Genomic DNA, 43,146 nt, shown 5'->3' with positions numbered 1-43,146 from the left:
CCAGAATCTTAAAAGATAATCATCTATCCGTAGAAAAAGGATTGTGGACGCATAATGATGTACGAAAGTACCTCGGCGGTACGGATCATGAAGACCCGATTGATTATTTACGTAGCCATGGTGTTTCAGAAGTTCAATTTAGAAGTGATGTGCAGCAGGCATATAATAACTCTAGTGTGAATGTTTCTGTTCCGTCTAAACCAGAAGAAGTACCAACAGCAGTAACAGGTGGGATTGCTTATATTCTTGGAAACAACGTAAACCTACGAAAAGGGCCAGGTACGAGCTATTCAGTTATTCGTCAGCTAAACAAACCAGAAGCGTATCAAGTGTGGGGAGAGAAAGATGGATGGTTAAACCTTGGTGGTGAGCAATGGGTGAAATATAATCCAGCGTACATCAGGTTTGAAAAGCAAGAATCAGTACATCCGGTTGTAGGGAAACGTGTTGTGGCCAAAGTGGAGAACCTTCGATTCTATGATTCACCGTCATGGCAGAATAGCGCTGTAGCGGGTACAGTCGATAGTGGCGAAGGATTTATAATCGATGAAAAAGTAAGTGTGAATGGCTTCACGCAATTTAAGGTGCACAATAGTAAAGAGCGCACATACTATATGACATCAAACGAAGCCTATGTGTATGTGAAATGATTGGGAATAGAAAAAAGGAGTACTCTTGATCAGAGAGCGCTCCTTTTCACTAAAGGAAAGAAATTATACGACAATTCATTCTATTTCCGATGAAACGTAAATATACAAAAAAGCGTTCCTGGTTGGAGAGGAGCGCTTTTTGACATTAAGTCGTATCGGCATGGTTAGTATATGCTTAATGTTTTTGATTATGATGATTAAGTAACATTTAATTTTTGTTTTACTTTATTCGGTAAGTCTTTTTGCTTAACTTCTTCCCAAGCCGTTACTACTTCTCCGTTATGATATACTCTTAAAAATGCATGTTCGCGAAGTTGTTTTTGAGCCGTAAATAGCATGGTTTTTTCAGTCCCATTTTTATCAAACCCTTTTAATTCATATTCATAATATCGGTAAGGTTCACCTGTGTTGAATTTTTCATTTTTTTCTTTACCTTGTCCTAATATTTGCACGTAGTATTCGTCTTTCCAAATTCGATTGTAATCACAACCCGTTAAAAATACGGTAAATAGAATGAAAAATATAATTGATGGAACGGTTAATCTCATAACTAATATTTCAACGCCCTTCTCTTAAGTATTATGTAATTGTGATGATGTATCTACTCCGTTATAATAATATGTACAGTAAAAGGTGTGAATATCAACCTTCATAATTTTCTTAATAAAAAGTAGCATCCTTTTGTAGAAGGATTTATATATGTTATAAAGATGTATAAAAGCACCTCCCCCAGTTGAAGGTGCTTTCACGTGGTGATTCTCTAGATGTCATTTACAGTATATCCAATATGATTGAAAAATAGAACTTTTTATTGACTGTAAAAAATATGTATTGTATGTTTGAAGTGAAAGTTCTCTGATCTATTGCACAATGAAGAATCCGTCTCCTATTTGGAGGCGGATTTTTTGTTTACATCCAGAAGTCATCATAATGGACGTCTGTGTTTGTTAATTTTCTTAAGGCTTTTATGATTTTTTGAGCATTTTTCATAGTAGGGGCAAATGCATCCCCTTGACATATACGGCTAATCGTGGATTTACTTACCCCACTTTTTTCGGCAAGTAATTGTTGAGTAATCTGGTTGTCATCTAAAAAACGAGATAATTTTGAACGACGATGTTTTCCTAAGTTAAACCAATTCAATTAAATCACTCCATTTTTATTGATTAATAAAAGTCTGTCCTAATTTCCTAAATTATAAACCGCCAGAAAATTGGAATGTTAGACAAGCCATTCCTAATATGATGTACCAAGGTAAGAGAAGTTCCAGTTACCAAAGTAGCTATCAAGGTAGGAGCAGGTGATTTTACCAAGGTAGGTATCATGGTACGTTTTGGGTTTCTATCGTGGTAGCTGCCATGGTTCCTATCAAGGTAACGCTACCATGGTAATAGATGCGTAAAGCGTTATTTTACTTGAATGTTATATTCTGTTTATAAGGGGCGAAAGAAATGAACAGCAAGATGTCATCATCAGAAGAAACTTGTGAGTATTGTAAATGTTTGTTATCCGATTGGTTGTTTTGGAGGTGGAATGGAAAGAAGTATTGTTCAGAATCTTGTGCGGAATACGATAAGAAATAAATGAGGGAGATGAGCGTATGTGGGGCACAAAACAAATCATTCCCTTTCGGGATTTTATGAGTGGGGCGTACAAAAAGAAAGAGAGACAAATACAAAAATATCATGCAGGGAGTCCGTTGGCTTTTCTTCATATGTCCGATCCCATGATACATACGTATTTTGCGTTAGGAGTAATGGGAACAGTTTTAATCGGGGCAGTTCTGCTAGAAAAATATCTTGTGCAAAATGATTATGTATTAGTAGCTAAATTATTATCTGATGGCATTCATTATGGGGTGAGAATTGGGGGTGTGGGATTCATCGGCTATGTATTTCTTCGCATTGTAATCATGTTCTAGGAGGCTTATCATGGAAATCATAAAAGAATGGATGTATAAAAAGTCTTTAAAACATCAAATGATTAAGGTATTTCAGAAGGCTGGTTTATATATAGAACATCAAACGCGTGGAGGGAAAGTGCTAATTTACCCTAAAATTCATGCAGTTACTTCTTCGAACCAGTATGTACAATACGTGTTTACCATTCCGAATGGATTGGATCCGAAGATACTTGAAAAGAAATGGTTTTGCTTTCAGCAAATATTAGGGCGGAATGTAGCAATTGAAGGTAATATTAAAAGGTTTGTACTCCATGTATTTCATTCTGATGGTGGTTTAAAACCATACAACTACAGTTACAAGCAATGGCAGCCGTTAGTAAAAGAATATCGTCTTCCAATTGTAGTAGGATGTGACCAATTTAGAAATAGGATTGTGTACGATATGGTGGATGCAAACACACCGCATCTTCTCATTGCGGGAGAAACAGGTTCAGGAAAAAGTAGTATGGTGCGAGTTATCTTGTCTACATTGATTCAAACCATGTCGCCCGATACTTTGCAGTTGTACCTAGGCGATTTGAAAAATTCAGAGTTTCATTTCTTACGGCGAGTCAAACATGTAAAAGAAGTATGTATGGAAGAAGTCGAAATGAAAATCATGCTTCAAAAGGTATGGAATGAAATCAGGGAACGCAGAAAACTCATGGAAGAATATGAAGTGGATCACATTGATGAGTACAACAAATTAAATACTGATAAACAGAAACCCTATATTCTCCTAGCAATTGATGAAGTAGCGATGCTACAAGATGAAAAAGAGTGTATGACGATTATAGAAAAAATATCGGCAGTTGGTCGGGCGTTAGGTGTCTTTCTTATGCTATCGATGCAACGTCCAGATGCAAAAGTGTTAGATGGTAAATTGAAACTCAACATGACAGTCAGAATGGGCTTCAGGTGTGCTGATAGCATTAATAGTAAAATCATGGGTACACCTGGGGCAGAACAATTAGAGCAATCTGGTCAGATGATTCTAAAATTACAGGGGCTCAAGAAAGTGCAAGCGCCTTATTTAGCTTTAAACAAAGCGAAACAAATGATTGAACCGTACCGTGTACTGAAAAATACAGTTGAGCTTCCAAGTCCAGAACAAGAAAAAATGCCTTTGTTTGGAGTGTTGAATCATGAAGAATAGAGATAAGGCAATCATAAAGGATTTACAGCGATTTCGATGCATGTCTCGTGATGATATTATCGATTTGCATTTTCAAGGACGCAAGAAAGCTGTGACTTGTTGTAATACGGTGATGAAACGGTTGAGAAGAGACGGAAGTGTGGATGCAAATGTGTCACAGCAGCCATACATCTATTTCCCGCAACCGAGTACGATTCGAAAAACGAGTCAAAAGATTCCGCATTTCCTTGCCATTGTAGATGTATATAAGCAACTTCTCCAGTATGAGAAACCAAAATTGTTTAAAGTTGAGCCGAAATACGGTAAAGCGTATATGGAACCTGATATATTTACTATATGGCGACAATCCCCGTTTTTCATAGAAGTACAGAATTCAGTCTACAGCAAGAAAGTCATGCAAGAGAAAGTAAATCGTTACGAATTCTACTTTCATAGTTTGGAATGGCAGCAAGAACCATGGCAACCGAAGAAATCCAAATACTTCCCCTCACTACTCATCGTTACGGATACACAATATGACATCTACTCTCCCAATTTTCGCATATTCCAAACAAAGTCGATCCATGATTTCATGAATCAAATGGTTGTGAAGGCATAAGAAAAATAAGTCAATGTATATAAATGAGAAAATTAAGCCATACTAAACTCGGGGTCAAAGTAGTACTTGTCCATCAAATGATTCACGATACCATTGAAATAGGCGAACTTTCCTTTTTTCATGCGGACCCCATTTTTTATCTTCATCGCAAATTCTTTCATAGCCTGTACACTAATATGTAATTCTTGCTCCTTATCAAAAGCAGTTTCCCCTGTTGTATGATTGACCACACGATTGCATTGTTTTACCACTTTCCAAAATTCTTGAATGGTTCTCGCTTTCGAATAATAAGCAGAGGCTAGAGAAGCAAAACGTTCTGGCACCCAATGGGCCACAAATTCAGCGCATGTAATGTTTTCTTTAGGTACAGTATTTTTATCATTACCATTACGTTTATTTATATCTTTAATCTTTTGTTTTAAGGTTTTAGTAGTTGTTTTTGGGGTGTGACAAATTTCAGCATTTTTAGCTGGTTTAGGTGTGACAATTTGGTCTTTCGTAATGATTGGCTGAATGATAATCACGTTACTTGTTTGTCTCTTGTCGCTCTTACGTTTCGTTTCAAGTTGCTTAATAATACCAAGGGATTCTAAGTATTGGCATGCACGAATAACCGATCTACGGCTAATGTTTAGGTCTTCCGCAATCTTCTTTTTGGATTTAAAAGATACACCGAAATATTTACAAGAATGGTTGTGTAAGTGATTGAGTACAGCCAATTGATTTTTATTCAGCTGATCAGCAAATTGTTCCTTATATGCACGTACAGTGTCATTTAGTTCCCCGATAGTTTGAAAAGATACTAAGTTTTCATATGTTTCTATACTAGCAAGAATGGTAATGGCTTGTTTCTTTTTCATAAGGGCTCGTCTCCTCCTGAAATAAAAAAGCAACAGAATGCCACAAAATGTAAGCAAACTGTTGCTAGGAGACCCTTATGTACGATAAAATGAGGTACATAAAGAGTTACAGCAGGTGTTTGCCTAGGCTCGTTAGGCGGACGGTTAATAAGGTGTTCCACCACCCTATTAACACGCTGTGCTCTTTTATTTTTTTGTTAGTTTAATTTGAGTTTTTTCGGTAACGGATTTGGTCACAAATAAGTAAAATAATGCGTTTATTACACTTTTTAAAGGTAGTATAAAACGCTTATATATCAACGTTTTTTGTTTGAATTCATTAGTTTGTTTTTATAATTGATAGAAGCGTGGTGTATATACGGGTGGGATATTAGAATACTTTATGGAACAAGATTTATATTTTCCATATGTAATCGGTGTGTCAGCTGGTGCTTGTCATGCAGCGTCGTATCTTTCCAGACAAAAAAATAGAAATAAAACGGTCAATATTGATTATGCATCACATCCGAAATATTTGTCGTATAAAAACTTATGGAGAAAACGTCAGCTATTTGATATGGATTTCATTTTTCATGAAATTCCAGAAAAGCATGTTCCGTTTGATTTTGAAACATATTTTAATAGCCCAGAACGTTTCCTTGTAGGAACGACGGATTGTGAAACAGGACAATCAGTTTATTTTGAGAAAGAAGGAACGAATGATGATGCACTAAATTTATTACAAGCGTCTAGTTCATTGCCTTTCATTGCACCAGTAGTAAATTATCGTGGTAAGCAGTTATTAGATGGCGGGATTTCTGATCCAATTCCAGTTCGTAAAGCACAGGAAGATGGATTTAAAAAATCAGTCGTTATTTTAACGAGAAATCATGGTTACGCGAAGAAAAAATCAAAATTCGGATGGATTGCAGGAAAAGCTTATAAAAAATATCCGAATCTTGTTAACACGATGTTGAATCGTTATGAAGTGTATAATGAAACACTTCACTATATTGAAAAAGAAGAGCAAGCTGGTAATTTATTTGTTATTCGCCCAGAAGTGCCGCTTCAAGTAGATCGTATGGAAAAAGATACAGCAAAACTACAAAGTTTATACGAGCAAGGCTATGAAGATGCAAAGAGACAATTTGCAGATTTACAGGCGTTCTTACAAAAATAATAATTAGGCTGTGGAGATGGAGTTCTCTGCAGTCTTTTTTGTATTACTTGCTTATGTTACTTTTAAAAAATGTATGAATGTTTAAGTGTTTAAAGAGTTTGTAAAACATTGGGGCGTCGTATTGAGGAGAATTTACTTGAGAGGTATTATGACGATGTAGCGCTACTAAACTATTAAATTTATGAGGTGATTGTTAATGAAAGGAAAAGTTTTTTCAATTACGACTTTAGTATTATTAGCAACATCAATCTCAACAAGTGCATTTTATCCAACTCTAAGCGGTCACAAAAGCGGTAACCTACTATCTTACAGAGCTCAAACTACTACGAATCAAAATGCATCTCGTTGTTCAGTAGCAATTTCTTTTATTAAATCAAATGGAAATAATTCATATATTGAAAGCGCTTCAGATAAATTAGGATCCCATGAATCTGGAAGAGCATTAAACGCAACTGTGAGTAATGGTGCATATAACGCCTTTGGTGCAAAAGGACTATACTCTGAGCATTATGCTAATGAAAATAATGACTATCAAGAAGATACACACAAAGGTACTTTTGATAGTAATGGTAACTTACGATTACAGTGGTAAAAAGCATTAAACAGTTGTCTTTATAAATATTTGGATAAGGAGAAGGGGATGTTCATCATCTCCTTCTTATTTAAAAGGAGTAGAGACATGTATTTAGCTTTTAAAAATATAAAAAACAACAAACTGTTTTCAGTCATTCTTCTTATGGCATTTTTTATTTCTTTTCTTTCTATATCAATATCCGCACTTTTAACAGAGTCTAAACGAAACTTTATATCTGCTTTTCAAATAGGTTTTCCAGAGAAGAATCAAATTTTAACTGTTCCGATAGCGAATGCAACTGAATTGGAAGAGATAATTCCTTTCATACAAGATACTTTTGTTAAAAGTGATATTTACGTAGAGAATTTAAAAGCATTAAATAGTTCAGGGGCAACAAAGATCATAGCTGTGAACTTAAAAGGTGATTATTATTGGAAGCCATATATTTCTGAAGGACAATATTTTCATCGTGAAAATGTAAACGATATGGTTGTTGGCGATCAAACGAATGTAGAGGAGTTATATGAATTTGATGATACATATAAAAAAATAGGAACTATATCGAGAAAAGACAGTGACGTCGGTGTAGCAGGCATATACGTTCCACTTCAAAACTTACCTACTATATCTAAAAAAGGTATTATCGCGAGTAAACAATTACAATTAACAGTTGTTAATCCTACATCATCTATTCATAACGAAATAAAAAAGTTTATGGGGAGGAGTAAAGATGTACTTTCGGGAGATGTTCAAATACTGAATGAACGAGATCTTCAGGAACTACATGTGACACATATAGATCCAGCAAATAAGTATTATTATAAATTCATTCTTGTTGCAATTGTTTCTGGCATTTCTGCGGTTTTATTTTGGATTTATAAAAAAGAAAGAGAGATTTCATTAAAAAAAGCAGTAGGTGCTTCTAATAGATCTATTTACTGTGAACTATATGTTCAAATTTTGTTTATTTCTCTAGTGGCGATGTTGTTGGTTTTTCTGGTGTTAGAAATGTTTTCTGGAATAATTCATACGTATTTTCAGACATACTTATTAAAACCGTTAACACCATATGTATTGGTATGTAATATTGTTTTTATAATTTTTCTTACAATGTTTGTTACTGTAATTCCAATCAAGCACATTATAAATATATATCCTGGAAAACATTTAAGAACGTAGGAGGTCTTCATGTTTTTTATATTTGATTCTATACGGTCTGTGAAAAAACGGTTGTTACCAAGTTTGATTATAGTAATTTCTTTAATTATTGCATTTTCTTCAGCAATAGAATTTGTTAGTAATCTTTCGGGATATCGAAAAATGATGACGTTAGCAAATAATTTATCAACTCATAAAAATTTCTATGAACTTTATGCGACGCAAGATATAACATTGTTTAGCGAAGAAAAAGCGAAAAATGATTATCAAGATTTCATGCAAGGGTTATCTAATACGATACCAATAACAAATAAAACAAATTATTTGTTCCGTAACTATTCACTTAGTTTAAAAAAAGAAAATGGAACGATAAAGACTCTTATTGTTGATAAAGATATTAATAAGTACTTTCATATACGAATTTCACAAGGAAGATATTTTGAGGAATCGGAATTTCATAAATCAGCATTTGATATTAGACCTGTTATATTAGGGGCTAATTATATAGAAAAGGTATCTATTGGTGATGTTATACGATCTGGAAAAATGAAGCTAAAAGTAATTGGCTTTTTAGAAAAAAATTCACCATTTACATATCCTCGGAGCGGTGAAATATCGGATAATCGTATTACATTATTAGATGACATGGCGATTTTACCAATTGGAACAGAAGAAATAGAGTTCTATAGTGTAGAACTTTTATACAATGGGTTAATTATAGAAACAAAGGAGAAGATAAATATAAATGAATTTCAAAAGAAAGTATTAAAGGTAACGGAAGGTAAGGGGTATTCGTATTATGTTACAAATCCGAATAAATTGTTAGAAAATGAAAAACAAGGTATTGATAATATGTCATACCCCTTATTATTAAGCGGTACAGTCTTATTTTTTTCATTTCTATCTATTGTATTGACATCAATGGCAACACTTTATATAGAGCGTAAAAATATTTCTATTAAATCAGCGTTAGGTGCAAGCACTTTTCAAATATGTCTTCCATTTATTATTGAGTATATGTTGTTATTCATTTTATCGATATGTATAGGAATTACGTATTTTCAATGGGAGAATAGCGGAGCGATTGAAATTCAAAAAGAGCTAGAAAATAGTACCGTATCTTTTTTTGGAACGTTAAAAGTCTCTATAGAATCATTGGTTGTTATAGGTGCTTTATCACTTGTAATGATCCTCGTTATATATGCAATCATTTATTTAAATGTACTAAAAATAAAAAATACATATATGAAAGAGGTGTTATAGATGATTCAGCTCGCAAATGTGGCTAAGGGATACGGAAAGAGCAATTTTAGTGCTTTAAAAGATATTAATCTTACAATAGAAAAAGGCGAAATGATAGCCATTATGGGACCATCTGGTTCTGGGAAATCAACCTTGCTTAACATTATTGGCTTAATTGAGAGCCCCTCTACTGGAATGTATTTTTTAGATGGAATGGATACGAGTACATTCAAGTCAAACTATCATAAGTATAGAAACACGGAAGTTGGATTTGTATTTCAGAACTTTTCGCTATTAGATGATTATACAGTTGTTGAAAATGTAATGCTTCCGCTTGTATATAGAAAAATTTCTCATAAGAAACGTATACAAATATCAAAAGAAATGCTGGAAATGGTAGGACTGGAAAGGCATATTAACAAATATCCTTACGAGTTATCAGGAGGAGAACAGCAAAGAACAGCAATAGCAAGGGCTTTAGCACAAGATACAAAAATTATACTTGCTGATGAACCGACTGGTGCTCTCGATCAAGAAAACGGGAAGAAAATTATGAGCATTTTAAAAGAGATTAATAAACAAGGAAAAACGGTGCTAGTTGTTACACATGATCAAAAGGTAGCTGCATATTGTCAGAGGACGATACGGTTACTTGATGGTTGTATGGTATAATATGGATAATTTTATGTGAAGAGGTGATACATATGGAAAATGTATATAAAGGACTTAGGCATACCGGATTTACTGCAATGCTTATTTTTGGAGGGGGATTTCTACTTCGCTGGCTCATACATGATGAGATGCTATTGGATCAGCTTATTGGATTTAGTGTAGGAATGGTAATGGTTGTTTCGTCAGTTTCCATTCAAAAGTATAGTAAAGAATTACAGATGAATGAGAAATATTAATACTTTTTAACTGCTGTTATCTTTTTCATAGTTTAGTAATCGTGGAGGCTTTCGTGTGATTGTTGCAAAGGGAAAATAGAGCATCGAATTTCGATGCTCTATTTTTTATTTACGCTTCTTTTTAATAAATGAAAAGGCTAAAGCTGTAATTAAAATACTGCCTTTAATGATATCTTGTGCATAATAAGGAACGTTCATCATTGTGAGGCCATTTAGTATAATTCCGATTAATACCGATCCGAGGAATGTTCCGACTATATTTGGTTTCTTGGCACCGAACATTGCGTAACCGATATAGGCAGCTGCGACTGCATCCATTAATAATGGAGCACCAGCTGAAACTTGTCCTGTTCCAACGCGGCTGCATAGAATAATGCCGCCAATAGAAGCTAGTAAACCACTAATCATATAAGCATATACACGGTAACGATCAGTAGGAATACCGGCTAATCTAGCAGCTTCTCGATTCCCACCAGTCATATAAAAGAAACGACCGTACGTTGTTTTTTCTAAAAATAGATGTGCAATTAAAACGACAGTAAGCATGATAATGACAGGGACTGGAATTCCTAAGACGGAACCTTGACCGATAAATAAAAAGGATGGAATAAAATGTCCTGTTGCACCGGACATTCCTTCATAAATTGAGGATCCTTTTGAAAATGTTAAGTGTAGTCCATTAACGATATACATGATACTTAATGTAGCTAGTAAATCGGGTAGTTTAATTCGGATAACGAGTAGTGCATTTAATAATCCAACTAATAATCCGCAAAGAATAGGAACAAGGAGTGTAACTAATAGTTCTTGTCGATATAAAACGAGACAAGAAGCAGCTGCAATTGTTGCTAAACTAGCGGTAGAGCCGACTGATAAATCAAACCCATCTACAATCAATGTAAAGGTAACGCCGATTGCAAGTAACGTTACGATGGAAATAGAACGTAAAATATCACTAATATTGTTATATGTTAAAAAAGAATCATTGACGATAGAGAAAAAAATTGTAACACCTATAATAATAGCAATTGTACTAAATTGATAAAAAAGATGAGTAGGTAAATATAGTTTCTTAGTTTTCGTTTTATGAACGAGATTCAATGGAATAGCTCCCTTCAGATAAATGTAAAAGCTGTTCAGGAGATAGTTCGCTTGGTAAGTATTCACCTACAAATTCTCCGTTTGCCAGTATAAGAATGCGATCAGCGATATGCAACGCTTCATCTTGTTCTCCTGTGAAATAAATTACGGAACTTCCGTTTTCTGTAATGTTGCGAATGAATTGAAAAATGTCTTGTTTCGCAGCGATGTCTACACCTTTAGTTGGCTCGTCTAAAAGAAATAGATTAGGTTTGAATCCACTCCACTTTGCAATTGAGACTTTTTGTTGGTTTCCACCGCTAAGTGAATGAATAAGTGCCTTTGGGTCATTTGGTGAAATACCGAAAGAAGAAATTGCTGTAGTAGCATCATTTAATTCGGTTTGTTTTCGTTTCCAACCTGATTGATGTAAATTTGTGTGACTTATAATATCTTCCGAAAGAAATACGCCTTGTTTTCTTCTTTCTTCTGGTACAAGTGCGATTTTCGCTTTAATCGCATCTCGTGGTGTTTTAATCGTTAGTTTTTGACCGTCTATTTCTGCGTGATAAGTATGACGAGCACCAAATAACGTTTCAGCAAGTGTTGTTTTTCCACTTCCAATTAATCCGTATATCACAACAGTTTCTCCTTTTCGTATTGTAAGAGAAAGGGGAGAATGACCTTCGTGTAATAGAAGCTCTTGTACTTTAAATAGTTCCTCGCTCCCGGTTTTTGGTGCTGTATTAATAGGAAGTGTAAGTTGTTTTCCAGTCATTGCTTCCACAATTTGTTGAGCTGTAATTGTTGTAATGGTTTCAGAAAGGGCAACTTGACCATTATGTAATACAGTTACATCATCCGCGAAATTTCGAATCTCTGATAAACGATGAGAAACTAAAAGGATGCCAATTCCTTTTGATGTTAAATCTTTTAATAGTTTCCCAAAGGTTTCAACTTCTTTTGGTCCAAGAGAAGAAGTAGGTTCATCTAATAAAAGGTAATTTGTATTGTTAGATAAAGCTCTTGCGATAAGAAGTAATTGTTTTTCATGTAATGAACAGTTTGAAACATCTTCCGAAACATTTAAATTTACCTGTACAGTTTGCAAATGTTGTTTAGCAAGTGCGACTAATTTGGACTTTGAAAATAGTACTTTATTTTGCATTGCTAAATGATCGATTAGTACATTTTCTAATACAGATAATCCGGGAATAAGTCCGTGATCTACTTCTTGTGTTACGAAAGAAATGCCATGCTTTTTTGCATCGCGCGGGGAAGTAAAGGAAACAGACTGAGTATCAATTTTTATATCGCCAACAACTGGTTGAATTTCACCAGTTGCTATTTTTAGTAAAGTACTTTTTCCCGCACCGTTCATGCCTAGTAAAGCGTGTACTTTTCCTTTTTGAATATGAATAGAAACATCTTCTAGAACAGGTGTAGCGACATGATAAGAATGTGTAATGTTTTGAAGAGAGAACGTCATCATTTTTTCTCCTTCTCTAATTTTTTCATCCAAGGGGAATATGCATCTTTTGAGTCTCCCCAACCGTTTATATATTTTGATAACTGATCCATTGTTATATTTTCTTTTGGTAAACTATTTTTCTTTACTAAATAAGGTTCTAGTGAATAAATATCTGGCGTTTGTTCACCAGCAATTTTTTTGTATAAAAATCGTACTTGAACCTTACCTACTTCAGCTGGATCAGTTGCAGCTGTAGCAGTCCAAGGTGAGTTTTCTTTTTGCATGAGTTGTAAATCTTCATTGCTTAAGTCAATGCCATATACTTTTATATCTGTACGACCAGCTTGTTCAAGTGCTTTAACAGCCCCTTTAGCAAACTCATCCCACGAAGCGAAAATAGCTTGTAAATCGTCTTTTTTCGGATATTTCTTTAGTAAAGCTTCTACTTGTGTTTGTGTATCGAGCGGTGTGTTATTACTAGCAGTACCGAATCTTGCAACTTCTTTTATATTTGGATACCGTTTATAAAAAGCATCAATGATAACATTGCGACGTTCCATTGGAGCAAATCCGCCGACCCATACAACTGCGATATTTCCTTGTCCATTCAAATCTTCCGCTAACGTTTTTAATGATTTCCATGCAAGACTATAGTCATCTTGATCAATAATTGTCACACCTGGCAAGCGTAGATCGTTATCGAACGCAACTACGGGAATGTTCGCCTGTAACGCTTTTTCTACTCCAGGTTTTAGTGCTTCAGAACGGCCATGATCAATTAAAATACCATCCACTTTTGAATTAATAGCAGTATCTAAATTTGCAGCCATTTTTGCTAAATCGTTATCAGAATTGTAGACTTGTACACTGCCGCCAAATAGCTCAACTTGTTTTTTGACACCCTCAATATATTGAGAGGAAAAAGTTCCGATGGACATTTGCATAATTAATGCGATTTTTAATGGCTTCTTCATTTGGCTTGGAATTTCTGTTTGTAATTGATTTTCTACCGTTGTAGTCGCCTTTCTCACAGTTTGTTGCTTTTGTGAAGAGATAGCATCTTGTTCATTTGTACAAGATGCTAATGTAAATAAGAGAAAAATAAGTACGATGGAACATAATTTTTTCATAAAAAAATCCCTCCTAAACTAAAAAGAGAGAGGAGGGAGTGAAAATAAAAAACGCCTTTTCATATAGAAAAGACGCCTTATCATATTACTCTTATCTTTCAACACAATGTGTTGTAAGAATTAGCACCGTGCCCATAAATGGGTCGGTTGCCGGGCTTCGTAGGGCTCATCCCTCCACCTGCTCTTGATAAGACATCGAATATTTAACTATTTTGAATTATTCCACAAACGAATGGTGTTGTCAAACAGTATTTATAAAAAAATCCCTCAGGAAGAGGGATTTTAATGTGGTAAGAATATCAATTGATAAGCAAACAAAATTCCAAATACATACACAAGTGGGTGAACAGCACGGAATTTACCTTTTGCCACTTTCATAAGTGGGTATGAAATAAATCCAAGTGCGATACCTGTTGCGATACTTGATGTAAGTGGCATGCTTAAGATTACTAAAAATGCTGGGAATGCTTCATCAAATGAGTCCCAATCGATGTGGCGAACTGAACCCATCATAAGACTACCAACAATAATTAATGATGGTGCAGTAATAGCTGATACACCAGAAACGGCACTTACTAATGGTCCGAAGAATGCTGCTAGTGCGAATAGAACAGCTACTGTAACAGTTGTTAAACCAGTACGACCACCAGCTGCAACACCAGCAGATGATTCAATGTAAGCTGTTGATGGTGTTGTTCCGAACATAGAACCGATTGTTGCTGAGAATGAGTCAGATAGAAGAGCTCGTCCAGCTTTTGGAAGTTTTCCGTCTTTCATAAATCCACCTTGTTGAGCTACCCCAAGTAATGTACCTGTTGTATCAAATAATGTAACAAGGAAGAATGAGAATACAACGCCGTATAATCCGTAGTTAATTACGTCAGATACAGCAGTAATTGGATTTGAAACAATAATTCCTTCTGGTAATCCAGGCATTGATGTAACACCGTTTGAGAATGTTAATTGTCCTGTGAAGAAAGCGATAATACCAGTTAATAGCATACCGATAAATAGTGCGCCATTTACATTTAAAGACATAAGAACAATAGTAATTCCAAGCCCAGCCAATGCTAGTAGAACTGGAGCAGAGTGAAGATCACCAAGTCCAACTAAGTTTGCATCATTTTTTGTAACGATACCTGTTAAACGTAAACCGATAAAGGCGATGAAAAGACCGATACCAGCAGTAATTGCATGTTTTAAGTTTTCAGGAATTGCTTCCATTAATTTTGTACGGAAAGATGTAAATGATAGCAAAATTAAAATCATACCTGCTACGAATACAGCAGAGAATGCAATTGCGAAAGTCATGCCTTCATGCGCTTTTACAACAGAGTAAGAGAAGTAAGCATTTAATCCCATACCTGGCGCGATTGCGATTGGTAAGTTTGTAAAGATTGCCATAAATAATGTTCCGACAACAGCAGCAATAATTGTTGCTGTAAATGCTTGTTCAAATGGAACACCTGCATCCCCAAGGATAACAGGGTTTACGACAATGATATATGCCATTGTTAAGAAGGTAATAATACCTGCCATAATTTCAGTTTTAATAGAAGTTTTATGTTTTGAAAGGTTAAACATATAAACATCCTTTCTGTTTACGAATAATTTTCACAACAGTTATATATAATATTCGTTTTTTAACTATTTTGCAATAGTTTTGCATAAAAAGTTTATAACAATTCATATTTTGTGTCTTAAATTCGAATATTAATCGTAACTTGATGTGTGAATTTCAGTTTTTATTATGCACATTATAAGGAAAAGGAGTTGAAAGAAGCTATGCCACAGCAAAAAAACTTTATAACAATGCCTGCGCAACATCAAAATAAGCAGCCGGGGATTGAATCATTAATGAGCCCCCTTCCGCAGTTTGAAGATCCAAATTATAAAGGAAGTGAAAAGTTAAAAGGAAAGAATGTGTTAATTACGGGAGGAGATAGCGGAATTGGACGAGCAGTTTCCATCGCTTTTGCAAAAGAGGGAGCAAATGTTGCGATTGCTTATTTAGATGAGGAAGAAGATGCAAATGAGACGAAACAACGTGTTGAAAAAGAAGGTGTAAAGTGTGTATTGTTGCCAGGGGATTTGAGTAATGAACAGCATTGTAAAGATATTGTGGAAGAGACCGCTCGGCAGTTAGGTAGTTTAAATATTTTAGTAAATAACGTTGCACAGCAATATCCGCAGCAAGGACTAGAGTATATTACAGCAGAACAGTTAGAAAAAACATTTCGTATTAATATTTTTTCTTATTTTCACGTTACGAAAGCAGCACTTTCTCATTTGAAGAAAGGAGATGTCATTATAAATACGGCATCTATCGTTGCATATGAAGGGAATGAAACGTTAATTGATTATTCCGCAACGAAAGGAGCAATCGTAGCTTTTACAAGATCACTTTCTCAATCGTTAGTGCAAAAAGGGATTCGTGTAAATGGTGTTGCACCAGGACCGATTTGGACACCGCTTATTCCATCGAGCTTTGATGAGAAGAAAGTCTCTCAGTTTGGGAGCAATGTCCCGATGCAAAGGCCTGGTCAACCATATGAGTTAGCGCCGGCATACGTATATTTAGCGTCTGATGATTCTTCTTATGTTACTGGACAAATGATACATGTAAATGGGGGCGTTATTGTAAATGGATAGTTTTCATTTATAAGAGCAAAGTAAAGCTAATTACAATTATTATGGTGAGCGCTAGGGGGGATATAGGTGAAAAGGGTATGTTTCGTCTTACTATTATTTTTCTTCCTACCGGTTAGTGCTTTTGCTGATACAGATCATTTAATACTAGTTAATCTTACGACAAACCAGTTGTCTTTTTTTGAGAATGGAAATTACACAAAAACATTTCCAGTAACGACTGGAAGAGATCGTACACCTACGCCTGAAGGTAATTTTTGTATTATAACGAAATTTAAAAATAAAGAATACCATCGAAAAAAAATAGCTGGGGGTGCACCGAATAACCCTCTTGGTACGAGATGGCTTGGGCTAGATAAGAATGAATATGCGATTCATGGGACAAACCGGGAATGGACGATTGGAAGTAGGGAATCAAATGGCTGTATTCGCATGCATGACAGGGATATACAATGGTTATATGACCGAGTACAATTACAAACAAAAGTAATCATTTCTCGTTTTCATACGAGCCCCGAATATGAAGCGAATAAGCTTGGTTATCGCGTTGTGAGCTGGAATGGTCGAAAAATAGAAAAAGAACAAATTGGAATACTTACGTTAGTAGACCGCGCGGATATATATTGGCAAGAACCAAATGGACAGTTAACGAAAGTGAAAACGGTATTGCCAAATGAAAGATATCCGGTGTACTCAAAACGAAAAGATGGAATATATTATATAGGAAACAATTCGTATATTATAGATGAAACAGGAGAGAAAATTCGTTACGAGCAAATTCCTTCTTCGATTTTAAGTAATATATATAAACGGAAATACAATGTTCCGTAATGGCTACCGTATTATAGACGGTAGCTTATTTATACTTGGAGTTTAACTGCAACTATTGTATTTTGCTGAATATAATACAGTACAGATAGGGGGCGGTTATATTATGAAAAGTGAATTTGCGTTTAAAGTTTTCTTAGTAACGACCTGTTTATTTATCTTGTATTTATATGCGTTTCTCGTCTTTTCTTTTTATGTTCCATATGTTGATCTAATATTGTTCTTTGGATTTATTTGGGCGTTTGTGAAAGCGAGGGAAGGAGAGAAGAGTATATATCGGCGCATTACCTTATGCGGAACGGTAGTTCTCGTTATTTTGTACTTTTTTATTATGCATGATTTTTGGAGGGGAATATAAAAAAGCATACGATGAATCGTATGCTTTTTATGTTTAATATTTAGGCTTAAATGTATGACAACAAGTCTCTATACTCGTTGCTACAGAACTTTCTAGCGTCTCATTTGTTAAAGCAGCTGTATATGAATCATTTTCAGTTTGACCAGTTTCATCTGCATCAGGCTGAACGACAATCGCACTTGCTTGACAAAAGTTACCTTGTCCCCAAAAAGAACAGTTGGAAACAGAACATCTTACTTCTGGCATAAAACCCCCTCCTTATACATTAGTGTGGGATTTTACGCCCATTTCATGTGTAGAAGGAGTTTCCTTTTCTTATTACTTTTTCGTTTGCTCAAGCCATTCTTTTAATTTGTCTTTCGGCTGTTCACCACTAATACGGCTCACTTCTTCGCCATCTTTAAAATGAATGATTGTTGGTGTACCTTGAATTTTATATTCATCCCAAGGAGCATCTAATTTTTCAATATCCATAACTTTCATATCAACGTTTAAGTCTTTAGCCATTGGCACTACGACAGGAGATAATTTTTGGCAATGAACGCAAGATGTTTGATAAAAATATACTGTTTCTTCTTTTTTCTCTTTTAAATTCTTTTGAAGATCTGAAAGAGAGATTTTATTTGTGTAGTAGTCAGGACCATCTGTTTGACTATCAGTAGCATTATCAATTTTTTGGCTAGTTGAAGCTTTTTTTTCTTCCATTTGTGTTACAGCGAAAATTGCCGCAAACAAGGCGATAATAATACCACCAAATATAAGCATTTTTTTCATTCTTTCATCTCCTTATTTGTTTTTGATGACAATAAAGCTACAAACAGCGATTGTAATAAAGCCGATAAGTGCTAAAAACGGGATTGTCACAAAGCCGAACCAGTTTATGTATTCTCCCGTACATGGTACACGTCCACAAGCTGCCCCAGCAGCTGAAAATGCTGCGACTTTTTGAATTGCATAGTGATATAAAGAAATACAAGCGCCAATAGTTGCGATTGGTAAAGAATAATTTGCGATGCGATAGTCTTTCTTTGCTACAGCGATACCGAGCCATAAAACGAATGGATACATAAAAATACGTTGATACCAACAAAGAACACAAGGCTCAAATTTCATGATTTCGGAAAAGTACAGACTTCCTAGTGTAGCGATAAAAGAAGCTCCCCATGCGGTAAGTAAAGCATATTCTTGCTTTTTTTCTCGTCCCATATTTTATACCTCTCTTATAATAGTTACATACTAAATTATAGTATGAAGTGGTATGGAAAAGAAAGAAAAAATATTTATATCAATAAAAGTTTTATAAGGAGAAACTTTTATTGATATAAATATTTTAAAAAAGCGCCATTCTCCGGAAGAGAATAGCGCTATAGTTTACATTTGAATTTGTTCTACTTCTTCTACATGCGACTTTTGGGATGCGTGGTCAATATATTGAAATAGGAGCTGCAATTGTTTATCAACTTCTGGTAGTTCTTTACTGTATTGATAAGCGTGTAAAAAATGCTCAATACGCTTAGAAAATAATTGATCGTTCGTTTGAACCATGAGAACGAGTAATTTATCCCAGTTACAGCAATACGTGTAATAGAGAGCTTTATCATAGTCGTTATATGTTTGCACTGTGTACCCTCCTTACCGAGAGTTATATATAGTGTGTGATAAGTAAGGAGAAATACACTTGAAAGAATTTGTTAAGAAAAAAAGTGAATGAAAAGAAAAAACGAGGAGTTTCCTCGTTTTTTAAGCTTTTGGCATTGGTGTAGGTGTTGGTTTGCCATAGCCTTCTTTGTATTTATTATCGATATAGTTACGAATTTCAAGCGTTGATTTTCCTTTTTGTTTCATGGAAGCAGATTCAACTGCGATTTCTAGGCAATTGACGCAAGTCGTTGCATGGGAGTCCCAAACAACTTCACCATTCTTTTTAATTTCACGAATAAAGCAGTTTTTATTATTTTTATGTCCTACACTTTCACCGCAACCACAATAGCATGGAATCCAATCTAATAGCTCTGCATTTTGTCCAGCGACGGTGTAGATATCTTTCATTTGTGGATCAAGCTTATCTAGGAAGGTCGGAAGTGTGTCGACTCCTTTTGTTTTCTCTTGAATGTCAGCTTGCTGAGTGTGCGATGCGTGGTCATGTTCTTCTTTTTTTGATTCAGAAGATTTTTGGTCATTTGTACCAGTACTTCCGCATCCAGCAAGAATTAAGCTTAGTACTGCAAGTAAAGAAAATACATACTTTTTCATTCGCTTGTCCCCTTTACAAATGTATTAATCAAATTGTATCAGAGATTACGGTGTATCGGTTGAAGATTTTTTCGACTGATTTTTGAAGCGCCATCTTAGCGAATGGAATAGAAATAAAAGTGGGATATAAGCGTATACAATATATAAACCCGCTTGAGATAGTACGGTATTTAATGTGTTGATACTTTCACGGTTTGTGAAAAATAAGGATGAAATAAAAATAGCTGCGATAAAAAATGGAAGTGTGATTTTAAACGGTATGTGAAAAGATCTTTTACTAATGCAACAAGAAGACCAAATGGTTAAACAAAGATTAGGTAAAATAATAAGATACCATATGAAAATAATGATGTACTCAAACCTTTGGATGAAAGGAACCTTTATAATTTTTAGCATCGTTAATGTTGGCCAAATTGTATGATGTAGTTGCCCTTGGCTATAGTACATGAGGGAAACGATGGCAAGTATTACGTATAGAATCGTTGTAAAGGCAATACCACCATGCGCCCATTTATTTAATGATTTTCCTTTTTTAATAAATGGATAAAAAACAAGAATTGCTTCAAATCCAAGAAATTCTAATGCAGATGCTTTCGCTGCAGTTAGAATATCTAAAGGTGAATGAGTGAGAATTGGGAAAATGTTACGGACATGTGCATATTTCATTGGGAAAACTAAGAAAAATAGGACGAAAATCGGTATGATAACGCCCCAAAAACATATTCCTGTTACAGAACGAAAACCGCCTCTAATTATGTAATAAGCTACAAGTAAAAATAGTAAAGTCAATTTCCACGGTTTAATTGTAGGAAAGACCCAAACTTGAATAACTTCAATATATGTACGAAGAACAGTAAGGCAAAATAATAAAAGGTATGCGGCAAAGCATACTGAAAAAAATGTTCCAATCCACTTTCCGAAGCATGTCGTATGGATATTCATTAAATCATTATCCTTTTCTAACATTTTCAGCATGCAAAATAACACGATATGAGTTGCAATACCAGCGATAATAAGAGAAATCCAAGCATCATAACCGGCAAATTGCGCAATAATCCTTTGGTATCCTAGTACACCGACTCCAATTTGAAGAGAGTGTAATAGAAGGAATGTGAAATAGGGGGAAACTGTATGTGTTTTATCTTGTCCAGTCATGATAGCACCTCACTATTCTCCAATACCAGATTGTACGACATTAATCTTTACGTTGACAGCAACGTCTACGTTAGGATACATGTCCTGAATTTGTTTCATGCTCCATTTTCTTGAGTGACTACGAATTTCTTCACGTATCCCAATTGGATCGATTTTTTTTTCTTGGAATGTTTGTATTAATTCGTTTAAATCCTTCTCAAGTTTTTTTTCTACATGTCTTTTTACGTAAGTTACATTTTCGCTCTTTGATAAATCAAGCCAACTGGGAGCATTTTTTATTAGTCCATTTAAATTCAGGTGAATGTAAACTTTCGGAATGTCACCGGCGTCGGAAAGGGAACAAACACTATTTCCAGATAAGTTTTGGGTCGCGATTAAGCCTTTATGTTTACCTTGACGTATCGGAACTTCGTAACGCCCATTTTTAGTTGGATTAATGAGTAATTTAAATAAAAAAGACCTTTTCTTATCTGTATACATAATCACTTTATCCTTTTTTAAAAATGCGAGCCCTTTAATGGAAGCAGATTTGTCTTCTGATAATTGAATGTAAGGCAGAAATGGATCGTATCCAGATGAATAGAAGTTATATAAAAAAATATTTAAAGCTGTCCGAGGGATTGTCTCGTTTTTTATGTTTTGTTCCAGTAATTCAGATAGATATAGCGATCCGTTTGTTTTGACATGTTTAAGTAATTCTTCTGCCGAACCATCCACAAGTGCTAGTTGCACATCTCGGCCAATGTTAGGATCACGTTGTAAGTTGTTAATAACATCTCCAATTCCACGTTCACCAAATGCCTTTCCAAATAGAACCACACGCATTTGACCTACAGCGATTGTATGTGGCGATTTGGCGTTTAGAAGGGAAGATATTGTTTCAATTGTACCTGCATGAGTTGATTGAGTTTCTGGTTTAGATTGTACTCCTTTTGTGTAATCTGGATATAAAATTGTCCCGCGAAATTTTTTATCTTTCATTATATCGAATCCACCTACGTGAATTATTCGCTGTGTATCGACTATATTTGCTTCTGTACAACCAGATTGGAAAATTAAAATGATAATGAAAAAGCATAATAAAATATTTTTCATTTTTCTTCACCGTCGCGTTTTTCTTTCGCCTTGTTTGGATCATAGCGCCATTTCTTTTTCGGTCTTAGAAAAGAAGCTCGTCCTGCAGTTTGACTAAATGGAAGGCGAAGAAGTCCTTCAGCTGTACCTAATCCGCGAAATGGATATAAAGGTAATAAATAAGGTGATCCAAGTGATTTTAAGCGAATTAAATGAGCCAATATGAATACAAATCCGACGATAAGACCTACACCACCAAATGCTCCAGCTAAAATGATGAGAGGGAATCGTAATATCCGGATAGTAGAAGACATTTTTACTGTTGGTGTTGTAAAAGAAGCTAGTGCTGATAAAGCAACTGCAATTAATAAAATGTTACTCGTTAAAGCAGCTTGAACAGATGCTTGGCCAATTACAATCCCGCCAACGATGCCGATTGTTTGTCCAACTTTTGTAGGTAATCGTGCTCCAGCTTCACGGAGCAATTCGATTGTGATTTCTAAAAAAAGTGCTTCTAAAATGGGCGGAAAGGGTACATTAGCTCTTGAAAAAATAATCGGACCTAGTAAATCCACAGGAATCATTTGATAGTGATACGTTAATACAGCTGTATAAATAGCTGATGAAAATAGCGAGAATGCTGCTCCGAAAAAGCGAACTAATCTAAGAAATGAGCCAGCTATCCATGGTAAATAATAATCTTCTGGAGAGACGAAGAAATCGAGTAATGTTGCTGGTCCAGCTAATGCATATGGTGAACCGTCGGTTAAAATGACAACCCCTCCATTAAGTAATGCATAAACGGAGCGATCTAAACGCTCTGTAGGGAGTAAAACAGGGAAGGGAGAGTTACTATTATCACTAATAAACTGTTCAATCATAGTTGCATCGAAAGGGTAATCAAAATCAATATCTTGTAGCCGTTGCATTGCGGTGTTAATATGCTGTTCATTTGTAATTCCTTCGATGTAAGCAACTACGATTTTGGTTTTTGACATAGAACCAACGCTAACTTCTTTGAAGATTAATTGCTCGGTTACGATATTTCGGCGTAATAAATGTATATTTATATCAACATTTTCAACAAAACCAACTTTAGGGCCAATAACACTATATTCATTTTCCGTGTCATTTACTAAACGAGTTCCTAAAACGGTACTTTCAGCGCGTAGAAGTGCATAAGCTTCTTGCTCTGAACCTTTTTTTAGCTGTAATAATACGTATCCACCTAATAATTTTTCACGAATATCATCAATGGAAGGAGAGATGATGATGTCTTCAATAGATACAATATTTAAGATATCATCAATATGTTGGATCTCGTCCAATTTATCTTTTATAGGTGCTAAAATGAATCGTTTAATAATAAGTGATTCTACTGTCGATTTATAATAAAACAAACATAATGTCCCATCTTCTATAACGTTAGAAGAAGAAAAGTCGCTGGATTCTTTCATAGCATGAATAAACTCTGGGACAGAACAGACGGTTTGTTTTTTCTTTTTTGATGTTAAACGAAACATTTTTGCACCCCCTAATATATCATTTACTTGTGTTAGTTTTTGGGAAAGACGGGAATTTATACTTAAAAATTAAAAGTTTATAAAGAAAAGGAAGAGTAGTGAATACCTCTTCCTTTTTGGCGTGTTAATTTGTTTTCGTCTCTTTAATAGACTTCACTAATTTCATCATTTCCGCTCGTATATCTTCTCTTTTTACATTTAATTTTTCGGCAATTTGTTTAATGTCCATTCCGTCTTTTTTCATTTTTAATACATCATCAAGAGGGGTATTGCTTTTTTGAGAGATGATTGTTAACACAGTAAGATGACGCAATTTGATGTTATATTCTTTCATTTTTTGCTTTAACTGATCCGGTGTGGATTTTTGCATAGTTGCCAACTGTTGTAGTAGTGCTTGTTTTGTTTCTTTATTCATATGATGTTTTTTCAGCTTACTTGGATCTACACCGAAATGCTCGGCTGTTTTCTCCCAAGATTTATTTTGCTTATAGTAAGCTAAAACGTCTTTTATTTCTTTATTACTAATTCTTGCAATATGAGCAGCTTTCCAAATTTCATGTTTGTTATAACCGAGCTTTTCTAGCGACTGCATTTCTTCTTCTAAAATTGGTTTATGGTGATGCATTGTTACTTCTTTCGGTGTGGTAGCAGAAGCGGGGAAGATAATTGCTCCGCATAATAATGCTGCCATAGTCATACTTACCGCGATTTTTTTGTACATGTAAACTCCTCCTAGATGGATAGTGTGGAAAACTGTACACATATCATTTCCATAAAATGTGAAATACTTGTGAACAAGTTAAGTTTTTTTATTCACAGCATGGAATGATGTTTTTAGAAGTTTTCCAACATAAAACATTGATTAATAGTAAAAAACTAAGGTATAATCGAAATTGAAAATCAATATCAATACTGAAGATAAACTTATACATATAGATAAAAATAAGGGAGAGATAAATATGACTACATATACTTCCATCGCTAATGTGATTAAAGAAAGGCGCTCTGTTCGTACATTTACAGACAAAGCAGTAGAAAAAGATTTATTAATTGAACTATTAAACGATGCAACATGGGCACCAAATCATAAGCACCGTGAACCATGGAATTGTAAACTATACATCGGAGAAGGCCGCAAGAAATTAGTAGATGCAGTATTAAACTCTTTCACAGAAGAAGAAAGAGCGAAACGCGGTAAAATTTTATCAGATCGTTTCTTAAGCACGCCTGCACAAATCGTTGTATATATAAATGAAGATCCGCGTCAAATTCAACGTGATGAAGATTACGCTGCAACATGTGCATTTATGCAAAACTTCCAACTTCTTGCTTGGGAACGCGGATTAGGTTGCGTTTGGAAATCAGGCGGATTAAACTACAATCCATTATTTATAGAAGGAATCGGTTTAACAAGAGGACAACGTATCGTTGGAATTCTTCATATCGGCTATTTCGATAAAGCGCCAGAAGGAAAAGCTCGTACTCCGATTACGGAGAAGATGGAGATTATTGAAGGTTAATAGATGAGACATTCTCGTTTTTGCGGGGGTGTCTTTTTATTATGCAATCAATCCTCATGAAAGCTTGTTTTTCATCATACACTTTCTTAAGGGAAAGTGTAAGGAGGGAAAATAATGAGAGCGAGTGACGATAAAGCACTGCAATATGCGATTGCGGAAATTACGGAAATTGCGACTGGATTTGGGCTTGATTTTTATCCGATGCGTTATGAAATATGTCCAGCGGAAATTATTTATACATTTGGTGCATATGGGATGCCGACAAGGTTTTCACATTGGAGTTTTGGAAAACAATTTTTCAGAATGAAATTACAATACGATTTGGGACTTAGTAAAATATACGAACTCGTTATTAACTCTGATCCATGTTACGCCTTTTTATTAGATACGAACTCTTTAATTCAAAACAAATTAATTGTCGCGCACGTTTTAGCACACTGTGATTTCTTCAAAAATAATATTCGTTTTTCAAATACGAAGCGAGATATGGTAGAGAGTATGGCGGCAACAGCGGACCGTGTGAAAGCGTATGAGCATAAGTACGGAAAAGCAGAGGTAGAAACATTTTTAGATGCCGTACTTGCCATTCAAGAGCATATTGATCCGTCGCTTATGCGTCCGAAGCTCGCATGGAGTATTGATGATTTAGAAGAGGACGAAGTAGAAAAGAAAAAGGTTTCGCAATACGATGATTTATGGAATTTAGATAATCGCAATAAAAAGCAGGAACGTTCTAATGTGCGTAAAAAGAAGAAAATCCCACCACAACCAGAGAAAGATTTACTTCTCTTTATTGAAGAATATAGCCGTGAGTTAGAAGATTGGCAGCGTGATATATTAACGATGATGCGCGAAGAAATGTTATATTTTTGGCCGCAGCTTGAAACGAAAATCATGAACGAAGGCTGGGCGTCCTACTGGCATCAACGCATACTTCGTGAAATGGACTTAACATCTGATGAAGCAATTGAATTTGCGAAATTAAATGCAGGTGTTGTACAGCCATCAAAAACAAGTATTAATCCATACTACCTCGGTATTAAAATGTTTGAAGATATTGAAGAACGGTACAACAATCCGACTGAAGAAATGAAGCGACGAGGCGTAAAACCAGGATCTGGCCGTGATAAAATGTTTGAAGTACGCGAAATTGAATGGGACGTATCGTTCCTAAGAAACTACTTAAATAAAGATCTTGTTATGCGAGAAGATATGTACTTATTCCAGCGCCAAGGAAAAGAATATAAAGTAATAGATAAAGAATGGGAAAATGTGCGTGATCAACTCGTAAATATGCGGACAAATGGTGGGTTCCCGTACTTAGTAGTAGAAGATGGAGACTACTTAAAGAACGGAGAATTATACATTAAACATAGTTATGAAGGAATCGAACTCGATTTAAAATACTTAGAAAAAGTATTACCATATCTTCATCAGCTATGGGGAAGAACGGTGCATATGGAGTCCATCGTGGAGAGTAAGGGCGTTGTGTTTTCTTATGATGGGAAGATGGTGCATCGGAAGTATGTGTGAGGGGAAGAACGGACATAGGATACTGTGTCCGTTCTTTTTTATTTGAAATAGGAAAAATATGCTATTCTTGAAAAAAGGGAGTTACATAGAGAAATGGAGTGATCCAAATGAGCAAAATAGGGGTATGTAAGATTGATATTACGCCGCCTGTAGGTATTGATTTTGTCGGATATCATAGAGAGACAGGCATAAATAATGTTGAAGAACGTATTTACGGGACAGTGTTTGTATTTGAAAAAGATGAAATGAAGACTGTGTTTATAAGTATTGATAATATCGGTATGTTAGTAGAAGATACGAATATGATTCGTGAACGAGTAGCGAGTGAGGTTCATGTGCCAGTTGAGCGAATAACTGTTGTTTATACACATACACACTCTGGGCCGGAAACAGTCGGTGATCATCCTTTAGTAAAGTCGTATAAAACGATTTTAGTAAATAATGTAGTGCATGGTGCTGTGACTGCGAATAACCACTTAAAGCGATGTGAAGTTGGCTGGGGTGTTACGAAAGGTGATATTGGGATAAACCGAAGAGAGAGAACATCTGATGGAAAAGCGAAGATGGGAACAAATATAGATGGTGTTGTAGATAAACGAATTGGTATGTTAGCAATAAGAGATGCTGAAACGAAGGAGTTATCTGGGGTTTTAGTATTTTGTACTGCGCATCCGAATGTTTTAAAAGGTGATAGTGATGAATTATCAGCGGATTATCCTGGAATGACGAGAGAGATTCTAGAGCAGATAGTGAACTGCCCTGTTATTATCGTGCAAGGTGCCGCTGGAAATGTGAATGCGAAATATCGCGGTTCAAGGGAAGCGTTAAAACAAATGGCTTACATACTTAGTGGACATGTATTAACGATGTTACCAACAGTTACATATAGTCCAATTGTAAAACTAAGGACAGTTTCGAGTATGATGCAAATGAAGTTGAATGATATTCCTGAAATTGATGAGATACGAAGCATGGCTCGATTAGCTGAGAAGCAGTGGGGCGTGAATACGGACGAATGGCTTACTATCGTTTTAGAGAAATATAGGCAAGGTATTCGGCGGTTAAGTATTGATTTAGAAGTGCAACTGTTTCAAGTTAATGATGGGATTTTCTCTGGCATACCGATGGAACCATTTTCAGAAACTGCCCTAGAAATGAAAGAAATCCTTCAAAATGAATTAGTTTTCTTTGGTGGATATATGAACGGATATCTTGGTTATTTACCCACAAAAGACGAATATGCATATGGCGGATATGAAGTAGAATTAAGTCCTATTGTGTATGGAACAGTTACAAATTTGTTAATGCCACCGGGAGAGAATACTGCGGAGTTGATTGTGAAGAAGGTTATGGATTTATGTAATAAGGTGAAACTTTAATGAGACAGAATTTTGAACGCAGAGTAAAGAATGTGACTAATTGTGTGATTTTGTTAAGTCAACGTAATTAATAATGATTATCATTATTAATTACGTTGACTTTTAAAAAAAGAAAAACTAGAATTTATAAAGGGATCTTCAATTGTTCGCTATCATTTGTATAGGAGGTAAGTTATGGTGTATAGCTTTATTTCTATAAGATGTAGGTTGGCTCTTTATAGTTTTGGTGTTCTTTTTATCTTTTTTTGTATAGTATTTTTGGTGAATCAAAAGGTGTATGCAGAAGATGTACCGTGGACATCAGTTTCAAATGAGGGAGAACGTGTACTTTTTCAAGAACAATCTTTGTATAGTAATGATCAAAGGGAAGAAGATCTTGTTTCGCCTTCATTTGAAGGGCGTAAACATGGTAGGGAAGATTGGGGAGCCTTCTTAGAAAATACGAAGTTAAATTATTCACCTAACATTCTTACCTATTCTGTTATAGGAATAGATGATCGAATACGGGTTAATGATACAACTTCATATCCGTATAGTGCCGTAGTCCATATAGCAACTCAGTATAATAGTGGAGAAATTTATGGATGTACAGGAGCACTAATTAGTAAAGATATAGTGCTGACAGCTGGACATTGTATTTACAATAAAGAAATTGGTGGATGGGCAACAAATGTTATTGTAACTCCAGGACGTAATGGAGGACAAGCACCGTATTTACCTTATAAAGGAACAAAACTTTACTCGGTAAGTGGATGGACTGATAACGAAAATTCAAATTATGATTATGGAACGATTAAATTAAATGGGTCTCCAGGAGATTATACAGGTTGGTTTGGATATGGAACTACCTATGTAGAATCACCAAAAGGTTTACTTGCGGTGATTCCTGGATATCCAGCTGATAAAATAGGAAATGAACGTTACACAATGTGGAGAGATTATGGTCCAATTGAAGATGGTAATCCTAGCAGACTAACATACAAGATTGATACTTATGAAGGGCAAAGTGGATCACCTGTATATCATTATTTTGATACAGGTATCAAAATAATAGCCATTCATACAAGAGGGAATAAAAATATGAATTTTGGAAATCGGATAACAGACAATGTGTTTAATAATATTAAAAGATGGTCTGAATAAATATAGTAAATCCATTTGGATTCATTTTCTTAGACTTTGGTATTTAAGAATTTTAAGCGAAATATATTTAACTTCAAGTGAAACTATTGAGTTTGGAAATTTAAATGTAGGTGTAGTTCAGTTATCTAAAACAAGTATGCCCTCATACTACACCATCTTTAGGTATTGATGTAATAGTAAAGAAAGTTATAGAACAGAGCTATATGAAAAAGAACTTGGAAATATCTAAGTTCTTTTTTTGTTTCAAATTTGTGAAAGAAAGACATATTGATTGAAATTAAATTTTTTATACTCTATCATATACCCATACAGGTATAGGTTTTTGTGGTACATGAGAAAATTAAATAGTATGGAGGTTTAAAATATGTCCAGAAAAATAGTTGTAGTAGGCGGAGTTGCCGGCGGGGCATCAGTAGCTGCAAGGCTTCGTCGTTTAAGTGAGGAAGATGAAATTATTATGGTTGAACGCGGTGAATACATTTCATTTGCAAACTGTGGATTGCCATATTATATTGGCGGTGTCATTACAGAAAGACAAAAATTATTAGTACAAACTGTTGAAAGGATGTCAAAGCGTTTTAATTTAGATATACGTGTATTGAGTGAAGTGGTAAAGATTAATAAAGAAGAGAAAACAATTACTATAAAGAATGTAACTACAGGTAAAACATATAACGAGGAATATGATGTTTTGATTCTTTCACCAGGGGCGAAACCAATTGTTCCACCTATTCCGGGCATTGAAGAAGCAAAGGCGTTGTTTACGTTACGAAATGTACCTGATACAGATCGTATAAAAGCGTATATTGATGAGAAGAAACCACGTCATGCGACGGTTATTGGTGGTGGATTTATTGGAGTGGAAATGGTTGAGAATTTAAGAGAACGTGGGATTGAAGTTACTCTTGTAGAGATGGCGAATCAAGTGATGCCACCAATCGATTATGAAATGGCAGTATATGTACATGAGCATATGAAGGTGCACAATGTTGAGCTTGTTTTTGAAGATGGTGTAGATGCGTTAGAAGAGAATGGGACTGTTGTACGTTTAAAAGGTGGCTCACTTATAAAAACAGATATGATTATTTTAGCAATTGGTGTACAACCAGAGAGTAGTTTAGCGAAAGATGCAGGATTAGCATTAGGAGTTAGAGGAACGATAAAGGTAAATGAGAAATTTCAAACATCTGACCCATATGTATATGCAATTGGTGATGCGATTGAAGTGAAAGATTTTGTTACAGAAACAGAAACGATGATTCCTTTAGCGTGGCCAGCTAATCGTCAAGGTCGCATGTTAGCAGATATTATTCATGGTCATACGGAGTCTTTATATAAAGGTACGATGGGAACTTCTGTGGCTAAAGTTTTTGATTTAACAGTTGCTTCGACTGGAGTAAATGAGAAAATATTAAAACGATTAAATATACCCTATGAGGTAGTACATGTACAGGCAAATTCTCATGCGGGATACTATCCGAATGCTACGCCAGTGCTAATAAAATTAATCTTTAATAAAGAAAGCGGAAAAATTTACGGAGCACAGGCTTTAGGGCGTGATGGAGTAGATAAGCGTATCGATGTTATTGCAACGGCAATGAAGGCAAATTTAACTGTAATCGATTTACCAGATTTAGAATTATCATATGCCCCGCCGTATTCTTCTGCAAAAGATCCAGTAAACATGGTGGGGTATGCTGCAAGTAATATAGTAGATGGTTTTGTGGACACAGTGCAATGGCATGAAATAGATCACATTGTTGAAAATGGTGGGTACCTTATTGATGTTCGAGAACCTAATGAACTAAAACAGGGAATGATTAAAGGCTCTATTAATATTCCGTTAGATGAATTACGTGATCGATTGGATGAAGTACCAATGGACAAAGAAATATATATCACTTGCCAACTTGGTATGAGAGGGTATGTTGCAGCGCGTATGTTAATGGAAAAGGGATATAAGGTGAAGAATGTAGATGGTGGTTTTAAGTTGTATAGGACAGTATTGCCAGAACGTGTTGTATATTGATATTTTTCATCTTCTACTTCAAGATTTAGTGGAAGATGAAAATCTATAGATTAAGGTTTTATTTTTTGGTTTGCGAACATATAAGACAAAAATTAAAAATAGGGGTTTACAAAATACCCTATAGGGTATAATATATTGTCATAGGTTATAAATGGTGACATAATGGTAATGAGGTGATTATAGAATGGAATATAATCAAGATATGAAAAATAGATTGAAACGTATTGAAGGTCAAGTTCGTGGTGTGCTTCGTATGATGGAAGAAGGAAAAGATTGCCGAGAGGTTATTACACAGTTAACGGCATCTCGTTCTGCCCTTGATCGTACAATTGGGCTCGTTGTTGGAACGAATTTAGAGCAATGTTTGCGTGAACAGTTTGAAAGTGGTAATGGTTCAAATGAAGAGTTAATTAAAGAAGCTGTTCAATTACTTGTAAAAAGCCGATAATCTGTCAAACATAAGTGTTGACAGATTTTCAAAAACGTTTTAATATACCCATACAGGTATATGTATATGTATATGTATATGTATATGAATTGTGGAGGAATCGATTATGAGTATAAAAGTGGATATGAGTTTAGATTGTAAAGGTTTGGCTTGTCCGATGCCTATTGTGAAAACGAAGAAGGCGATAGAAGGGTTAGCACCAGGGCAGGTGATTGAAGTTAAGGCAACAGATAAAGGATCTACGGTAGATATAAAAAGTTGGGCGGGTAAAGTAGGACATCAATATATCGGGACGAAACACGAGGGTGATGTATTGGTGCATTATGTTAGGAAAGCAAACGAGCATGAAGTGAATGAAATTGTGAAATATCCTCATACAATTACGAATGCAGAATTACAGTCTATATTGTCTCATGGGGAAGAGAGCATTGTATTAGATGTTCGCGAAGCAGCGGAATTTGCTTTTGGCCATATTCCATCCGCCATTTCGGTACCATTAGGTGAATTAGACAGCGCAGTGTTAGATGAGACGAAGCAAATTTATGTTATTTGCCGAACTGGTAATCGCAGTGATATAGCTTGCCAAATGTTGAATGAGAAAGGTTATTTAAATGTGAAAAATGTTATTCCAGGTATGGTAGAGTGGCAAGGGAATATAGAGAAGTAAATTTTTTTGAACGAAAATATACCTACGGGGGTAATAAGATGAATGTTAAACCGTTACAAGCAAAAGATGTTGCAGAGAAAGTGTTATTCGGAGAGTTATTTATTTTAGATGTTCGTAATGAGGCGGATTATGAAGATTGGAAAATAGAAGGGAAACAAGTTTCTTCTATTAATAAACCTTACTTTGACTTGTTAGATGGTGTAGATCATATTGTAAGTGAATTACCTAAAGATAAAGATGTTTTAGTAGTATGTGCAAAAGAAGGGTCTTCTATATTTGTGGCAGAGCAGTTAATAGAGTTTGGATTACAAAATATTTATTATTTAGCTGGTGGCATGAAAGCTTGGAGTGAATATGTAAAGCCTATAAAAGTTGGAGATTTAAAAAATGGCGGAAGTATGTATCAGTTTAACCGCCTAGGAAAAGGCTGTTTATCTTATATGGTTGTTTCTAACGGTGAAGCAGCAGTTATTGATGCAGTAAGAACGGTTGAAGCATATGAGGAGTTTGCGAAAGAGCATGGCGTTACGATTACGAATGTAATGGATACACATTTACATGCAGACCATATTTCCGGAGGACGTAAGTTAGCTGAAAAGGTAGGTGGTACGTATTGGTTACCGCCAAAAGATGCAGAGGAAGTCGTTTTCTCATACGAACCGCTTGTTGAAGGATCTGTTATTACGGTGGGGGGTACTAAAATTGTAATTGACGCATTATACTCACCAGGGCATACGATTGGAAGTACGTCATTCATTGTAGATGATTCTTATTTATTATCAGGCGATATTTTATTTGTAGATTCAATTGGGCGTCCTGATCTTGCTGGTAAGGCTGAAGATTGGGTGAGTGATTTAAGAAATACGTTATATACACTGTATAAGGAACTGTCTCAAGATTTAATTGTTTTACCAGCTCATTATTCAAAAATAAGTGAAATGGATGAAAGAGGCGTTGTGAGTGCGAGCTTACAATATCTATTTAAAGAGAATGTAGGATTAAATATTGCTGATGAAGTGGAGTTTCGTAAAACTGTGACAGAGAATTTACCACCTCAGCCAAATGCATATGAAGAAATTCGTCAAACGAATATGGGGAAAATTCATCCGAGTGTGGAAGAAGAGCGTGAAATGGAGATTGGCCCAAATCGTTGTGCAGTGCATGAGTCATTATAAAAATAACAAATTGGAGGAATTAATGATGAATATAAACCAAGTATTAGATGCGAAGGATTTAGCATGTCCGATGCCGATTGTAAGAACGAAAAGAGCGATGGATACTTTACAATCGGGCGAAGTGTTAGAAGTACATGTAACGGATAAAGGGTCAATTAAGGATATTCCAGCGTGGGCAAACAAAACTGGTCATGAAATTGTAAAGCATGTAGAAGAAAGCGATGTACTAAAGTTTTGGATTAAGAAGGCGTAGTAAAGAAATAATTTTATAAATGTAGAGGGGGAGTTATATGAACACAATATTAAGTACGCTTTTCATTGTACTTGCTACATGGTTTGTTATTTCGCGCTTTTTACCAGTGAAAGGTGTTCAAAATATAAATGGAAAAGAATTAAAAAGTATAGTGGGGAAAAAGGGGAAGTACTTTATTGATGTCCGTACAGTAGGTGAATATAGAGGAAATCATATGAAAGGATTTCAGAATATCCCGTTAAATGAGTTAGCTAGTAGAGCAAGTCAGTTAGATAAAAATAAGGAAGTAATCGTTATTTGCCAAAGTGGAATGAGAAGTAAGCAAGCTGCAAAGATGTTGAAAAAACTAGGATTTCAGCAAGTAATAAACGTTTCAGGTGGTATGAATGGTTTGTGAGGAGGACTTTAAAATGAAAGAAATGACAGCAAAAGAATTAGAAGAAAAATTGTTAAGTAAAGAAGCAGTAAATATCGTAGATGTCCGTGAAGTAGAAGAAGTAGCTGAAGGGGGAATTCAAGAAGCATGTAATATTCCACTAAGGCTATTAGAGTTTCGTATGCATGAGTTGGATAAAAAGAAAGAATATATTATCGTGTGTCGCTCTGGCGCGAGAAGTGCAAGAGCCGTTCAATTTTTAGAAGGTTACGGTTTTCAAGCGATCAATATGGTAGGTGGTATGTTAGCTTGGGAAGGTAAAGTCATATAGCATAGAGATAAAAGATTTGAGCCTTTTTATAAACAATTAAATACCCCTATAGGTAATTTAGAGGAGGAACAACATGGAACAGCAGAAAAAAACGACAATCGTTTTATTTAGCGGAGATTACGATAAAGCAATGGCTGCTTATATTATTGCAAATGGTGCAGCGGCGTATGATCAAGAGGTAACTATTTTTCATACTTTTTGGGGATTAAATGCTTTAAGGAAAGATGAGCATGTGAATGTAAAGAAAACATTTATAGAAAAAGTATTTGGAAAAATGATGCCACGCGGTGCTGATAAGATGGGATTATCCAAAATGAATTTTGCTGGCATGGGGCCGAAGATGATTAAAGGCATTATGAAAAAACATAACGCAATGCCTTTGCCAGATTTAATTGATTTGGCGAAAGAACAAGGAATTAAACTTGTAGCTTGTCAAATGACAGTAGATTTATTAGGGTTAAAAGAGGAAGAGATTATGGAAGGGGTAGAGTTTGCAGGTGTAGGGGCATATTTAGCAGATGCTTCGGATGGGAATGTAAACTTATTCATTTAAATCACCTTCTTTTTAGAAGGCGGGGGATGTAAGATGAGCTTAGTCGTATTACTTTTTATAATTGGGTTTATAGGATCGTTTATATCAGGAATGGTTGGGATTGGTGGCGCGATTATTAATTATCCGATGATCTTATACATTCCAGTATTGCTAGGATTTACTGGCTATACGTCACATGAAGTGAGCGGTATTACAGCGGTACAAGTATTCTTTGCAACTTTTGCAGGCGCGTGGGCATACCGGAAAAGTAATGACATGAATAAAACATTAGTTATGTATATGGGAGCTAGTATATTAATAGGAAGCTTCATAGGGAGTTTCGGTGCTAACATATTAGAGGAACATACAGTTAATGTTGTTTATGCAGCATTAGCTACAATTGCAGCTATTATGATGTTTGTACCGAAACAAAATAATAGTGGAGATGTGAAGTATAATAAATGGTTAGCAAGCTTGTTAGCGTTCGTTGTAGGGGGAGCTTCAGGCATTATAGGAGCTGGAGGTTCGTTCCTTTTAGTTCCCATTATGCTAGTTATTTTAAAATTACCACTGCGCATGACGATCGCAACATCTATCGCTATTACGTTTATTTCCTCAATAGGGATTACTACCGGAAAAGTGATTACTGGGCAAGTAGTTATCATTCCAGCTCTAATTATTGCGGTTGCAAGTATATTTGCTGCGCCACTTGGAGCACGAGTCGGGAAGAGGCTAAATCAAAAAGTACTGCAATATGTATTGTCCACTTTAATTGTAGGAACTGCTGTTAAAATGTGGATTGATATGATATCGAAATAAAAGGATGGTGCTGCTTGCAGCCCATCCTTTTATTTATTGCCTGTAAACCCCACGGATTATAGTTTCACTTTATGCCCAAATAACTTTCATTAAGTTTTTATATTCGTCATTTGCTAATTTATATAGCATTCTCGTATGTTCAAAGACAAGTGCTGGATTAAAGTTTGGTTCTGAGAATGCAAGAGATGCTGAAATATCAATTGCATTTTGCTTGTTTAATGTGAATTTTGCAAAGCGATAAGATGTGTTTAATTCATTAATGACATGTAAAATATCATTTGTTGATGTTGCATCAGGCACGTGAGCAACATTGAAGCAGTATATATCCACCGTAGGATGTTCGTTTTGGAAAGCAGCGATAAGTTGAATTTTTGCGCCAGCTTCTGTCTCTAATCCTACTGAAAAATGAACAGAGCCATCATTTTCATCTATATTTTCTTCCATGTATATATCGTTGGATTTTAAGTAGTCTTTAAAATCTGAGATGTTATGTTTTACTGCAGCTTTCATATGTATGAGCCCCCTGATAATTGGAATAGATTGCTACTATTTATTATAATTTAAAAATATTAAAAAAGATAGTTAGAAAGTTCTGATTTTTGTATTTAGAAGAATAAAAAGAAGCGGTTCTCTACCTCCATAGAGAACCGCTTCTATATTATTCATTGTCATTAGATGATGTTTCTGTATCTTCACTGCTATTTTTGTTCTTATTTTTCACTTCATTGTTACTTGATTCGCGTTCACTTGAATTTTCAGACTTAGATTCTTTTGTCTTTTTCGAATCAGAGTCTGAGTCAGACTTTGTATATGCAGGTAGCCCAAGATGAGTACGAAGTTCATTTGTAACATTAGCTAATTCTTTTTTATCTGGATTGTAGTAGTAAGTTCGACCACCACCAGCAGATTTGCTACATGTATCGTCACCTTTTGCCATATAGCAATCATCACCTTGGATTTGTAATTTCTCAATTTCCGAATCCGATCCGTACTTATAGAATGAAAGCATATCATCAAATGTTAAGTTTGTAACAAATTGTCCGTTAATATCATCAATGATGTTGCCAACTTTTGTTACAGAACCAGCATTTGTTAGTTTCTTTAAAATAGCTTCGATAACGAGTTGTTGACGTTGTCCACGCATTGCATCACTATCGATGTGTCTTGTTCTAGCAAGAGCAAGAGCTTCTTCGCCATTTAACTTTTGAACACCTTTTTCTAGGTGAATTGCCTCAGCATTATCATTGCTATCTTGCTCAGTAAATTCAACTGGTACATCAACTTCAACACCGCCCAAGTCATCGACGATTTTTATAAATGATTTAAAGTTAAATTTTACAAAGTAATCGACAGGAACATTCATTAATTTTTCAACTGCATCAATGCTTGCTTGTGGTCCACCATTTTTCCCGTTTTTAGCAGAACCGAATGCATGAGCGTGTGTAATTTTATCTTTTTTCTTTTCTATTGGAATATAAGTATATGTGTCACGTGGGATACTTAATAGTTTAACAGTTTTGCTATCTTTATTAAATGTTGCAAGTAAAAGCGCATCTGTTCTTATAGCTTCACCATATTCTTTTCCTCGGACATCGCTTTCATCAACACCCATTATTAAAACAGAGACGTTATTTGTAATAGGTTTTACAGCTTTATCTCGTAAATCTGATTTATCACCGCGTGCTAAATCGTGTGCGGCATTTCGAACAGCAGAAGATGCTTTATTTACTAAAAACCAAGTATAACCGCCGCCTATTAATAAAACGAATAGTATAGCGCTTATAATAATTTTTATTTTTTTCTTATTTTTTTTCGGTTTACTGCGTGTATTTTCTTGCAAAGATGGGTTTTGCTCCATTTCCTGTACTCCTTCATTTGGATTGAAATACGACACTCATATCCACTTATTATAATGAAATTTAGCGAAAAAAAACATTACAAATCATTTACATTTCGTAAAAATTCAATTTATTTATAAAAAGTCAGATTTTCTATATATTATTTTGTAGATGTAGAATAAGTATAAGGGCTATTAGTAGAAATGAAAATATATATTATGAGAAAGCGATAGGGAAGTAAGATTTGTTGAAATATAGCCAAGAAGAAATGAGTAAGCTTACTTATTTCTTCTATATAATAAAGAAGAATTTGACGGATAAAGGAGAGAGCATAATGAATCATACATCATTCCGAGCAATCGTTGTGAACGAAACGGAAAATCATCAGTTTGTAAGAAAAGTTGTTGAGAGAGAAGTAAGTAGTTTACCTGAGGGAGACGTATTCATACAAGTTCATTATTCTTCATTAAATTATAAAGATGCCCTTTCAGCTACTGGTAATAAAGGTGTTACGAGAACATATCCTCATACGCCAGGAATTGATGCCGCAGGAGAAGTTGTGAGTAGTGAAGATAACTCCTTTAAGGTAGGAGATCAAGTTATTGTAACGGGATATGACTTAGGTATGAATACCTCTGGTGGTTTCGGAGAATATATTCGCGTCCCATCATCTTGGGTCGTGCCTTTACCAGAAGGAATGTCATTAAAAGAAAGTATGATGTATGGGACAGCAGGTTTTACTGCTGCTTTGTCGGTATATAAGCTTATTGGAGCAGGAATCAAGCCTAGTATGGGAGATGTTTTAGTAACGGGTGCTACAGGCGGCGTAGGGAGTGTAGCTGTTAGTATATTAAGTAAGTTAGGGTTTAACGTAGTAGGAGCGACAGGGAAAATGGAAGAGGAACAGATGCTACTACGTCTAGGAGCGAAAAAAGTGATTCATCGCGCGGAATTGAATGATGAATCAGGAAGACCGATGTTAAAAGGGCTATACGCCGGAGTTATCGATACTGTAGGTGGACATATGTTAGAAACAGCTTTAAAAACAGTAAAGTATGGTGGGTGTGTAACGACATGCGGTAATGTGGCAGGCCAGGAATTACATACAACGGTATATCCGTTTATTTTGAGAGGTATTAGTCTTTTAGGGATAGATTCCGTGCAATGCCCAGTGGATGTAAGAAGAGATGTGTGGATGCTTTTAGCGAATGAATGGGGAAATAAAGAGTTACTATCTTATACAGAAGAATGTACATTAGAAGAGTTAGAGAAGAAGTTTACACTTATATTGCAAGGAAAGTTAAAAGGAAGAACTGTTATAAATATGAAATAAGAAAAGAGACGCTTAAGTTAGCGTCTCTTTCTTATTATAATGATTGTTTTAAATTGATTTTACCTTGTTCGCCTAAAACACCGTCAGCGATATTTACAGCGTGATCGCCAATGCGCTCTAAGTTACTTACCATATCGACGAAGATGATACTTGCATCACCTGAACAGCTGCGTTCGTTTAGACGTAATACGTGACGTTTACGAAGAACACGTTCCATTTGGTCGATTTTGCGTTCTTTTGCAATAACAGTTTGAGCTAGTTCAGTATCGAAGTTTGTTAAAGCTTCAACTGAGTCTTGCAGTGTTGAAATTGTTAATTCAAGCATTTCGTTTAACTCAGCTAATGCTTCGTCTGATAGTGAAACACGGTTTGAAATTTGGAAATCTACAAGTTCTACAAGGTTTTCTACATGATCGCCGACACGTTCAATATCCCCAACAACACCTGCTAAAACAGAATGTTTTTCAGAATCCGTAGGTGAAAGTGGCTTTTCTGATAGTAAAACTAAATACTCGGTAATTTTTTTATCTAAATTGTTAATAGCTCCTTCTAATTGAGTAGCCATGTTTGCGTGTTTTTTGTCTTGTGTATTTAAAAATTGATTTGCTTCTTTTAATCCATGTAATGAGAACTCAGCCATACGGATAATCTCTTTTTGAGCTTCAGTTAAAGCGATGGCTGGAGATTGTTCAATAAAGATTGGATTTAAATGTTGTGGTTTGAAGTCGATAGCTGCATCCTCACCACGAATGATTTTTGTTACAATCCATGCTAACACTGCAATGAACGGGAATTGAATAATAGTATTTGTTACGTTAAACGTTCCATGTGCAAATGCGATTGTCATTTCTGGGTTTAAATTTAATGACGTTTGGAAGTATTGAATTAAATTTGTAAAAGGTATTAATAAAATTGTAAAGATGATCGTACCGACGATATTAAAGATAACGTGAACTAATGCTGCACGTCTCGCTGCAATTGAAGTACCGATAGCTGCTAATACTGCTGTAATTGTCGTACCGATGTTATCACCGAATAATACAGGAAGAGCAGCTTGTAAATCGATTGCACCTTGACCGAATAGTTCTTGTAAAATACCGATAGTTGCACTTGAACTTTGTACAATTAACGTAAAGACTGTACCAACAACAATACCTAAAATTGGATTATCACTCATGCTAACTGTTAATTCTTGGAACGATTCTAAAGAGCGAAGAGGCTTCATACCTGTGCTCATTAACTCTAAACCGAAGAATAACATACCAAAACCGAATATAACTTGACCTAAAGAATGTACTTTTTTATTTTTAAAGAAGAATAATAAGATAGCTCCAACTGCCATAATTGGGAGAGCGTATTCTCCGATTTTAATTCCGATAATAAATGCAGTAACTGTCGTACCGATGTTTGCACCCATAATAACACCGATTGCTTGTCTTAATGTCATAAATCCGGCACTTACAAGTCCGACTGTTAAAGCGGTTGTTCCTGAACTTGATTGGATTAATACAGTAACTAACATACCTGCTAGTACACCCATAAGTGGGTTTGTTGTAAAACGATCTAGAATATCACGAAGACGATCTCCAGCTGCTTGTTGCAGTCCATCGCCCATGTATTTAATCCCGAATAAGAAAATACCTAATCCACCAATGAACTGGAAGATCATATCTTGAACATTATATTCCACGCATTCCACTCCTTAAATTTCATGTACGATGTAATTATTAACTGAACCTTGAGTCACTGTAAACGGTTTGTTAGTAAAATTTACACTAAATTTACAAAGGAAAGAAAAGTTTACAAACCCTTAAAGAAACAGCTGTATTTTATTGGTTTTCATCTTGTATAAATCTTAATTTTGTAAAGAAATCACACTTTTTAGAATAATATTGTTCAGTTGAATATCAAGGAAAGCCTCTGCGAGTTCATCGTATATTTTTTGATGAAAGTTAAAAAAATATGTAGGAAAATGCATGTAGTTTTATAACAGCAAAACGAGGGAAAACAATTTTTTAATACGATAAAAAAGCTACTGATTTATCCAGCAGCTTTTTCCGTATTTGTATCGCCATGCTTTTGTTTTCTTATGCTTGTAATGTAAATGAAGAGAAAAGCAATAAGTAATAGAGAGGAGTAACGATATACAGTTGCATAGTTGGTAAAATGAGCAATAAATCCAAATATAATTGCTCCAGCGCCGATTCCAAGGTCAAATGCGGAGAAGAATGTAGCCGTTGCTACGCCGCGTCGATGCGGTGCTACGCGGTCAATCATCCATGCTTGTAGTGCAGGTTGGATCGCGCCAAAACCACTTCCGTAACATGCAGCAGCAATAATTAAGCTCGGAATTGTCGTCGTATACGATAATAAAATAATACCTGTAAACGTTATAATAACTCCTGGAATGATGACGAATGTATGGCCTTTCGCATCATATAGCTTTCCAGAGAATGGACGAGTCACAGCGATTGCTAGTGCGTTACATAAAAAGAAGAGGCTAATATCAGCTATGCCGACTTCTGTAGCAAATAGTGTGATAAAACTTCCGATTCCTCCGTACATTAATGTAATACATAATATTAATAATGAAGGAAGTAAAGCTTTACGCTCAATAAATCCATCGAGAAAAGTACTAGATGATTGTTGTGGAGGCTGTTTCGTTTTTTGGATTTGAAGTAGTTTCGTTAATATTAATGAAACAATTGTGCACGATAATGCACATAAAAAAAGAATTGTGAAGTTATATGTTTGCATAAGCCATAGTCCGATAAGTGGACCGAGGGCCATTGCAATTGTTCCAGAAAGGCCAAAATATCCCATGCCTTCTCCGCGGCGAGCTGAGGGAATTAAATCAGAAACAACAGTCCCATATGTAGTCGTTGTAATACCGAAACCAGCTCCGTGTAAAATACGAACAGCAAGCAAGAGAAAGATTGTTGAGGCGAAAAGGTAACTGCCCATAGCGAGTAAACAAATAGCAGTACCGATCATTAAAATGATTTTTTTATTGAATTTTTGCAAGGCGTTCCCAGTTAGCGGTCTAACAAAAAGTGCCGCGACGGTAAACATGCCGACAACCAATCCGATATTGGAACTTGTGCCACCAATTTCTTTCACATAAACAGGTAAGGTTGGAATTAACATTTGAAACCCTAAAAACATACATAAGTTTGCAAAAATTAAAGCAACAAACTCTTTTGTCCATAACGGTTCTCGTTTTACGAGTATTGCTTCTCCCATATATTCATCCCCTATATAAAATTTTCTCTTTTCTTTCGAGTATATGTATTGGCCAATGCAACAGTCAAGGAAGGTGTCTTGAAAACGGATAACAATTTTTAAGGTGAAAAACTGACAAATTTGTGTAAAAGCTACACAACTATGAAAAAAAGATGTAAAGTATAGATGTATAGACTTGTAGGTGTTAAGAATGATAGAAATTGTTTTTTCTTTAAAGAAAGCGGATTCAAAAGAGTAGTGAACAAGAAGGGGATATATACTTTTTCACTACATATATTTGAAAAGGTTTACAATATGATGAAGAAAGAGGCGTGTACATATGAGACGATTAGGTATTTCTATTTATCCAGAACATTCAACAGTAGAGAAAGATAAGGAGTATTTAACATTAGCAAGTAAATATGGATTTACACGTGTGTTCACATGTTTATTATCTGTGGATGGAGAAAAAGAGAAAATTATAGAAGAGTTTAAAGAAACGATATCTCATGCGAATGCATTAGGGTTCCAAGTATTAGTTGATATTAGTCCGTCTGTTTTTGAACAATTAGGTATTTCGTATAATGACTTATCATTCTTCCATGAATTAGGTGCGTACGGTATTCGTTTAGATGTTGGTTTCTCAGGATTAGAAGAATCAATTATGACTTATAATCCGTATGGTTTGAAAATTGAGATTAATATGAGTAATGGTACGAAGTATGTATATAAGTTACGTTTAATATTTTAACAATTGTTCAGTTCCTAACCTTTGAAGCA

47 protein-coding genes, 2 pseudogenes and 1 riboswitch are annotated in these 43,146 nt (G+C 35.3%); of the genes and pseudogenes, 29 read left to right on the top strand and 20 right to left on the bottom strand.

Annotated elements, in window-relative coordinates:
• Positions 1–650 (top strand): SH3 domain-containing protein (locus ACODS7_RS18060; RefSeq protein WP_488827224.1); only part of this gene is annotated, 650 nt, incomplete at its 5' end.
• 197 nt (positions 651–847) lie between these two features.
• On the opposite strand, the gene ACODS7_RS18055 is transcribed toward ACODS7_RS18060, so the two are convergent.
• Both ACODS7_RS18055 and ACODS7_RS18050 read right to left on the bottom strand, forming a co-directional pair.
• On the bottom strand, positions 848–1,198 hold the full coding sequence (locus ACODS7_RS18055) for a YxeA family protein (RefSeq protein WP_243168714.1): 351 nt from the start codon (positions 1,196–1,198) through the stop codon (positions 848–850).
• 361 nt (positions 1,199–1,559) lie between these two features.
• Complete coding sequence (locus ACODS7_RS18050; protein ID WP_242316636.1) at positions 1,560–1,793, bottom strand: helix-turn-helix domain-containing protein; 234 nt, start codon at positions 1,791–1,793, stop codon at positions 1,560–1,562.
• A gap of 308 nt (positions 1,794–2,101) precedes the next feature.
• On the opposite strand from ACODS7_RS18050, the gene ACODS7_RS18045 reads away from it, so the two are divergent.
• From ACODS7_RS18045 to ACODS7_RS18030, 4 genes are read left to right on the top strand one after another with little or no spacing between them, the layout of a single operon-like run.
• On the top strand, positions 2,102–2,233 hold the full coding sequence (locus tag ACODS7_RS18045) for a hypothetical protein (RefSeq protein WP_144518895.1): 132 nt from the start codon (positions 2,102–2,104) through the stop codon (positions 2,231–2,233).
• A gap of 17 nt (positions 2,234–2,250) precedes the next feature.
• Positions 2,251–2,571, top strand: coding sequence for a hypothetical protein (locus ACODS7_RS18040; protein WP_243168715.1), 321 nt, complete (start codon positions 2,251–2,253; stop codon positions 2,569–2,571).
• 10 nt (positions 2,572–2,581) lie between these two features.
• Positions 2,582–3,748: an FtsK/SpoIIIE domain-containing protein gene (locus ACODS7_RS18035; protein ID WP_243168717.1), complete on the top strand. Its 1,167-nt coding sequence runs from the start codon at positions 2,582–2,584 to the stop codon at positions 3,746–3,748.
• Complete coding sequence (locus ACODS7_RS18030; protein WP_243168718.1) at positions 3,738–4,346, top strand: replication-relaxation family protein; 609 nt, start codon at positions 3,738–3,740, stop codon at positions 4,344–4,346. Before ACODS7_RS18035 ends, ACODS7_RS18030 begins: the two co-directional genes overlap by 11 nt.
• A 32-nt stretch (positions 4,347–4,378) precedes the next feature.
• Here ACODS7_RS18030 and ACODS7_RS18025 read toward each other — a convergent pair whose 3' ends face one another.
• Positions 4,379–5,206: a helix-turn-helix domain-containing protein gene (locus tag ACODS7_RS18025; RefSeq protein ID WP_243168719.1), complete on the bottom strand. Its 828-nt coding sequence runs from the start codon at positions 5,204–5,206 to the stop codon at positions 4,379–4,381.
• Positions 5,207–5,552: 346 nt separating this feature from the next.
• Between ACODS7_RS18025 and ACODS7_RS18020 the strand changes: the two are divergent.
• The 6 genes and pseudogenes from ACODS7_RS18020 to ACODS7_RS17995 all read left to right on the top strand — a co-directional run.
• Positions 5,553–6,365: pseudogene (locus tag ACODS7_RS18020) on the top strand (patatin-like phospholipase family protein); the annotation flags it as partial.
• Between the two features lie 196 nt (positions 6,366–6,561).
• Entirely contained in the window at positions 6,562–6,957 is a 396-nt protein-coding gene (locus ACODS7_RS18015) for a hypothetical protein (RefSeq protein ID WP_000676983.1), read from the top strand.
• A gap of 87 nt (positions 6,958–7,044) precedes the next feature.
• The gene (locus ACODS7_RS18010; RefSeq protein WP_243168721.1) at positions 7,045–8,118 is read left to right on the top strand and encodes an ABC transporter permease; all 1,074 of its coding nucleotides are present in this window, start codon (positions 7,045–7,047) and stop codon (positions 8,116–8,118) included.
• A 9-nt stretch (positions 8,119–8,127) separates the two neighbouring features.
• Positions 8,128–9,360: an ABC transporter permease gene (locus ACODS7_RS18005; protein WP_088115706.1), complete on the top strand. Its 1,233-nt coding sequence runs from the start codon at positions 8,128–8,130 to the stop codon at positions 9,358–9,360.
• Positions 9,361–10,011 (top strand): ABC transporter ATP-binding protein, encoded by a 651-nt coding sequence (locus ACODS7_RS18000; protein ID WP_043936755.1) that lies wholly within the window; start codon positions 9,361–9,363, stop codon positions 10,009–10,011.
• Between the two features lie 32 nt (positions 10,012–10,043).
• On the top strand, positions 10,044–10,247 hold the full coding sequence (locus tag ACODS7_RS17995) for a hypothetical protein (protein ID WP_243168722.1): 204 nt from the start codon (positions 10,044–10,046) through the stop codon (positions 10,245–10,247).
• A 105-nt stretch (positions 10,248–10,352) separates the two neighbouring features.
• Here the strand turns inward: ACODS7_RS17995 and ACODS7_RS17990 are convergent, their stop codons facing one another.
• The 4 genes from ACODS7_RS17990 to ACODS7_RS17975 all read right to left on the bottom strand — a co-directional run bounded on the left by ACODS7_RS17990 (position 10,353) and on the right by ACODS7_RS17975 (position 15,512).
• A complete protein-coding gene (locus ACODS7_RS17990) occupies positions 10,353–11,348 on the bottom strand; it encodes an ABC transporter permease (RefSeq protein WP_001054980.1) in 996 nt (331 codons plus the stop codon).
• Positions 11,332–12,819, bottom strand: coding sequence for a sugar ABC transporter ATP-binding protein (locus ACODS7_RS17985; protein ID WP_029441664.1), 1,488 nt, complete (start codon positions 12,817–12,819; stop codon positions 11,332–11,334). Before ACODS7_RS17985 ends, ACODS7_RS17990 begins: the two co-directional genes overlap by 17 nt.
• A complete protein-coding gene (locus tag ACODS7_RS17980; RefSeq protein WP_029441665.1) occupies positions 12,816–13,928 on the bottom strand; it encodes a sugar ABC transporter substrate-binding protein in 1,113 nt (370 codons plus the stop codon). The genes ACODS7_RS17985 and ACODS7_RS17980 overlap by 4 nt, the downstream gene beginning before the upstream one ends.
• Before the next feature lie 88 nt (positions 13,929–14,016).
• Positions 14,017–14,122, bottom strand: a riboswitch (SAM riboswitch).
• An 88-nt stretch (positions 14,123–14,210) separates the two neighbouring features.
• On the bottom strand, positions 14,211–15,512 hold the full coding sequence (locus tag ACODS7_RS17975; RefSeq protein WP_000482716.1) for an NCS2 family permease: 1,302 nt from the start codon (positions 15,510–15,512) through the stop codon (positions 14,211–14,213).
• A 201-nt stretch (positions 15,513–15,713) separates the two neighbouring features.
• Here ACODS7_RS17975 and ACODS7_RS17970 point away from each other — a divergent pair, with 201 nt between their 5' ends.
• From ACODS7_RS17970 to ACODS7_RS17960, 3 genes are all read left to right on the top strand, one after another.
• A complete protein-coding gene (locus tag ACODS7_RS17970) occupies positions 15,714–16,580 on the top strand; it encodes an SDR family oxidoreductase (RefSeq protein ID WP_050842613.1) in 867 nt (288 codons plus the stop codon).
• Between the two features lie 66 nt (positions 16,581–16,646).
• The gene (locus tag ACODS7_RS17965; RefSeq protein ID WP_000831960.1) at positions 16,647–17,408 is read left to right on the top strand and encodes a L,D-transpeptidase; all 762 of its coding nucleotides are present in this window, start codon (positions 16,647–16,649) and stop codon (positions 17,406–17,408) included.
• Between the two features lie 103 nt (positions 17,409–17,511).
• Positions 17,512–17,763, top strand: coding sequence for a hypothetical protein (locus ACODS7_RS17960; protein ID WP_088115236.1), 252 nt, complete (start codon positions 17,512–17,514; stop codon positions 17,761–17,763).
• Positions 17,764–17,796: 33 nt separating this feature from the next.
• Here the strand turns inward: ACODS7_RS17960 and ACODS7_RS17955 are convergent, their stop codons facing one another.
• The 9 genes from ACODS7_RS17955 to ACODS7_RS17915 form a co-directional block, all read right to left on the bottom strand.
• Positions 17,797–18,009 carry a DUF1540 domain-containing protein gene (locus ACODS7_RS17955; RefSeq protein ID WP_088115235.1) on the bottom strand — a complete coding sequence of 71 codons (213 nt, stop codon included), beginning with the start codon at positions 18,007–18,009 and terminating at the stop codon, positions 17,797–17,799.
• Between the two features lie 72 nt (positions 18,010–18,081).
• Entirely contained in the window at positions 18,082–18,537 is a 456-nt protein-coding gene (locus ACODS7_RS17950; RefSeq protein WP_243168723.1) for a thioredoxin family protein, read from the bottom strand.
• Positions 18,538–18,549: 12 nt separating this feature from the next.
• Entirely contained in the window at positions 18,550–18,969 is a 420-nt protein-coding gene (locus tag ACODS7_RS17945; protein WP_000532261.1) for a disulfide formation protein C, read from the bottom strand.
• 165 nt (positions 18,970–19,134) lie between these two features.
• Entirely contained in the window at positions 19,135–19,383 is a 249-nt protein-coding gene (locus ACODS7_RS17940; protein WP_001195459.1) for a YhdB family protein, read from the bottom strand.
• Positions 19,384–19,503: 120 nt separating this feature from the next.
• Positions 19,504–20,016: a PCYCGC domain-containing protein gene (locus tag ACODS7_RS17935; RefSeq protein ID WP_000761026.1), complete on the bottom strand. Its 513-nt coding sequence runs from the start codon at positions 20,014–20,016 to the stop codon at positions 19,504–19,506.
• A 45-nt stretch (positions 20,017–20,061) separates the two neighbouring features.
• The gene (locus ACODS7_RS17930) at positions 20,062–21,171 is read right to left on the bottom strand and encodes a GerAB/ArcD/ProY family transporter (protein WP_029441669.1); all 1,110 of its coding nucleotides are present in this window, start codon (positions 21,169–21,171) and stop codon (positions 20,062–20,064) included.
• A 12-nt stretch (positions 21,172–21,183) separates the two neighbouring features.
• Positions 21,184–22,266, bottom strand: coding sequence for a spore germination protein GerYC (gene gerYC / locus ACODS7_RS17925; RefSeq protein WP_029441670.1), 1,083 nt, complete (start codon positions 22,264–22,266; stop codon positions 21,184–21,186).
• A complete protein-coding gene (gene gerYA, locus ACODS7_RS17920) occupies positions 22,263–23,768 on the bottom strand; it encodes a spore germination protein GerYA (RefSeq protein ID WP_029441671.1) in 1,506 nt (501 codons plus the stop codon). The genes gerYC and gerYA overlap by 4 nt, the downstream gene beginning before the upstream one ends.
• A 124-nt stretch (positions 23,769–23,892) precedes the next feature.
• Positions 23,893–24,489 (bottom strand): hypothetical protein, encoded by a 597-nt coding sequence (locus ACODS7_RS17915; RefSeq protein ID WP_243168724.1) that lies wholly within the window; start codon positions 24,487–24,489, stop codon positions 23,893–23,895.
• A 238-nt stretch (positions 24,490–24,727) separates the two neighbouring features.
• Here ACODS7_RS17915 and ACODS7_RS17910 point away from each other — a divergent pair, with 238 nt between their 5' ends.
• The 13 genes from ACODS7_RS17910 to ACODS7_RS17850 all read left to right on the top strand — a co-directional run bounded on the left by ACODS7_RS17910 (position 24,728) and on the right by ACODS7_RS17850 (position 35,973).
• A complete protein-coding gene (locus ACODS7_RS17910; protein WP_000214819.1) occupies positions 24,728–25,288 on the top strand; it encodes a nitroreductase family protein in 561 nt (186 codons plus the stop codon).
• Positions 25,289–25,402: 114 nt separating this feature from the next.
• Positions 25,403–26,821: a stage V sporulation protein SpoVR gene (gene spoVR, locus ACODS7_RS17905; RefSeq protein WP_048564410.1), complete on the top strand. Its 1,419-nt coding sequence runs from the start codon at positions 25,403–25,405 to the stop codon at positions 26,819–26,821.
• 107 nt (positions 26,822–26,928) lie between these two features.
• On the top strand, positions 26,929–28,200 hold the full coding sequence (locus tag ACODS7_RS17900) for a neutral/alkaline non-lysosomal ceramidase N-terminal domain-containing protein (RefSeq protein ID WP_048564411.1): 1,272 nt from the start codon (positions 26,929–26,931) through the stop codon (positions 28,198–28,200).
• Positions 28,201–28,374: 174 nt separating this feature from the next.
• Entirely contained in the window at positions 28,375–29,343 is a 969-nt protein-coding gene (locus ACODS7_RS17895; RefSeq protein ID WP_048564412.1) for a trypsin-like serine peptidase, read from the top strand.
• A gap of 364 nt (positions 29,344–29,707) precedes the next feature.
• Complete coding sequence (gene cdr, locus ACODS7_RS17890; protein WP_048564413.1) at positions 29,708–31,372, top strand: CoA-disulfide reductase; 1,665 nt, start codon at positions 29,708–29,710, stop codon at positions 31,370–31,372.
• Positions 31,373–31,556: 184 nt separating this feature from the next.
• Positions 31,557–31,820: a metal-sensitive transcriptional regulator gene (locus tag ACODS7_RS17885; RefSeq protein WP_000456206.1), complete on the top strand. Its 264-nt coding sequence runs from the start codon at positions 31,557–31,559 to the stop codon at positions 31,818–31,820.
• 106 nt (positions 31,821–31,926) lie between these two features.
• On the top strand, positions 31,927–32,487 hold the full coding sequence (locus ACODS7_RS17880; protein WP_016082766.1) for a sulfurtransferase TusA family protein: 561 nt from the start codon (positions 31,927–31,929) through the stop codon (positions 32,485–32,487).
• A 38-nt stretch (positions 32,488–32,525) separates the two neighbouring features.
• Positions 32,526–33,662, top strand: a complete 1,137-nt coding sequence (locus ACODS7_RS17875) for an MBL fold metallo-hydrolase (RefSeq protein WP_016082765.1) — start codon at positions 32,526–32,528, stop codon at positions 33,660–33,662.
• Positions 33,663–33,684: 22 nt separating this feature from the next.
• Complete coding sequence (locus tag ACODS7_RS17870) at positions 33,685–33,915, top strand: sulfurtransferase TusA family protein (RefSeq protein ID WP_048564414.1); 231 nt, start codon at positions 33,685–33,687, stop codon at positions 33,913–33,915.
• 37 nt (positions 33,916–33,952) lie between these two features.
• Complete coding sequence (locus tag ACODS7_RS17865; RefSeq protein WP_016082763.1) at positions 33,953–34,312, top strand: rhodanese-like domain-containing protein; 360 nt, start codon at positions 33,953–33,955, stop codon at positions 34,310–34,312.
• Between the two features lie 13 nt (positions 34,313–34,325).
• Positions 34,326–34,622 (top strand): rhodanese-like domain-containing protein, encoded by a 297-nt coding sequence (locus tag ACODS7_RS17860; RefSeq protein ID WP_029441681.1) that lies wholly within the window; start codon positions 34,326–34,328, stop codon positions 34,620–34,622.
• Positions 34,623–34,695: 73 nt separating this feature from the next.
• Positions 34,696–35,175, top strand: a complete 480-nt coding sequence (locus tag ACODS7_RS17855) for a DsrE/DsrF/DrsH-like family protein (protein ID WP_000437741.1) — start codon at positions 34,696–34,698, stop codon at positions 35,173–35,175.
• A gap of 33 nt (positions 35,176–35,208) precedes the next feature.
• The gene (locus ACODS7_RS17850) at positions 35,209–35,973 is read left to right on the top strand and encodes a sulfite exporter TauE/SafE family protein (protein WP_000060742.1); all 765 of its coding nucleotides are present in this window, start codon (positions 35,209–35,211) and stop codon (positions 35,971–35,973) included.
• A gap of 69 nt (positions 35,974–36,042) precedes the next feature.
• Here ACODS7_RS17850 and ACODS7_RS17845 read toward each other — a convergent pair whose 3' ends face one another.
• Positions 36,043–36,483: a hypothetical protein gene (locus ACODS7_RS17845; RefSeq protein WP_000642361.1), complete on the bottom strand. Its 441-nt coding sequence runs from the start codon at positions 36,481–36,483 to the stop codon at positions 36,043–36,045.
• A 148-nt stretch (positions 36,484–36,631) separates the two neighbouring features.
• On the bottom strand, positions 36,632–37,831 hold the full coding sequence (locus ACODS7_RS17840; protein WP_016082761.1) for an LCP family protein: 1,200 nt from the start codon (positions 37,829–37,831) through the stop codon (positions 36,632–36,634).
• Between the two features lie 227 nt (positions 37,832–38,058).
• Between ACODS7_RS17840 and ACODS7_RS17835 the strand changes: the two genes are divergently transcribed.
• Complete coding sequence (locus ACODS7_RS17835; RefSeq protein ID WP_243168726.1) at positions 38,059–39,144, top strand: YhdH/YhfP family quinone oxidoreductase; 1,086 nt, start codon at positions 38,059–38,061, stop codon at positions 39,142–39,144.
• A 34-nt stretch (positions 39,145–39,178) separates the two neighbouring features.
• Here ACODS7_RS17835 and ACODS7_RS17830 read toward each other — a convergent pair whose 3' ends face one another.
• Positions 39,179–40,834, bottom strand: coding sequence for a Na/Pi cotransporter family protein (locus ACODS7_RS17830; RefSeq protein WP_243168725.1), 1,656 nt, complete (start codon positions 40,832–40,834; stop codon positions 39,179–39,181).
• A 350-nt stretch (positions 40,835–41,184) separates the two neighbouring features.
• Positions 41,185–42,387, bottom strand: a complete 1,203-nt coding sequence (locus ACODS7_RS17825; protein ID WP_016082758.1) for an MFS transporter — start codon at positions 42,385–42,387, stop codon at positions 41,185–41,187.
• Between the two features lie 319 nt (positions 42,388–42,706).
• Here ACODS7_RS17825 and ACODS7_RS17820 point away from each other — a divergent pair.
• A pseudogene (locus ACODS7_RS17820) lies at positions 42,707–43,093 on the top strand (MupG family TIM beta-alpha barrel fold protein); the annotation flags it as partial.
• Positions 43,094–43,146: the final 53 nt, after the last annotated feature.

This window comes from Bacillus sp. FG16, assembly GCF_057809515.1.
This window is presented reverse-complemented; position numbering and strand designations above follow the sequence as displayed.

Bases quoted from the DNA above. Each gene is read 5' to 3' on its own strand.
- ACODS7_RS17865 (WP_016082763.1), top strand. From the start codon at position 33,953: ATGAACACAATATTAAGTACGCTTTTCATTGTACTTGCTACATGGTTT.
- ACODS7_RS18055 (WP_243168714.1), bottom strand. From the start codon at position 1,198: ATGAGATTAACCGTTCCATCAATTATATTTTTCATTCTATTTACCGTA.
- ACODS7_RS17970 (WP_050842613.1), top strand. From the start codon at position 15,714: ATGCCACAGCAAAAAAACTTTATAACAATGCCTGCGCAACATCAAAAT.
- ACODS7_RS17950 (WP_243168723.1), bottom strand. From the start codon at position 18,537: ATGAAAAAAATGCTTATATTTGGTGGTATTATTATCGCCTTGTTTGCG.
- ACODS7_RS18000 (WP_043936755.1), top strand. From the start codon at position 9,361: ATGATTCAGCTCGCAAATGTGGCTAAGGGATACGGAAAGAGCAATTTT.
- ACODS7_RS18015 (WP_000676983.1), top strand. From the start codon at position 6,562: ATGAAAGGAAAAGTTTTTTCAATTACGACTTTAGTATTATTAGCAACA.
- ACODS7_RS17930 (WP_029441669.1), bottom strand. From the start codon at position 21,171: ATGACTGGACAAGATAAAACACATACAGTTTCCCCCTATTTCACATTC.
- ACODS7_RS18040 (WP_243168715.1), top strand. From the start codon at position 2,251: ATGTGGGGCACAAAACAAATCATTCCCTTTCGGGATTTTATGAGTGGG.
- ACODS7_RS17955 (WP_088115235.1), bottom strand. From the start codon at position 18,009: ATGCCAGAAGTAAGATGTTCTGTTTCCAACTGTTCTTTTTGGGGACAA.
- ACODS7_RS17980 (WP_029441665.1), bottom strand. From the start codon at position 13,928: ATGAAAAAATTATGTTCCATCGTACTTATTTTTCTCTTATTTACATTA.
- ACODS7_RS17910 (WP_000214819.1), top strand. From the start codon at position 24,728: ATGACTACATATACTTCCATCGCTAATGTGATTAAAGAAAGGCGCTCT.
- spoVR (WP_048564410.1), top strand. From the start codon at position 25,403: ATGAGAGCGAGTGACGATAAAGCACTGCAATATGCGATTGCGGAAATT.
- ACODS7_RS17880 (WP_016082766.1), top strand. From the start codon at position 31,927: ATGAGTATAAAAGTGGATATGAGTTTAGATTGTAAAGGTTTGGCTTGT.
- ACODS7_RS17860 (WP_029441681.1), top strand. From the start codon at position 34,326: ATGAAAGAAATGACAGCAAAAGAATTAGAAGAAAAATTGTTAAGTAAA.
- ACODS7_RS17850 (WP_000060742.1), top strand. From the start codon at position 35,209: ATGAGCTTAGTCGTATTACTTTTTATAATTGGGTTTATAGGATCGTTT.
- ACODS7_RS17870 (WP_048564414.1), top strand. From the start codon at position 33,685: ATGATGAATATAAACCAAGTATTAGATGCGAAGGATTTAGCATGTCCG.
- gerYC (WP_029441670.1), bottom strand. From the start codon at position 22,266: ATGAAAAATATTTTATTATGCTTTTTCATTATCATTTTAATTTTCCAA.
- ACODS7_RS17975 (WP_000482716.1), bottom strand. From the start codon at position 15,512: ATGTTTAACCTTTCAAAACATAAAACTTCTATTAAAACTGAAATTATG.
- ACODS7_RS18025 (WP_243168719.1), bottom strand. From the start codon at position 5,206: ATGAAAAAGAAACAAGCCATTACCATTCTTGCTAGTATAGAAACATAT.
- ACODS7_RS18045 (WP_144518895.1), top strand. From the start codon at position 2,102: ATGAACAGCAAGATGTCATCATCAGAAGAAACTTGTGAGTATTGTAAA.
- ACODS7_RS17900 (WP_048564411.1), top strand. From the start codon at position 26,929: ATGAGCAAAATAGGGGTATGTAAGATTGATATTACGCCGCCTGTAGGT.
- ACODS7_RS18010 (WP_243168721.1), top strand. From the start codon at position 7,045: ATGTATTTAGCTTTTAAAAATATAAAAAACAACAAACTGTTTTCAGTC.
- ACODS7_RS17915 (WP_243168724.1), bottom strand. From the start codon at position 24,489: ATGTACAAAAAAATCGCGGTAAGTATGACTATGGCAGCATTATTATGC.
- ACODS7_RS17845 (WP_000642361.1), bottom strand. From the start codon at position 36,483: ATGAAAGCTGCAGTAAAACATAACATCTCAGATTTTAAAGACTACTTA.
- ACODS7_RS17825 (WP_016082758.1), bottom strand. From the start codon at position 42,387: ATGGGAGAAGCAATACTCGTAAAACGAGAACCGTTATGGACAAAAGAG.
- ACODS7_RS17840 (WP_016082761.1), bottom strand. From the start codon at position 37,831: ATGGAGCAAAACCCATCTTTGCAAGAAAATACACGCAGTAAACCGAAA.
- ACODS7_RS17885 (WP_000456206.1), top strand. From the start codon at position 31,557: ATGGAATATAATCAAGATATGAAAAATAGATTGAAACGTATTGAAGGT.
- cdr (WP_048564413.1), top strand. From the start codon at position 29,708: ATGTCCAGAAAAATAGTTGTAGTAGGCGGAGTTGCCGGCGGGGCATCA.
- ACODS7_RS17945 (WP_000532261.1), bottom strand. From the start codon at position 18,969: ATGGGACGAGAAAAAAAGCAAGAATATGCTTTACTTACCGCATGGGGA.
- ACODS7_RS17935 (WP_000761026.1), bottom strand. From the start codon at position 20,016: ATGAAAAAGTATGTATTTTCTTTACTTGCAGTACTAAGCTTAATTCTT.
- ACODS7_RS17995 (WP_243168722.1), top strand. From the start codon at position 10,044: ATGGAAAATGTATATAAAGGACTTAGGCATACCGGATTTACTGCAATG.
- ACODS7_RS17855 (WP_000437741.1), top strand. From the start codon at position 34,696: ATGGAACAGCAGAAAAAAACGACAATCGTTTTATTTAGCGGAGATTAC.
- ACODS7_RS18035 (WP_243168717.1), top strand. From the start codon at position 2,582: ATGGAAATCATAAAAGAATGGATGTATAAAAAGTCTTTAAAACATCAA.
- ACODS7_RS17985 (WP_029441664.1), bottom strand. From the start codon at position 12,819: ATGATGACGTTCTCTCTTCAAAACATTACACATTCTTATCATGTCGCT.
- ACODS7_RS17960 (WP_088115236.1), top strand. From the start codon at position 17,512: ATGAAAAGTGAATTTGCGTTTAAAGTTTTCTTAGTAACGACCTGTTTA.
- ACODS7_RS17875 (WP_016082765.1), top strand. From the start codon at position 32,526: ATGAATGTTAAACCGTTACAAGCAAAAGATGTTGCAGAGAAAGTGTTA.
- ACODS7_RS17895 (WP_048564412.1), top strand. From the start codon at position 28,375: ATGGTGTATAGCTTTATTTCTATAAGATGTAGGTTGGCTCTTTATAGT.
- ACODS7_RS18005 (WP_088115706.1), top strand. From the start codon at position 8,128: ATGTTTTTTATATTTGATTCTATACGGTCTGTGAAAAAACGGTTGTTA.
- gerYA (WP_029441671.1), bottom strand. From the start codon at position 23,768: ATGTTTCGTTTAACATCAAAAAAGAAAAAACAAACCGTCTGTTCTGTC.
- ACODS7_RS18030 (WP_243168718.1), top strand. From the start codon at position 3,738: ATGAAGAATAGAGATAAGGCAATCATAAAGGATTTACAGCGATTTCGA.